A 57,671-nucleotide genomic window follows, 5' to 3' on the forward strand; every position below is an offset into this window, starting at 1 on the left:
CTCCTTTTTGTTTACTTACTTTTAGTATACTGCAAATTTAAAAAAAAGAAATTGTTTCGTTTGAAAATATTGCGTAGATTAGCAAAAATTTAATATTCCTCTGTAGCTTCCTAGCTTTGCAGGTGTCATCATTTATGTGAAGAAATCAAGATATGCAGTAAAAGAAAATGGGACGTACGTTGTTTCAACGTACATCCCATTTCTAAAACTTAAGAGAATCAGCTGAACAAAAGTGTACTCTTTATTCAGCTAATTCTGGTTCAGTCGTTTCAGCAGCTGTTCCTTCTTCTTCAGGAGCAGTTTGTGCTTCAACAATAGCAACTAGTTGTTCTTCTGGATCAGTTAAAATTTCATAGTCTTTGTGTTCAGGTAAATCAGCGATTGTAAGAGCATCACCAATTTCTAAGTTTGTAATATCTACTTCAATTGATTCTGGCAATTTATCTGGTGTGGCTGCCACTAAAACAGTGTACAAGTTTTGAGCTAAGGTACCCCCAGCTTTCACACCTGCAGATTCACCAATTAATTGAACTTCTGCTTCGACTTCTGTTGTTTCTTTCATATTTACAGATAAGAATTCAACATGAAGCATTTGACCAGTAAAGGTATCTAATTGTGCTTTCGACATTAATGTGTTGATGTTTTTGCCATCAACTGTCATTTTAATAACGGTGTTAGCACCATGTTCGCGTAAAATTTTTGATAAGTCTTTTTCTTCAAAATAGATTGGTGTACTTTCAATTTGGTAACCGTAAACAATGGCAGGTACTTTCCCTTCGTGACGTAGCTGATTTCTTAGTGAACGTGGACGGATAGCTCTTTCTTTAACTTCTAATTGTACTGACATAACCTAATTCCTCCTTGAAATAATGAGTGATTTGGTTAAACTCAGAAACAAAACATAATGGAAAAAAGAAACTCTTTTTTCAGTTGTTCTTGTCTAGAAAAATGCTAACAATAATCAAAAAATCCCCACAAATATTGCCAGGCAACACTCATGGGAATGGTTCATTGTTATCGTTGTTCTCTCCCAGGTCATTACGCTGTTTTTGAGAAACCTTTATTTACTTTACTTATTAACCGTAACACTTATATTTTTATACGTCAAGGAATTACCTTTTTCCACTTTTCATCTTTAACGGATTCCACTATACTTATACCAGAATGGAGCTGAACAATGCGATTAGATAAATTACTAGAAGAACTTCAGTTTGGATCACGCAAAACGGTGAAACGATTAATCAAAGGCAAGCAGGTCACTGTGGATGGCATCGTGACTTTAAATGAAAGCCAAAATGTCGATGCGCAATTACAAATGATTAAAGTAAAAGGACAATTAATTTCGCATAAGACCCATGTGTACTATATGTTGAATAAGCCAAAAGGTGTGGTTAGCGCTGTCTCAGATGCATCTAAAAAAACAGTTATTGATTTGATTGCGCCACAAGACAGACGCCCTGGTCTTTATCCAGTGGGCAGACTCGATGGCGATACGGAAGGGTTACTTCTATTAACAGATAATGGACAATTAGGGTATCAATTAATTCGGCCAAATAAAGAAGTAGCGAAATGTTATGAAGTGAAAGTCAATGGTTTGGTCTCTGCAGAAGATTGTGCTAAATTTAAAGATGGGATTGTTTTGCAAGGAGGCATTCAATGTAAGCCAGCAAAAATAACTGTTCTTGCAGCGACTGAAACGGAGAGTCATGTTTTCCTGACTATTCAAGAAGGAAAATTTCACCAAGTGAAAAAAATGTTTTTATCTGTGGGGAAAAAAGTGACTGCTTTAAAACGTCAAACTATGGGGCCGTTGCGGCTAGATCCGCAATTACCTTTAGGTGCTTATCGTTCATTAACAAGAGAAGAGTTACAATTGCTATTGCCTTATTTTTTTATTGAAAAACAACAAACAAGCAAAGCGTTACCGAGTAATTTGAAAAGAGAAGAGGAACGGAAATGAAAACATTGCTTTTTGATGTTGATGATACATTGTTAGATTTTAAATTGGCTGAAAAGAAGGCGCTCCATGCCTTATTTGAAGAAGAAAATGTACCATTTACATCTGAAGTCGAGTCAACATACCACCGAATTAATCAAGGATTATGGCGTTCATTTGAAGAAGGAAAAATAACAAAAGATGTTCTCCTTGATACACGGTTTGGTTTATTGTTTGACGCGTTTAATCGAGAAGTTGATAGCGTTAGAATGGGAGAAAACTACCGAGAATATTTAAGTAAAGGACATGACTTGCTTGGCAATAGTCAACGTATCTTGGAAAAATTAGCACCCCATTATGATTTATATATTGTGACAAACGGAGTGGCAAAAACACAGTATCGTCGGTTGGAAGATTCGAAATTAATGCCTTATTTTAAAGATATTTTTGTTTCAGAAGAAGTGGGTTATCAAAAACCGATGAAAGAGTATTTTGATTTTGTTTTTGAACGGATTCCTAATTTTAGTAGAGAAAAAACAATGATTATTGGCGATTCTTTGCATTCAGATATTCAAGGAGGCCAACAAGCGAAAATTCAAACTGTTTGGCTCAATCCGACCTCCGCTCCAGCAACACCAACCATTCAACCCAATTATACGATTCAACAGCTAGATGAGTTGTTACCAATTCTTGGGCATTAAAAAACAACATTTCCTGTACAGGAAATGTTGTTTTTTAACTTAAATGTAACCGTAAGCGAACCATATCTTTTAAAGGCAAGCCGTTTTCCATAATGGGCTCATCATAATGATGGATAAAAAAATCTGGTTCAATATGTGTCATTCGAAAACCGACTTTTTGGTAGAGATATAGCTGTTGAAAGCCTGTGCTCCCAGTCCCAATCTCCAAGTAATCATACTTTTCTTTTTTGGCAAAATCAATGGCAAAATGTAATAACTCTTGTCCGATGCCCCGCCCTCGGCTTTCTTCTGAGACAGCGATGTTTACGATTTCCAATGTCCGTGGGTGAGTCGGCAACAGGACTAAAATTCCTTGAAGTTCTTCAGTCTGATAGTCAAAGCAAATGCCGCGGGTAATGTAATCTTCCACCATTTTTTTTGAGGGATCTGCCTCATAAAGAAGAGCGTAATGCGCAGTTGTAAGTGCTTCTTTTTTGACTTTTTTAATCATAGGTAGGATTCTCCTTTTATTGATAAGTATACTGTAATTGAAAGAAGTGTGGGCAGATTTTTCATAAGAAGATAAAAATCACATGAAAAGTCTTGGAAAAGGTCTGGCATTCTTCAGAGTTTTCATTATAATAGTAAAAGACAATGAAGTTTTTGAAAAGAAAGAGGTTTATACATGAAAGATAGTCAGCCAATTATCATTGGTGTTACTGGCGGATCAGGAAGCGGAAAAACCAGTGTTAGCCGTGCGATTTTTAATAATTTTCCCGATCATTCAATTATGATGTTAGAACAGGATTCTTATTATAAAGATCAGAGCCATTTGAGTTTTGAAGAACGTTTAAATACCAATTATGATCATCCTTTTGCGTTTGATACAGATTTATTGATTCAACATGTTGAACAACTGTTAAACTATCAAGCCATTGAAAAGCCAGTTTATGACTACGTTGCGCATACAAGAAGTACAGAAACGGTGATCCAAGAACCGAAAGAAGTAATTATTCTTGAAGGAATTTTAATTTTAGAAGATCGCCGCTTAAGGGATTTAATGGATATTAAAGTGTATGTGGATACAGATGATGACATCCGTATTATTCGTCGAATCAAGCGTGATATGGAAGAACGTGGCCGTACGTTGGATTCTGTGATTGAACAATATTTGACAGTCGTCAAGCCCATGTATCACCAATTTATTGAACCTACGAAACGTTATGCAGATATCATTGTGCCAGAAGGTGGCGAAAACCACGTCGCTATTGATTTAATTAATACAAAAGTGGATAGTATTTTAACAAAAATGTAATAGTCAGCTTAAATAGCCGTCTCTATATCAGAGTCGACTGTTTAAGCTTTTTTTGACTTTTAAAGGGTGGTTTTATCAAATATTTTAAGGGATAGCTAAAAAGTTGAAAATATTGCAAGAAACAATATGCTATAATTTTTTAAAGGAAAAGGAGGGAAGGGAATCTGAATGATAAAAAGAGGTGAGGTTTTTTATGCGAATCTCTCACCAGTTGTTGGTTCTGAACAAGGTGGGATTCGACCTGTCCTGATTATTCAAAATAACAAAGGTAACTTATTTAGTCCAACGTTGATTGTTGCACCGATTACCCGTAACGTAAGCAAGCGGCTGCAACCAACGCAAGTCCTCATCGAAATTCCCCATAACGAGTGCAGGACGCCATCACTTATTTTGTTAGAACAAATTCGAACATTGGATAAAGAACGAATGCTACACAAGGTTTGTCAACTTTCTCGTGAAGAGATGGAACAGGTCAATCAAGCTTTAAAAGTTAGCGTTGGTATCCGTTAATTTACATATAAAGAAATCGTTTTGGGGAAACGGTTTCTTTTTTTTTGTTGAAATGGTTTCCAAATATTCGTTTTTCTCGTATAGTGAAAGAGGAGGCGATCACATGGATAAAATTCGTTATGGAATTATGAGTACTGCCCAAATTGTCCCAAGATTTGTAGCAGGGCTTCGAGAAAGCGCGCAAGCTGAAGTGCGCGGGATTGCATCAAGGCGTTTAGAGAATGCTCAAAAAATGGCTAAAGAATTAGCGATTCCGGTGGCTTATGGCAGTTATGAAGAGTTATGTAAGGATGAAACAATTGATATTATTTATATTCCCACCTACAATCAAGGACATTACTCAGCAGCTAAGCTTGCGTTATCACAAGGAAAACCCGTCCTACTGGAAAAACCATTTACATTAAATGCTGCTGAAGCAGAAGAACTCTTCGCAATCGCACAGGAGCAAGGGGTTTTTCTAATGGAAGCTCAGAAGTCTGTCTTTTTACCAATTACCCAAAAAGTAAAGGCAACGATTCAAGAAGGGGGATTGGGAGAGATTTTATGGGTTCAGTCAGTTACTGCCTATCCCAATGTGGATCATATTCCCTGGTTTTACTCGAGAGAAGCGGGTGGTGGAGCGCTTCATGGCTCAGGAAGTTATCCATTACAATACTTACAATACGTATTAGGGAAAGAGATTCAAGTGGTTACGGGAACCGCAACGTATCAGCAAGGGGCGACGGATAGTCAATGTAATTTAGCTTTGAAATTTGCTGAAGGGACGCTGGGCAATATTTTTATTAATGTTAGTTTAAAGATACCTAGTGAAATGACCATCTGTGGGACAAAAGGGCAAATCGTTATTCCTAATTTCTGGAAAACAGATTGTGCTTATTATACAGATACTCAAGGCAACACTGTCAAATGGTCTGAACAATTCACTAGTGAATTTACGTATGAAATCAATCATGTGAATCAATGTTTACAAGACAAAAAGTTAACTAGCCCCGTAATGACGAAGGAATTAACGATAGCAACCGTTAAAATTGTTGAAAGTTTTTATCAAGAATGGTTCGATAACGAATAATTACCATCACTTGCTATCCAAACTATTCTGTGTTAAAGTGTGTTTTATGCGACGAGTTGACTCAATCAGATAGCTTCGGCTATTCCGTTTTGACGGCTAGTGATTGTCAAACACAACGACACCAGATAGTACGGCTATCAGTTACCGGATTTGTAACGTGTCGGACAGAATACTTTTGTGGAGAAGGTCTCTGTCTATTTATGCAAATAAATAGTGTGGTATCCCTTAACAGTTACTACTGTTAAGGGATTTTTTTGTATGAAAAGAGAAGTGTTGCACTTTTATAAGTGCAACTTTTTTGTGTTGTGGAACAGATAAAATAACGCTATAGTTTTAAGTGTAAAGGGAAAAGAAAAGAGGTGACAAGGCATGACCGTGTTGTTGTCCAAAAGAGCGATAAATATTTTATTGATGCTTTTGGATTTGGAAGGGAGCATTACCACGCAAGAATTAGCTGAGAACTTTACTGTCAGCGTTCGAACAATTAAGTATGATTTAGAAGATATTCGTGCTTGGTTTGAACAGCACGATGAGACACTTTATTCAAAACGAAATAAGGGAATCTGGCTAGATTTACCTGACTCTAAACGCTTACTGTTAAAAAATGAAATTATCGATGTCGATCGATTTGAAACCTATCCTGATCAAAAAAGACGAGTCAATGTATTGATTTTTCAGTTATTGTCAGTCAAAGGGTACTTAACGGCACAACAGCTAGCAGATGAATTATTAGTGAGTCGAAACACAATTGTCAGTGATTTGGAACAGGTCGAACGGTTGCTGCAAGCATATGATTTAACCTTAATTCGCCAAGCACGGCAAGGGTTTACAATTAGTGGTGAAGAAAGCAATGTACGATTACTGATGGAATTTATCACTCAAAAAGAACTTACAGAATACGATATTTACCAAATTATGAACTATGTGACAAAGACAAAAGGGGCTGAAAAAATCCCTAAAATTAAATTTGGGTCAGGGACATTGTTTCAAGGTTGTTATCGTAGTGCATTGAAAAAAATGCGAAATTTAATTAATCCACTCGATCAAAATCAATTTGATTATGCCGAAATATTATCTATTACGTTGAGAGTGGCAATTGCCGCAGCACGTATGCAGATGGCACATACAATTGGGACTTACCGAGTGTTATCGCAAAAAACACGCTTTGAACAACGGAACGAAGTACCACTTTTACTTTTACAAGAGGTGTTTGAACGTTATGACTTGCCTTTATTAGCGGATGAATATTTTTATATTTATAGTGATTTATTCGGAACCCATCAACGGCAAGATATGGTTCAATTAACAAAGCAAGTGATTGAAAGCGTTTCAAAAGAGCTGAATTATCCTTTTGTAAATGATCGCCAATTATTTACGAACTTGTTTGCACACCTGTCCTTACGTTTTACAAAGAAACATTTATTTATTAATGAATACAATCCGTTTTCTGAAGAAATCAAAGGAAAACACCCAGCGTTATTTTTAGCTATTCAAAGTGCCTGTAAACAATTAATTCAACGTTCTGTTTTGTTAGTCAACGATTCTTTCTGCGCATATATTGCGTTGCATTTTTTGGCAGCTCAGGAACGACAACAGCAGGAAGCTAAAGTTGTTAGGATTGTGTATGTTTGCTCGACGGGCTTAGGTGTGACCAGTTTAATTGAACAAAAAATTTTAGAGGAAGTACCAAACGTTGAACTCGCAGGATTTGCTTCTGTTTTAAATGCAACTGAAGTGATTCAAGCAGAAAAGCCCGATTTGGTATTGAGTATTTTCCCAATTGAAGAAATGACATACCCATTTATTAAAGTTAGTCCATTGTTGACGGACACAGACTTAAGTTTGATTCGGGAAGAGGTCGATAAAATTTTATTAGGGAAACGTCAAGGAAAAGGTACCGCTCGCTCCACGAAATCTGATGTAATTGAAAAAAATGAACGGATACAAAGCCAAGATTTATTAGTAAAAGCGTATATTATTTATGAAGAGTTAAAACGAATGTTTCAAACAAAGTTACTGAGCGAATATCAAGAAGCCTTTTTACTTCACGTTTTATTAATGACACATCGGATTACGTTTAATAAACAATACGAAGAGATTCCTTGTAATAGAGAAGTATCTCATGAACGGCAAGAAGAAATTCGGCAAATTGAATGTTTATTTGCTAAAAATGAGTTACCTGTCAATCATGCTGAAATTTCAGCATTACTTAATTATTTAGAACAACCAAAGGAGGAAGAGGATGGAACTAGCAATGGAAGCACAGGAGATCATTCGACAAAGTGCTGAACCAGAAAAGCTACAATCGATTATCAAACAAACCAGTGCGCGATTAGCAGAAGCACAAATTGAACCAACGGAATTACAGTGGACGATTTTGATTAACCATCTCAATGAGATGCTGAATCGTTCAAGAGAAGGAACGACATTAGCTGGTGTTGATCGGACGTTATTTACGGAACTAACACCAGAAACGTTGAAAATTGCACAAGAAACAACAGAAGCAATTGGTCAGTTATCAGAAGATGAATGGTATGTTTTAGCTGTTCATTTTGAAGTTGCTAAACAAAACAATTAATAGGAGGAAAAGTTATGATTACAGTAGTTATCGCAGATCGTTTAGGAAAAGGACAAAATGTTGCAAAAGGAGTGGAGCAAGCCGGTGGTCGCGCGGTTGTTGTTCCAGGAATGGGCGCTGATATGCGTTTAGGAGATGTGATGCAACAAGAAAAGGCAGATTTAGGCATTTCTTTCTGTGGCAGTGGTGGTGCAGGGGCGTTAACGGCTGCTACTAAATACGGGTATCCCGAAAGACATGGCATGCGATCAATCGAAGAAGGGGTAACAGCAATTAACGATGGGAAAACTGTTCTTGGATTTGGTTTTATGGATCAGGAAGAACTTGGTAAACGAGTAACTGAAGCGTTTATTAAGAAACACGGAGCATAGAAAGTAGTAACTTAGAAAGGAGCGGTAATTATGGATGCCACAAAACGGTCAACACAAACCGTGATTGTTTCTGGAAAAGGTAATAAGAAGAATGAAGCTTTTGCAAGTGCATTGAATGATGTTTCAAAAAAAGTATTAAAAGAAACAACAGAGGTCCTCATCCGGATTGAACCGAAAGAAGTAACTATTCGTCAGGCAAAAGAACAAGTTTATACAGAAAAATTTCTGTTCTTCTTCTTTCCTAGAAAGAGAGTGATTTATCATGTCGAACTAGCTGTAGAAGTGGAAATCCAAGCCATTGCAGTCGAAGAAGTTGATTTTTTAACGGAAACAATTAAAGAACCGAACGCAGTAGTAGTTCCGTTTCTTTCAAAAAGAGGCGTATAAAGGGAGGAAGAAGGAATGGAATTTGTAATCATTTTGCTGAAGTCATTGCTTATTGGTGGTTTACTAGGTTTTGCAGCTGGCGCAGGCGCTGCTCGGATGTTTCATGCACCACAAACGCAAGGGTTAGGGGCATTTAGAACATTAGGAGAAATGAACGCGGCACAAGGAGATCCAGCATCACACTTTTCTTTTGGTTTAGGTTTTTTCTTTAATGCTTGGGCTTCGGCCGTGGGAGCAGGGGCCTTTACACAAGATGTGACCCACCGGATTGTGCCTAACTGGGCTGCAGCAATTTTATTGGTAAAGGATAAAGATGTCACTAAAACGATGCATAATCCCAAAAAAATGGGGATTGTCGGGGCCTTTGTAGGAATGGCGACTGTGGCTTTCTTAAATAGTACAGCTGCAGCAATTCCAGAATCGCTACAAGTAACAGCAGTTGCGGTGTTGGTACCTGCAGCAACGATTTTAATCAATACTGTGATGCCCGTTTTATTCTGGCTAGCGGCTTTAGATGCAGGAAAACGGACGGGTTTCTGGGGAACGTTATTTGGCGGATTATCTCAATTAGTCATGGGCAATGCTGTCCCAGGAGTTGTATTAGGGATCTTAATCGGTAAAGGTGTCGATGATTTAGGGTGGACCCGAATGACACGTGGCATGCTTGGTGCCATTATCTTATTATTTATTTTAAGTGGCTTCTTCCGAGGGTTCGACTTAGAAATGATCGAAAGTTTCCGCTTGTCTATTCCTCAATGGTTAAATAATTTACACAATGTCTTCACCGTTAAATAGAAAAAAGGAGGTCTCATAGATGGAACAGCAAGAAAAAAATGAATGGGCACAACAAGAACAAGAAATTCAAGAAGGTTTAAAAGGCAAAAGTTTTTGGTATGCTGATTGGGGCTTTCCGATTTTAGTCGGGATTATGTCAGCGGCAATTTTTGCAGGAACACATATGTATGTAGTTTATGGTGTGGGCGCCTTTAATGAAGTTTCAATTGTTGCGATGCTAAAAGCTGGTTTAGATGGTGGTTCTTATGGCGCTGCCGCAGCATTTGGTGCAAGTTTCCTGTTTGCACGAATTTTAGAAGGTTCTTTAGTCGGGATTTTAGATTTAGGTGGCTCAATTTTAACGGGGATCGGGATTGGCGTACCTGCAATTTTCCTCAGCATGGGAATTAAAGCGCCTGTAGAAAACTTTGGCTTAGCCCTTTTAACGGGTGCGATACTAGGGTTAGCAGTTGGCGGCGTAATTGTGTTGATTCGGAAATTTACTATCAATCAAGGAAATTCCACTTTTGGTGCGGATGTGATGATGGGGGCTGGTAATGCCTCAGGACGTTTCTTAGGCCCGTTAATTATTTTGAGTGCGGCGGGTGCTTCGATTCCTATTGGGATTGGTGCCACATTAGGAGCTTTAGGTTTTTACATTTGGAAAAAACCAATCGCTGGGGGCGCAATTTTAGGTGCAATGATTTTTGGTGCAATATTCCCGGTTTCTTTATAATAAGAAAAAGCCTTTTGTTTTGCACTTTCTCTGTCATAAATAAGGATAAGCGTTTACATTATAATGTTACTATGTTATTATAAATGCGAAATAATTATTATTTTTATTAGTTGAACGGAGGAATTAACAAATGAATGGTTTTGTACAGTGGATGGAAGTTAAGTTAATGCCGATTGCGAATAAATTTGGTTCGCAACGCCATATGACAGCGATTAGAAAAGGATTAATTGCAACGATGCCTTTAACAATTGTGGGCTCATTCTTTACAATTTTTCAAAATATTCCAATTGAGGCATACACAAAATTGATTGAACCTTATCAAGCAATTTTAGATATTCCTTCCCGCTATACGATGGGATTACTTGCACTTTATGCAACATTTGGGATTGCTTCATCATTGGCCAAAAGTTATAAGCTTGACTCTTTGACGTGTGGAATTTTAGCATTAATGGCCTTTTTAGTAACAGCGGCACCACCAACACGTGTCTTTGAAGATGTTGACAACGTCATTACAGCAGGGCGCTATATTAATTTAGCAAATTTAGGTTCAGCTTCTTTATTTGGTGCGATTGTAACAGCGCTGTTATCTGTTGAAATTTATCGCTTCTTTATTGAAAAAGATATTATGATTAAGATGCCAGATGGCGTACCGCCTGAAGTGTCAAATTCATTTATTGCGTTAATTCCAGGAGCAGTTATTCTTTTATTATTCTGGGTTATTCGCCACGTAATTGGTTTTGATTTGAATGGTTTCTTGAGTACGTTATTAATGCCACTTAAAGGTATCCTTGCTGGTAACAGTTTATTTGGCGGCTTACTAACAGTCTTCTTAATCTGTTTCTTCTGGGTTTTAGGGATTCATGGTCCAGCGATTATGGGCCCAGTTATTCGTCCTTTCTGGGATATGTCGATTGCAGAAAACCTTGAAGCTTTTACCAATGGTGCAAACGTTCATCAGTTACCTAATATTTTTACAGAACAGTTTTTACAATGGTTTATCTGGATTGGTGGCGCTGGAACTACGCTTTCTTTAGTTGTTTTAATGATGTTTTCTAAATCAACGTATCTGAAAAGTCTTGGCCGTTTATCGTTCTTACCAGGCTTGTTTAATATTAATGAACCAGTTATTTTCGGAACGCCGATCGTAATGAATCCTATTTTAGGTATTCCGTTTATCGTGGCACCGTTAATTACCACAACGTTATCTTATTTCTTAACAGTCGCTAATATAATTCCGATGATGGCTGCACGTTTAGCGTTTGCAATTCCAGCACCAATTGCTGCTTGGATGAGTACCAATTGGAGTTTCTCGGCCGCAGTATTAGTGATTGTTAACTTCTTAATTACAATGGCTATCTACTATCCATTTTTCAAAGTTTATGAAAAACAACAATTGGATAAAGAAGCAGAAGAATTAGCAGCTGAACAAGCAGCAAAAAATTAAAAAATGTTAGGGCGGGTGTTCTGATATGAATATCCTGCCCCTTCTAAGTCAGAGAAGAAAGTCAGGAGCGTATAAGATGATTATTTGGTTCATTTTCTTTTTTATCGTTAGTCAAATTATTATAGAAAAAGGGCAGTTGCCTACTGTTGTTTATCAATTTGGTTTGGTAAAGACGTTGGTTTTTACGGCAGTTTGTATTACTCTTTCCATGATAATTGGCGGATTTCTAAATCAACCAGTATTGCTCGTTGGCTCTACAACAATCCTGTGTAGCTCGGTGATTGCTTGGAAATTTCGAAATAAATTTGAAAATAGCGGAGTGTGAGAACGAAGATGAAAAGAGCATTAGGTGTATCAGTTTATCCAGATCATAGTGATATCAATCAAGATAAAGCGTATTTAAAAAAAGCCAGCGAATGTGGGTTTACTCGAATTTTTATGAGTATGTTAGAAGTGACCGATGGCAAAGAAGCGGTTCAGAAAAAATTTAAAGAATTAATTAGTTATGCGAAAAATTTAGGATTTGAAACAATTTTAGATGTCGTTCCAAGTATCTTTGATGAATTGGAAATTTCATATGATGATTTGACTTTTTTCAGCGAATTAGGAGCTGATGGGATTCGATTGGATACAGGGTTTGATGGAAATAAAGAAGCCATGTTGACGTTTAATCCATTCGGCGTGGCTATTGAGTTGAATATGAGTAATGATGTCGCTTATCTTGATAACATTTTGACGTATGAAGCGAATCGACCTTTCTTATATGGTTGTCATAACTTTTATCCACAAGCGGGAACTGCATTGCCGTATGATTTCTTTGAAAAATGTAGCATCCGTTTTAAAAAGGAAGGTATTCGGACAGCTGCTTTTATTTCATCACAGGTAGGTGAAATTGGTCCTTGGGATGTGAATGATGGGCTACCTACTTTAGAAATGCATAGACAGTTGCCAGTCACTGTTCAAGCTAAACATTTATTTGCAACAAATTTAATTGATGATGTTGTTATCGGAAATGCTTATGCTTCCAACGAAGAATTAGAAGCATTGGGTCAGTTGAATCGTTATCAAACAGAATTGACCATTGTTTTTGAAGAAGCGACTTCTGAAATTGAAAAAGAAATCGTAACAAAAAATCAACATTTTCGCCGTGGAGATATCACTCAGCAGATGATTCGCTCCACAGAAGTGCGTAAAAAATATAAGAATGAAGCTAATCCCCCACATGATAATCAAGCAATGCTACAACCTGGAGATGTTGTTGTGGGAAATGATGCATTTGGAAAATACAAAAATGAATTACAAGTCGTTTTAGAACCACATCAAGACTCACGCAAAAACCGAGTAGGGCGTATTATAGAAGAAGAACTTGTATTATTAGAATTCATTAAGCCTTGGACAAAATTTAGATTTATAGAAAAGTAGGGAAGAATATGGACTACGATTTACTTATAAAAAATGGACAGACAGTAGATGGTATGCCTGTTGAAATTGCAATTAAAGAGAAAAAAATAGCTGCTGTTGCAGCAACTATTTCAGGTTCTGCAAAAGAAACTATCCACTTAGAACCAGGTACTTATGTATCCGCAGGCTGGATAGATGATCACGTTCATTGTTTTGAAAAAATGGCTCTTTATTATGATTATCCAGATGAAATTGGGGTCAAAAAGGGTGTTACGACAGTGATTGATGCTGGGACAACAGGTGCTGAAAACATTCATGAATTTTATGACTTAGCGCAACAAGCAAAAACAAATGTTTTTGGATTAGTCAATATTTCTAAATGGGGCATCGTTGCTCAGGACGAACTCGCAGATTTAAGTAAAGTACAAGCGAGTTTAGTCAAAAAAGCGATTCAAGAATTACCAGATTTTGTTGTAGGGATTAAAGCCCGTATGAGTAGGACCGTTATTGGCGATAACGGCATTACGCCTTTAGAATTGGCCAAACAGATTCAGCAAGAGAACCAAGAAATTCCCTTAATGGTTCACATTGGATCAGCACCGCCTCATTTAGATGAAATTTTAGCCTTGATGGAAAAAGGGGATGTCCTAACCCATTGTTTTAATGGGAAAGAAAATGGTATCTTAGACCAAGCAACGGATAAAATAAAAGACTTCGCTTGGCAAGCGTACAACAAAGGGGTCGTATTTGATATCGGGCATGGTACGGATAGTTTCAATTTTCACGTAGCTGAAACAGCGTTGCGCGAGGGAATGAAAGCTGCATCAATTAGCACAGATATCTACATTCGTAACCGAGAAAATGGTCCTGTTTATGATTTAGCCACAACGATGGAAAAACTCCGTGTAGTCGGCTATGATTGGCCAGAAATTATTGAAAAGGTAACCAAGGCTCCTGCTGAGAATTTCCATTTAGCTCAAAAAGGCACGTTGGAAATAGGTAAAGATGCTGATTTAACGATTTTCACGATTCAAGCAGAAGAAAAAACATTGACTGATTCTAATGGATTGACACGAGTAGCCAAAGAGCAAATTCGCCCAATCAAAACAATTATTGGAGGACAAATCTATGACAATTAGTTACGAAAAATTCCACTTAAAAGAAGTCATTAATGCTTCTGGCAAAATGACCATTCTAGGTGTCTCCAAAGTTTCGGAGGCAGTCCTCGCGGCTCAACGATTCGGTGGTGAACATTTCTTTGAAATGAGTGAACTTAGTGTACAAACAGGGGCCTTTTTAGCCAACTTGTTGAAGGCAGAAGATGCACAAATCGTTTCCTCGGCTTCGGCGGGGATTGCCCAATCGGTGGCTGCCTTGATTGGAAAAGGCAGCTTGTACCACGCGTATCATCCTTATACAGAAAAAATCGAACAGCGGGAGATTGTTTTACCTAAAGGGCACAACGTGGACTACGGCACGCCTGTAGAAGTTATGGTAGCGCAAGGCGGCGGCCAAGTGGTGGAAGCTGGCTACGCCAACATGTGCAGTCCAGAACACGTGGAAATGATGATTTCTGAAAAAACAGCGGCCATTCTATACATCAAAAGCCACCATACCGTGCAAAAAAGTATGCTGACGGTGGCCGAAGCGGCCAAAGTGGCGCAACGCCACAAGGTGCCGCTAATTGTTGACGCGGCAGCAGAAGAAGATCTTTTCAAATACACCGAAGCAGGCGCTGATTTGGTGATTTACAGCGGCGCCAAAGCCATTGAAGGGCCAAGTGCCGGTTTAGTGGTCGGGAAAAAAGAATACATTGACTGGGTGCGCCTACAAGGCAAAGGCATTGGTCGAGCAATGAAAATTGGCAAAGACAATATCCTAGGCTTTACGCAAGCAGTGGAAGAATATTTGGCGCATGGCAGTGAATCAGGGGCTTCGATGCAAGAGCGCTTAAAACCGTTTGTTGAAGCCATCAACAACTTGTCAGATTTAACCGCTAAAATCGTCCAAGATGGCGCTGGCCGAGACATTTATCGCGCCAGTGTCAAAGTGGACGGCAGAAAAACCGCTAAGGAAGTCATCCAAGCGTTAAAAGCAGAAAGTCCAGCCATTTATACGCGAGAATATCAAGCCAACAATGGCATCATTGAGTTTGACATTCGTTCTGTCAATCAAGAAGAAATGAACAAAATCGTGCAACGATTACAAGAAATTATGGAGACAAAGGAGAAATAAGCCATGTCATTAAAACCTAATTATTTAGAAGAACGCATTTGTTTAAACGTCTTAGCCAATTCAGTAGAAAATGCCCAAGCCTGTTATGAAGCAGCAGAAGGGCATGTTGTGTTAGGCGTCCTTTCAAAAAACTATGAAACCGATGAAGCAGCCATTGACGATATGAAAAAATACCAAGCAGCAACCAACAACGCTTTATCTGTCGGCTTAGGGGCTGGCGATCCTAATCAAAGTCAAATGGTGGCTCGCTTATCAGAAGTTTTACAACCGCAACACGTGAACCAAGTCTTCACAGGTGTCGGCGCTTCGCGGGCCTTACTTCGTCAAGACGAAACAGTGATTAATGGCTTGGTTTCACCCACAGGCAAAGTTGGCTATGTCAACATTGCGACAGGTCCGTTAAGCTCTGGTGCGCCAGCGGCGGAAGTGCCTATCGAAACCGCCATCAAATTGTTGAAAGACATGGGGGGCAGTTCCATTAAATATTTCCCGATGAAAGGCTTGGCTCACAAAGAAGAATACCAAGCAGTAGCAGCAGCTTGTGCCAAGTATGACTTTTATTTAGAGCCAACAGGAGGCATTGATTTAGAAAACTTTGAAGAAATTGTTCAAATTGCGGTGGATGCCGGCGTTAAAAAAATCATTCCTCATGTTTACAGCTCAATTATCGATCAAGAAACAGGGGACACTAGAACAGAAGACGTGAAAACGTTACTAACCATGATGAAAAAGACATTGAATAAGTAGGTGGCAAAGATGAAAATTGCTGCGTTTGGTGAAGTCATGCTTCGTTTCACTCCGCCAGAGTATCTAATGTTAGAACAAACAGAGCAGTTAAGAATGAACTTTGTAGGGACTGGCGTAAATCTCTTAGCAAATTTGGCTCATTTTCAACTAGAAACAGCATTGATTACGAAATTACCTGCCAATCGTCTTGGTGAAGCTGGCAAAGCAGCGCTAAGGAAGTTAGGAATTTCAGATCAATGGGTAGGAGAAAAAGGCGATCATATTGGTAGTTTTTTTGCAGAAATGGGTTATGGAATCCGACCCACACAAGTAACTTATCAAAATCGCCATCAGAGTGCTTTTGGCATCAGCGAGGCGAAGGACTACGATTTTGAGGCCTTTTTAGCGGAAGTAGATATGGTGCATATTTGTGGTATTTCGTTAAGTTTAACTGAAAAAACTCGTGATGCTGCTTTGATACTTGCTCAAAAGGCGCATGCCTGTCAAAAGAAAGTTTGTTTTGACTTTAATTATCGACCTAGTTTGAATACAGCAAATAGCGCACTCTTTATGCGTCAACAGTACGAACGCATTTTACCTTATTGTGATATTGTTTTTGGCAGTCGTCGTGATTTGGTCGAGCTATTAGGTTTCATTCCGCGAGAAGATTTAGAAGGTGAGGCACAAGAAACTGAACTGATTCAGCGCTTCATGTCTCAATACAATTTGGAATGGTTTGCTGGGACAACGAGAAGTCATTCCCAAAATCAAAACTACTTAAGTGGGTATTTATATACCCAAAATGAGTACCAACGGAGTGAAAAAAGACCGCTTCTTAATCTTGATCGAATTGGTGCTGGTGATGCTTATGCGGCGGGGATTTTATATGGCTATAGCCAAAATTGGTCGTTAGAAAAGGCAGTTACCTTTGCCACAGTCAATGGGGTCCTTGCACATACGATTCAAGGAGATATTCCTTTGACAACGGTCAAACAAGTGAATCACGTTCTTGAGCATCCGAATCTTGATTTAATTCGTTAAAGAAGAAAACCAGAAGAAAAGTCGCGTGTGGCTTTTCTTCTGGTCTTTTTTTCATTATAATTAAAAGAAACAGATTGCAAAGGAGGCAGCAGGATGAGTGTTGCACATCTTTTAACAGTTTTAGAAAATGATGAATTTATTGAACGGATTCAAAAACGACCAGAAGCGTTCATTGGAACGACTGGCTTAGTCGGCTTAGAGAATTTACTTGTTCAGACAATTAATGGTTTATTAGAGTTTTTCATTGAAAAGAATCAAGGGAAAATTGCTATACAGTTATCGCGTCAACAAATCTCTTTTCAGGTATCTTCCACACGACCGCTTGTTTTTGAACAAAAGCAAGTCGATTTAGAACCGCCTTTTCTGTATTTATCTGTTTTACAAGCCTTCTCAAAACAAGTAGGAATCAGTATCGATCAAGAAAAACAGCGGACTATTTTTATTTATCATCAAGGGCAATTGAAAAAACGATTATTATTACCTATTGAAGAAACCCAGGAACGAATTGAAGTCTTATTTTGGCCAGATACGCAAATTTTTGGTACAGAATCACTTTCTTATATGCGTGTTTTACAACAATGTCAACAGATTGCCATGTTGAATCCAGGCTTAAAGATTCTCTTAACACAAGAAGAGGAACAAAAAAATCTTTGTTATTACCCTAAAGGTTTAAGTAATTATTTATTTGAAAAAGATAACCCATTAACTAGAAAAGCCGCACCGATTATTCAAGCCAAGCAAACAGAATTGGCCCTTGTTCAATTTATTTTGAGTAAAAATCATGCGCCGCAAGTGCAAAAAACATTTGTTAATGGGCATTATCCCAGTCTTGGTGGAACCCACTATGAGGGCTTTCTTGATGGCGTAGTGGCCGCCTTCAATCAATTTTTAGAGGAGCAACATTACTCATTATCTGTGACAGCAGATAGTTTTTTAGCAGAATTTGATTTTGTTTTAGCCATTACGATACCAAAGCCCCGCTACACTGATGCAACGAAAACCATTTTAAGAAATACAGAGTTATATGAGGTGGTTAAAGAAGTCGTTTTTGACGAATTACAACACTATTTTCAACGTCATCCCAAATGGTTAGAGCAAGGAAGAAGCGAGGGAAATGAATGAAAATTTTTGTCGATGGCGATGGTTCACCTGTGAAAGAGACGGTTATTGAAGTCGCTGTAGAGAAAGCTTTGGATGTGGTGATTGTTACTAGTGTAGATCATTATTCCTTAAAAGATTATCCAGAAAATGTCTCTTTTGTGTATGTTGATAAAGGAGCGGATGCTGCTGATTTTAAAATTGTGCAGTTAATAAAAAAAGGGGATCTTTTAATTACACAAGATTATGGCTTAGCTTCCTTGGTTTTGCCAAAAGGAGTGTCGGTTTTACATCAACTGGGTTATCAATATACGAAAGAAAATATTGATGGATTGTTAGAACAACGCTATTTTAGTGGCCAAATTCGGCGAAAAGGTGGCCGAACGAAAGGACCTAAACCTTTTACAGACCAAGATAGAACAACGTTTAAACAAGCCCTTATTGAGCTGGTGGAACGGAGTCTTTAGCAAGGAAAAGGCAAGCAAAGAATTTTGCCTTCACTAAATTTGCTTCTATTATGAAACTGGGTTTTATGCTAAAATAAGTAAGGATAATTTGAAAAATAATTTTTTCTAAAAGACAGGAAAGAAACTAGGAGGACAAGCATTTGAAGATTATTTTGTTGTATGGCGGCAGAAGTGAAGAGCACGATGTGTCTGTTTTGTCTGCATATTCCGTTTTAAATGCAATCTATTATAAATATTATCAAGTACAGTTAGTCTTTATTAGTAAAGACGGTCAATGGGTAAAAGGCCCTCTCTTATCTGAACGACCACAAAATAAAGAAGTTTTACATTTAACTTGGGCACAAACACCTGAAGAAACAGGCGAATTTTCAGGAAAACGAATCAGTCCTTCGGAAATTTATGAAGAAGAAGCGATTGTTTTCCCTGTTTTACATGGGCCAAATGGTGAAGATGGAACAATTCAAGGATTCATGGAAACCATTAATATGCCTTATGTAGGCGCAGGTGTCTTAGCTAGTGCTAACGCAATGGACAAAATCATGACGAAATATCTTTTACAAACTGTTGGCATTCCACAAGTACCATTCGTGCCAGTTTTAAGAAGTGACTGGAAAGGAAATCCAAAAGAAGTCTTTGAAAAATGTGAAGGTTCTTTAATCTATCCGGTCTTTGTTAAACCCGCCAATATGGGTTCTAGTGTCGGAATTAGCAAAGCGGAAAATCGTGAAGAATTGCAAGAAGCATTGGAAGAAGCTTTCCGTTATGATGCCCGAGCAATTGTTGAACAAGGGATTGAAGCACGTGAAATTGAAGTAGCCATTTTAGGAAATGAAGATGTCCGTACGACTTTACCTGGTGAAGTGGTGAAAGATGTCGCTTTCTATGATTATGATGCAAAATACATCAATAACACGATTGAAATGCAAATCCCAGCGCATGTTCCAGAAGAAGTAGCTCATCAAGCGCAAGAATACGCTAAAAAAGCGTATATTATGTTAGATGGAAGTGGCTTAAGTCGCTGTGATTTCTTCTTAACAAGCAAAAACGAATTATTCCTGAATGAATTGAACACCATGCCTGGTTTTACTGACTTTAGTATGTATCCTTTACTGTGGGAAAATATGGGCTTGAAATACAGTGATTTAATTGAGGAACTGATTCAGTTAGCTTTGAATCGTTTTAAACAACGCCAAGAATTTTATAATAACTAAGAAGAAAAAATCACACAAGACTGGGACATGACAAGACTTTGGCATGTCCCAGTCCCTGTGTCAGAGGAGCAAAACATAATGAAATTAACCTTCTGGGAAGTAGCGCAAGCGGTTGAAGCCAGTAATGATTGGCAACAATGGCCTGATTTTCCTTTAACAGGCATTGAATTTGATAGTCGTAAAATTGTGAAAGGAAATCTCTTTGTTCCTTTACAAGGTGAAAATGATGGTCATCGTTTTATTGAGAGTGCCATGGCTAATGGCTGTCAGGCCGCTTTTTGGGGACAGGATTTAGTCGATGCGCCGCAACAATTGCCTGTTTTGCATGTTACTGATCCACTGGTTGCTATGCAAAAATTAGCTACCTATTATTTAAATAAAATGCAACCGAATGTCATCGCTGTGACTGGCAGTAATGGAAAAACTACCACTAAAGATTTAATTGCTGCTGTGTTATCTGAAAAGTTTGTGACTTACAAAACGCAAGGCAATTACAATAATCAAATTGGCTTACCCTATACTATTTTACACATGCCTGATGAAACAGAAAAACTGATTTTAGAAATGGGCATGGATCATGCTCAGGAAATTTCTTTCCTTTCCAATCTGGCTCAGCCAGAAGTTGCTGCCATCACAATGATTGGCGAAGCCCATGTGGAAAATTTAGGCTCACGAGCAGGCATTGCACAAGCAAAAATGGAAATCGTAGATGGTTTAGCCAAAGACGGTAGTTTATTTGTGCCAAGCGATGAACCTTTGCTAGAACCATTGGTGGAAAAAGTCACGCAACAAGTGATTACTTTTGGTTTTAGCCAGGAAAGTCAACTTCAAGGAATCGTCACAAATGAAGCCAAAGAGCAAACCTCATTCAAAATCAGTGATACACAAATGACGTTTACGATTCCAGTGCCAGGAACCTATAATGTCACCAATGCATTAATCGCAATTGGCATTGGTCGGTATTTCCAATTAACGGATAGTGAGATTCAAAAAGGGTTGGCTACAGCGGAACTAACAAAGAATCGGACAGAATGGCTGAAAGCAGCGAATGGTGCCGAAATTTTAAGTGACGTGTACAATGCCAATCCGACAGCTATGGGTCTTGTTCTGGACAGTTTTAGCAAAATGTCCAAAGTGGGAAAACGAATTGCTGTTTTAGGAGACATGCTGGAATTAGGTCCTGATTCTGCTAGCATGCATCAAGCAATGGCGCAGCATTTAGCCCCAGATGCGATTGAAGAAGTCTTTTTATATGGTTCTGAAATGGCTTATTTAGCTGATAAATTGCAAGAAACCTATGCACCAGCTAACATTCATTCTTTTAAAAAAGAAGAAAAAAATGAGTTGATTGAAGCTGTCAAAAAAGTCTTACAGCCAGAAGACATGGTGGTTTTAAAGGGAAGTAACGGGATGGGACTTCGTGAAGTCATCGATGCACTTTTGGAAAAGTAAATAAGTTTCATAAAACTTGCTGAAAATAGGATTCTATGATAGAATGACCTATTGCCGGAAGATGACGAGAAAAATTGAATCGTAGTAAATAAAATAGATCTATTTCTATGTTTAATAATAAATGTGAAGCTGAACGACCACGTTTGGCTTTTCTAATGCCATAAGGTGAATTTTTCGGTGAAATCAGGAAAGAAGAAATAGTTGGCACACTATAATGGATTTCTTTTTAACAACTGAAAGTGAAGACACCTGAAACTAGGAAGAAATCGTTCTTTCCGAAACAAAATCTAGGAGGATATCATTTGAAATTTAAAGAACTTGGTTTAGCGCCAGAATTATTATCAGCGGTAGAACGCGCAGGCTTCGAGGAAGCAACCCCTATTCAATCAGAAACAATTCCGTTAGCGTTAGCAGGAAAAGACGTAATCGGACAAGCACAAACAGGAACAGGGAAAACCGCTGCTTTTGGCTTACCAATGCTTAACAAAATTGACGCAGACAACCGCGTTATTCAAGGATTAGTCATTGCACCAACCCGTGAGTTGGCTATCCAAACACAAGAAGAGTTATTCCGTTTAGGCCGCGATAAAAAGATTCGCGTCCAAGCCGTTTACGGTGGGGCTGATATCGGTCGCCAAATTCGTGGACTAAAAGATCGTCCACATATCGTTGTAGGTACACCAGGACGTTTACTAGACCATATTAACCGTCGTACCTTGAAATTAGAAACTGTTGAAACATTAGTTTTAGACGAAGCAGATGAAATGTTAAACATGGGCTTCTTGGAAGACATTGAAAAAATCATCTCACAAGTGCCAGAACAACGTCAAACACTTCTATTTTCAGCAACTATGCCGCCAGCAATCAAGAATATTGGCGTGAAATTCATGAAACAACCAGAACATGTGAAGATTAAAGCCAAAGAAATGACGGCTGATTTAATTGATCAATATTATGTACGTTCAAAAGACTTTGAAAAATTTGACATTATGACACGTTTACTAGACGTGCAAACCCCAGAATTGACCATTGTCTTTGGTCGGACAAAACGCCGTGTTGATGAACTTGCCCGCGGGTTAGAAGCGCGTGGTTACAAAGCAGAAGGCATCCATGGCGACCTATCACAACAAAAACGGATGAGCGTTTTACGTTCATTCAAAAATGGTAACTTAGATATCTTAGTGGCAACAGATGTAGCAGCACGTGGGTTAGATATTTCAGGTGTCACCCATGTCTATAACTACGATATTCCACAAGATCCAGAAAGTTATGTTCACCGTATTGGTCGGACAGGTCGTGCTGGTAAAGGTGGTATGTCTGTGACGTTTGTAACACCAAACGAAATGGGTTACTTACATGTCATCGAAAACCTAACGAAAAAACGGATGACACCATTACGTCCACCAACCGAAAAAGAAGCATTTAAAGGACAATTAAGTGCAGCTGTTGAAACCATCGAAAGTGATCTAGAAGAAAATGGTTTAGACAAATATCTAGAATCTGCTGAAGCATTATTAGAAAAATATTCAGCGACAGACTTAGCTGCGTTATTATTAAAAACAGTAGCGAAAGATCCAGCAGATGCGGTTCCTGTAAAAATTACCCCAGAACGACCATTGCCTTCAAATAAAAAAGGCTTTAACAAAAATGGCCGTGGTGGTGGCGGTGGGAACAACCGTAATCGCAACCGTGGTGGCAATGGTAAAGGTGGCAGCTATCGTGGCAACAAAAACCATAAAGATGGCGACCGTAATTACAAAAATAGCGACCGCAAAAATAAAGATCAACGTGGCGGCAAACGTCATAACGATAAAAAACGTGGTTTCGTCATTCGCGAAAACGCTAAATAATCAAAAGAGCGAGTGTTCCGTCTATGAACGGAACACTCGCTCTTTTTTGGTAGATAATCGTTAAATAGAAAAACTCAAAAAAAGTAAAAAAGGCATCAAAATGATATAGAAAAAGAAAAACGCCAAAATTATCCAAGTTTTCAACGGGGAAGTTAGATTGAAGAGTTTCAGTTTTTGTTGTAGCAAATGAATGGTTAGAATCCAAGCCAGTTGCAAGAGAAAAAATAGGCTGGGATTTTTAAAGAAGATTGGAAATATGTAGAGCAACAAAGTAAAAATAAATAGGGCGCAACGAAGTAACTTTTTTTGCCGAGAAGTTAAAGTCATACGTTTTTCTCCTTTTTCTTTTTATTCTCCCATAAGTAGCCAAAATTTGCTATAAAATATTAGAACATCCGCTTAGTTTCCTGATTTTTTTCCGATGCTTCTTAGTTGTTGTCTTACTTTTATAAAAATTCAGAAAAATTTTATAAAAATGTAAATAGGAAGAAAACGTATGGTACTTCAATTTGTGTGAGGATCGTGTAAAACATTCTTTATTTTTTTAGCGAATCAGTGGAAAAATTTTGAAATTTTGTTAAAATGAAAGGTAATTCGGAGTAACTATATTAAATAGGAAGTAAGGCGGAAAATGATAAAGGGAATTGGTATTGACGCAGTAGAATTAAGTCGGATAAAACCGATTGTTGAAAAACAAGGATCATTTATTCAACGGGTTTTAACACCTAACGAATTGACCCTTTTTGAAAAGTTATCTACAAAACGTCAAATAGAATTTTTAGCTGGTCGTTTTGCTTGTAAAGAAGCGTTCTCTAAAGCATGGGGCACAGGGATTGGTAAAGTTGGTTTACAAGATATTGAGGTGCTGACTGAAAAAACAGGTGCACCATACGTAGCAAACTCGCCCCATAATGGTAAAGTGTTTGTCTCGATTACGCACACAGATACTATGGCGATTGCACAAATTGTTTTAGAAAGCGAATAATAGAAGCAACGAAGAAAGAAGGATGTACAATGGTCGTTGGATGGCATCGTCCTACACGGTTACATATCGATACGCAAGCAATTACTGAAAATGTCCAAAAGGAATGTCAACGTTTGCCAGAAGGAACCGCTTTATTTGCGGTTGTAAAAGCGAACGGCTATGGGCATGGCGCCGTAGAATCCGCCAAAGCGGCGAAAAAAGGTGGCGCGACAGGTTTTTGTGTCGCCTTATTGGATGAAGCAATTGAATTGAGAGAAGCAGGTGTTCAGGACCCCATTTTAATTTTGAGTGTGGTAGACTTAGCTTATGTGCCTTTGTTGATTCAATATGATTTATCTGTAACGGTAGCTACACAAGAATGGTTAGAAGCTGCTCTTCAACAACTAACGCCTGAGAGTAACACGCCATTACGTGTTCACTTAAAAGTCGATACTGGCATGGGACGGATTGGCTTTTTAACCCCAGAAGAGACTAAGCAAGCAGTGCGGTTTGTTCAATCCCACAAAGAATTTTTATGGGAAGGGATTTTCACTCATTTTTCAACAGCTGATGAAATCGATACAAGCTATTTTGAAAAACAAGCAGGGCGTTTTAAGGCTGTTCTAGCAGTTTTAGAAGAGTTACCTCGGTATGTCCATGTTAGCAATAGTGCGACAGCGTTATGGCATCCTGATGTACCAGGAAATATGATTCGCTATGGGGTAGCCATGTATGGATTGAACCCTTCGGGTAATAAGCTTGCCCCAAGCTATGCGTTAAAGCCGGCCTTACGGTTGACCAGTGAACTTATCCATGTAAAACGCTTAGCGGCTGGCGAAGGGATTGGCTATGGCGAAACCTACGTGACTGAAGCTGAAGAATGGATTGGGACAGTACCAATCGGCTATGCAGATGGCTGGTTGCGTCATCTCCAAGGATTTACAGTGCTCGTGAATGGTAAGCGTTGCGAAATCGTCGGACGAGTGTGTATGGATCAATGTATGATTCGTTTAGCAGAAGAAGTTCCTGTCGGCTCAGTCGTTACATTAGTTGGAAAAGATGGCAATGAAGAAAATACGTTACAAATGGTAGCCGAAAAATTAGAAACCATTCATTATGAAGTTGCATGTACTTTCTCACAAAGAATCCCCAGAGAATATAACTAGATAGGAGGTTCCACTATGGTCAAACGCGGAGATATTTATTTTGCAGACCTTTCCCCAGTAGTGGGCTCGGAACAAGGTGGCGTCAGACCAGTCCTTGTTGTCCAAAATAACTTAGGTAATCATTTTAGCCCAACGATTATCGTTGCGGCGATCACAGCCAAAATGGCAAAGCCAAAATTGCCAACACATATCGGGATTAATTCTGATGAAACAGGCATTGAAAAAGATTCAGTGATTCTTTTAGAGCAGATTCGAACAATCGATAAGGGCCGCTTGAAGGAAAAAGTTTGTCATTTGAGACTTGATATTATGGAAGAAGTTGATCGTGCCTTAGGCATCAGTGTTGGACTTAGTAGCGATTCAGCCCCAGCAAAAGCAAATTCAGCTACATAAAGAACGATAGCTACTATGAAATCAACAAAGACTAATTGGATTTTTTTAAAAGTGACTGATCTAGTTCGGTTCGCTAAACATAGTTTGAGTAAAAGCGAGAGAGATGGCCAAGTGGCATCTCTCTTTTTTTGTTTTATATTTTAAAAATTAAAATATAAATATAAAATATAGAATTTTATCATCATATTTTAAATAAAGTTGTTGGCAAGGCTCAAACGGAATGTTACAATCAATACTATATAGAGTTTTTAAAGAGCGTAACAGGTGATTTTACAAGTTTTGATTGTCGAGCGATGACATAAAGGAGATTATATTTGTATGATGATTGTTGTACTTTTAATGAGTAGTTGCTTATTTTTATTTGTAAGCTATCAATTGTATTTGCGATTACTTGTCGAAAAACTGGATTCAGAGGACCGGACATTAAAGAGGAAAATAAATTTCTATAAGTATCAGAAAAATAGTCGTTTAATGATTTATTTATTGTTTAGTGTTTGTCTACTTAGCGTATTATTGTTAGGAATTGTTTATACATATTATCAATTAAATCAACGAAATATCCGCATTGAACAACGGATCGAGCGTTTGGCACAGGGCCAAGCTACTCAAGGTGACAAAATAAAAAAACAAGCAATTAAAAAAACAGCCTTAAACCAGTTTCCCTGGAAGCAAGCTGTTTCGACAGAATCGGCCGCTGTCTTGACGAATTATGAATTACAATTAGCGCGTGAATGGCGTCCTTATCTCGGAGAGACGAGTATCACAATAATTAGAAGTGAAAAAACACAAACCTTGACACTGTCTGTTTTTTCAGTTGGCTTAAGTTACCCTGAATTTCAAATAGCCCAAGACAATATTTTAGCACTTATTGCAGCGTTGAATTCGGTTAAAGAAATTACCATGATTGATTTTAATTTTACTTATCGAGATCAAGAGCAAACCCTTGTCAAATCCATTGATACGTATGCTCGTGAGACGCTTGAAACAAATTTGGAGCCTGTCGTGATTAGTTAAAAGGATGAGAGAAAGGACATATATATGACAAAAAGACGTTTAATCAAAAAAATTAAAGATATTTCGGATGATACGCTTGAAAAAGAAGTCTTTTTTCAGCCAGGATTCGAACCAGAAAAAATAATTAGCGGAATCAAACCAGAACAACAGGAAAAAGAAATGGCGACGTTAAGAGAAAGGCTCACCTACTATCAGAAAAAAGAAACAGCCTTTAAAAAACTTCAAGAAGAAAATGAGCAATTAAAGAACCAACAAGAAACGGAAAAACAAGCGTTAGAAGAAAAAAATCAGGCATTACTTGAAATACTAAATCAAAAAGAACATGAAATTTTTGAATTGGAAGAGCAACTGGAAACAAACAGTGAAACCACGACAGAGGCTACCACTCTTCAAACAAATCTGCAAAATGCAGAAAAACAATTAACCACTGTACATAATCAAATGGAACGTTTAGAAAGTGAATTAACGCAGCAAGTGGCAGAATTAGAAAAAGAATCGGCTGAACAGCAACAACATATCCAGACATTACACAACCAGTTAGCAGAAGAAAAAGGAAAGTTGGAGAAAAAAGGAGATATTACAGGAATGGAAAAGCAAGTAGAAACGTTAACGACAGAATTAGAAGAAAGCACAACGACTCAACAAGCATTGCAGGAACAAATTGAAAAACTAACTGTACAATTACAAAAAGTAGAAGCCGAAAAACAAACCTTACAAGAGGCTGCCCAACAAGAAGTGATTGTGAAACAACGCATGGAGGAGTTAAAGAATGAGCTTCAAAATAGTTTACAGCAAAAAAATGAAGCAGAAGTAAAACTAGGTCGACTACAAGGTGTCAATGACAAACATCTTGCTGAAAAGCAAGTTTACGAAGGAGAATTAGCTGCTCTAAGAAAAGAAGTAGAGGCCAAAGAAGACAGTTTAGAACAAGTTCAAAAAGAATTGAAGACACTACAAGCCGTTTCAAAAAATATTGAACCGAGTAGTGAGCAGTTAACAGAACTGCTACGCGCAAAACAGCAAATCAACGATTTATTAATGAAAAATCAGCAATTACAAGAAGAGGCTTTAAAATCGCAACAAGAAATTGGCGAAGTGATGGTTTCTGCCAAAAAAGAAGCCAATCGGATTGTTAATGAAGCAAAAGTAGAAGCAAAACACCTAATCAATTCCGCAGAATTAGAAATGTTAAATATTGGCAACCGAGCGAAAAGTATTTCGAATGAAGTCGAAGCATCAAAAGTAGAAGTACTTGAGATTTATCGCGAATTAGAGGAACGCTTAACTAAACTGACACGTCTTGAACAAGATAACTATTAATAAAATGGTCAGTAAAAAGTTAATGGGAGCAAGGAAACTACATTGTCTTGGGGTCCTTTTTTTAGTTGTTACACTAAGTGGCTCTGCAGAACGATTACAGGCTGCTGCTGTCTCAAAGGAAGAGCAGTCGCTAAGGCAACCGCTTGTCAGAAAAAATATAGTAACAGAGAAGAGCGAATATCTTGTACAAGCAAATCAAAGTATCTGGGAGCTGGCACAAGATGCTCAGAAACCACTGAATCAGTTTATGAAGGAAAACCAGTTACGTAGTAGCTATATTAAAAAAGGAACGCAATTAGTCAAGTAGAAAAAAGGAGTAAAGAAAGGAAAAGTTTATTTAAGAAGCTTTTCCTTTTAAGAAAACGATGGAAGAATGGATAAAGCCCGTTATGCGAACAATTCGCCACATTAAGCGCGCCTTCTTGAAGCAAAAGTTGCCTGCGACATATCAGCTAAAAAAGCAAAAGGCTAACACAGCAATGGAATATTTGCTTGAGCAAACAGATAACCATCAATCAATAAGAGGACCGCAAAGAAAAATGACCGCTGAAGAGATTAAAAAAAAGCGGCAAGCCTACCAAAAGAAACAACGCATCCAAGTCGTTAAATTTTTTATGCCAGCTATTCTTTTCGCCATTTTTGTGTTCTTTTTTGTGTTAAAGACATCTAGCTACCCAATTGCTGGGCAATCCATGAAGCCGACACTTAACGCTGGGGAACGAGTCTTAGTACAACGGACGAAGCAAGTAACAAGGTACGATGTGATTGCATTTAAAGCACCGTTGGCTAGCACAGGTACGTACGTCAAGCGAATTATCGGGGTTCCTGGTGATCGAATTTGGGTAAACGAGACAAAACTTTATCTTTCGGAAGAACCTATAGCAAGCGATAATGAGGCACTGCCTGAGAATGCCAGTCGTTTTGACTTATCAGAAGAAGCGGCAGCCCAACTTCGCCTGTTTCAGAAGATTCCAGCTGGTCATTACTTTGTCTTAGGGGACAATCGTACGCATTCAAGTGATAGTCGTACGTTCGGCTTTGTCGAGATACAAGCGATTGAAGGAATCGTGGTGTTTAAAATGGCGCCGTTTAAGGAAATAGGGAAAGTAAAATAAAAAGCTTAAGTCTGCCATCTAAGAGTAGGGCACTTAAGCTTTTCTTTTTAGAGATTATTTGCCCAATAACAATTGAATGATTTTTTCAATTGATTGTAGGTCGTAACGATTACTAATATCCGAAAAAATATAGTAATGGTCATACTGGGCAACGAGCTGTTCATTATTGGTATTCATTAAAAGCAAATCATAATGGTTTTCTGCGTTGTAAGGCTCAATTTTCAGCGGATATTTTCCAGCGATACTCTGTTGTATTTTTTGTGCTACCAACTCGCTATAAGCACTGCTCAGTGAGTGATAAACACCAATCGTTATTTTTTTTTCATTTAATTCAGCAATGTGATTCAAAATAAGTGTATAATTAATTTCAGTAAATTGATTTTGGTACTTAGAAGCAGTGGCTTTTGTGGCAAAGTTCGTTGTAGCGATCTCCACTAATTCGTAAACTTCACTTTCGCTAAAAGGATGACGTAAGACTTTCAAAAGTGACTGAATTGTCCAATAATCAAAGGGTAAAATAAATCCTGAAAAATAATAGAGTTGCGCATGTAATTGGAAAAGTAAATTTTCAATATAAAGTAGCCGAATAGGTAGCGCGTAATGGGCTAAATAACCACGTGCTTTAAGGTATGTTAAAATAACCCGGTTCATTTCGTTAAGATACGTTTTTTCAATTCGTTGTTGTTTTGCTAAACGAAAGGCGAAAGCAGCATTCGCAGAATAATTATGCATGGAACAAAAAAAGTCATAAAACATATAGGCTTCATTGATTGTATATGGACGGTCGATTCTTTTCATATATGTATGTATAGATAAATTAATTTCTTCAAATAAAGGTCGATCGAGTTGGACATCATGCGGACTAATCGTTGGCAGAGGTTCTAAAACCATACGACGAAAAGAAATTTTCATCCAAAGCTTAATTTGAAGAATTTCTGTATGGTCAAAGGTAATTCTGGGGATTTCTTGTAATATCTCGATTAATCCTAGGTATTGATTGGCCAGTTCTTTTTCTAAATCTGTTTTTTCTTCAAAGATAAACCAGAAAAAATTAAAAAAGAAAAAGCGAATTTGTTTTTCTTCGCCGATAAGTTTTCCTCGTTTGATACATAAATTAAACTCATTGAGTAAGTCATTTAATTCAACGATTTTTCGATAATAGGTAGCAGAGCTGATGGCATAATTCTGTTGAAAATACCCGCCATTTATTTTATTTTTATGAAAGAGTTGCTGAACCATGTGAAACTTAATAGATTTATTCAAGAACAACATGATCATTGCTTTCATGGAAAAGGTTGGTGCTTTATTTAGATAAAGGGTATCACCTAGTACAGTCACGGTGAGGCTTTCTTGAAGTTGCTCTTCTTTCAAAAATTGTTCTAAAAAAGAAAGATACTCATTCAATGTTGGTAAACTAATATTGAAAAAATCTACTAATTCATTTCGTGTCGCTTGGCCTTTATTATTATATAGGAACAATAGAATATCATTCATATAATCATACGGTTTTTCTAAAAAATCTCGTTTTAACATCGTTGCTCACCTCTCTTTTAAGAATACTGTATCTATGATAAAATGGCAATAAACAACTGATAAAAAGATTGTTTTTTGAGGTGTTTTTTATTATCGTTGAGAAAAAGAAATAAAAAGAAAAAACAAAGTATTTAAATGATAACAAAATAATTAAAATGAAGGAGCGATAGAACATGAACAGCGTGGTGAACTTTAGAGATATTGGAGGATTTCCAACGCAACAAGGCACAGTTGTCAAGACAGGGCATTTTTTTCGGAGTGGTGAACTCGTCAATGTTGCACAAGCGGATCAACAGAAACTGGTAGAGGACTATCAAATTAAACGAATCTATGATTTTAGAAGTGCAGCGGAAACGCAAGAACGACCAGATGATTCAATTCAAGGAACCAACTATCTACATATAGATATTTTGGCCGATATTCAGGCGCAGACTGCTTCATTAGAAGGAATGCTTAAAACGGTTGGTTCACCCGATGAAGCAATGGACATGGCTTATAAAGAAATGGTTCTTTCCAATTCGGGGCGCAAAGGTTACCAAACATTTTTTGAAAACTTTTTAAGTTATCCACAGGAAGCTATTTTATTTCATTGTTTCGCAGGAAAAGATCGAACAGGAATCGGCGCAGCCTTGATATTAAGTGCTTTAGGTGTGGAACATTCTTATATTTTAGAAGATTATTTAAAGACGAATGAGCAAAGAAAAGCTGCTAACGAGCAGATTATTGCACAATATCAAGCAAATGGAACATCTCCAGCAGAAATTCAACAATTAGAAACGATGCTTTATGTGAAAAAAGAGTACTTAGCGACCGCTTTACAGGCGATTGAAAAAGAATTTGGTTCGGTAGAGGGCTATTTAAAAGAGGGACTCGGCTTACCTTTATCCGCCAAAAAAGACATGCTAAGTCTGTACACAAAATCATAGATCCTAAAAAAAGGACTATCCTTTCTAAAAAAGAAGTTTTATAATAGAAAAGAATCTGTTTGTAAGGAGGGATAGGGAATGAAAGAAGGACAAGAACAATTCTTAACGTTCATACTAGATCGAACAAAAGAAGATAAAAAAGAAAAAATGCAAGCGCTACTTGCAGAAATGTTTGAACGCCAACAAACAGGCAAATTAGATAAAATGTACTTGATGACAAAAGCACCAAAACTTTTGGCTTATTTAAAACCAGAAGCCATTGATGAAGTTAAACAAGTCGTTTCGGAATTTTCTAAAAATATGAAATAAACAATCTTAGCTTGAACTTACGACATTTTAAAAATGTGTCGTAACATTCAAGCTTTTGTTTGTTATTCTCTTGTATTTTATGCTAAAGTTATTCAGGCACAAAAAAAAGCAGGTGATTTTATGAAACATATAAAAAATACATGGGAACTATTTATTTTAGATTGGAAAAGAATTTTTAAAAACCCAGTAGCAACATTTTTGATTGTTGCCTTAATGATTATTCCATCATTATATGCATGGTTTAACATTAAAGCACTATGGGATCCGTATTCAAATACAGGAGAGTTACCAATAGCGGTCTATAGTGATGACCAAACAGCAACTTTTCAAGATAAATCGGTCAATATTGGTGATGAAGTCTTGAAAAACTTGAAGAAAAACAAGCAATTAGGTTGGCGTTTTGTTGATTCGAAAAAGGAATTAGACAAAGGGGTCCAATCAGGAAAATATTTTGCCGGGATTTATTTACCTAAAGATTTTTCCAAAGATTTGCTAAGTTTTACTTCTGGTGATATCAATAAACCTAAAATTGAATACTCAATTAACGAAAAAATTAATGCAATTGCACCGAAAATTACGTCAAAAGGCGCTTCTTCCATTCAGTCACAAATTTCGGAAGAATTCATTAAAACGGCAAGTAGTACGTTAATCAAAACATTCAATGATATTGGCTATGATATTGATAAAAACATGGTCAGCATTCAAAAAGTTAAGAGCATGATTTTAGATACAGATGCCAACATTGGAACCATTGATACGTATGCAAAACAAGTCACAGACTTACATGGTAAGATGCCTGAGCTAAAAGAAAAATTAGCGAAAGCCAACGATGCGATGAAATATTTACCTGAAGTTGATGCTTTAGGAGAGAAGATTGTTGAGCTAAATGGCAAAATGCCAAGCATCAAAGAACAAGCTAGTGTTATTTTGACGTTACAAGAAAAAATTCCAGAAATTCAAAACGCTGGCCGACAAATTGCTATGATTGATGAAGACTTTGCCTCTGTGGAACAAACAATGAGCGAAGGAATCCAAGAAGCAAAACAAGGATTAGAAATCATTCAACAAGTCCAAACGGCGTTACCAGATATTCGTAAACTAGGTGATCAAGCCAATGATTTAGGGAATGTCACATTAGATGGCGCCAATAAATTGCAAGAGGCGTTACCAAGCATTACGAATAGCGTGAATGTAACAATTGAATCATTACAAACGATTAGTTCAAATATAAATTCAATTGCTGGCCAAATTAACCAATTAATCGCAGACGGTGAATTAACACCAGAAGAAAGACAACAATTAGGTGAAATTTTAAATCGCTTTTCTGAAAGTTTGACCAATCAAATTGTAGCGGCCAATCAATTAATTGATACATTAACAAAATTACAAGAAGCTGCTGGAAATAATGATTTAGCAATACCTATTCAAGGGTTAAAAGATTTAATTAGCGTTCTTACAGGGCTACAAAAACGTATCGATGAAATTGATGTAAATTCAACAACTGTAGAGGATATAAAAAACGTAGTTAAAGAAATCCAAATCGTTTCTAAGGAAGTTTCAAAGTCTCTTTCAGGTGTAACTGCCAATAACGTAAGCAACACTGTTAGCAACATTACAAGTAAATTAATTGCTACCATCCAAAACGCTCAAGGTCAACTAAACAAAGCGCAACAAATTGACTTTGAAGGATTATTGAGCTCAACAAGTCAAACGGTCACTAATGCGATTTCTTTATTAGAAAAATATCAAGCCGAAATGCCGGCAATTAAACAAGAAATTCATGATGCGAATACGATGTTGAATGGCAATATGGAAACCATTGTCAATGGCATTAATCGTGGTGCTGATTTGTATAAAAACGATTTACCAGTCATTCAAGACAAAGTCAGCAAAGCGGCAGCCTTTATGCAAAATGACTATCCAGGTATCCGAAAAGATTTAACGAATACCTTGAAAACAGTCAATGAGAAAATGCCAGATGTTGAAGCGGCCTTGGACAAAGCCAACGAGCTGATTATTAATGATTGGCCAAATATCAAAACAGGATTACACAAAGCAGCGAATGCAATCCGTAAAGGTGAAAAAGAAGTTGATTTAGGCGAAATTCTTAAATTACTAAAATTAGATGCCAATAAAGAAAGTGACTTCTTTACACAACCAGTTGAAGTCAAAGAACATGCTGTTTATCCGATTGCTAATAATGGTTCGGCAAGTACGCCATTCTATACAGCTTTGTGTTTATGGGTTGGCGCTGTGTTATTCTCAAGTGTTGCGACAACAGATGTTTATCTTGAAGGAAAAGATAAAAAACGCTTCTCTAAACGGGAACAATTTTCAGCACGGATGTTTACCTTCATTGTCATGGGGATTGGTCAAGCGCTGATTGTAACGCTAGGTAATTACTTTGCGTTAGGCGTAGATGTCCGTAATCCAGCGTATAGTGTCTGGTTTGCCGTATTGATTGCCATTACGTTTATGATAATGGTTTATGTGCTCGTTGCTCTCTTTGGCAATGTAGGGAAAGGAATTGCGATAATAATCTTGGTACTATCCATCTCTGGTGGGGGTGGGAACTACCCAATTCAAGTCTCAGGTAAATTCTTCCAAATGATTAATCCGTTCTTGCCGTTTACGCATGCCGTGAACTTGCTAAGGGAATCAGCAGGAGGCATTTACTGGCCAAATGCTTGGTTTGCCATTTGGATTATGGTGGGGATTTCAGTCGTCTTTAGTATTGGCGGCGCAATTCTTTATCCACATCTGGAACACAGATCGAAAAAATTTGCGGCTTTAGCACAAAAGAGCCATTTATTCCATTAAAAAACAAAAAGCTGAAAACGTCTCTAGCGTTTTCGGCTTTTTGTTTTTCTTTATTTTCAAGGCAACCCTAACAAAGAAGTTTTGGGGGCTCTTGCTTTTGACTTTTTGGCAATGCTAAATAATAAAATCTCCCTCAGAAAGTGAGGTTTTTTGTGTACAAATACATAAAAAGGTTTTATAGTATTTTTTTAAGAAATAAAAAGTGGGTAGGGGTTGTAAAATGATTCAAGCATTGCTTCAACGATATGAGAAAAAAATTGAACGTCGTAAATTGGAAAAACGAACAGCATTCGGTGCTTTTGCCGGGCGGATTGGGCTTGTTTCTAATTTATTTTTATTCGTTAGTAAATTTATGATTGGCTTGCTTTCAGGTAGTGTTTCAATCATGGCAGATGCCATTAATAGCTTGTCCGATACTATTTCTTCAGTTTTAACATTAGTCGGTTTTTATATTGCCGGTAAGCCAGCGGATAAAGAACATCCCTATGGCCATGAACGTTTTGAATATATTAGTGGAATGCTTGTATCATTAGTCATTACGTTTATTGGGTTTGAGTTTCTAACGACCTCCGTTGATCGCATCCTGCATCCAGAATCAATCAAGGTGACACCCATTTTATTTGCTGTTTTAGCTTTATCAATTGGGATTAAAATTTGGCAAGGGCTGTTTTACAAAAAAGTATCAGCAAAAATTGATTCTCAAGCATTAGTTGCTTCTGCTAAGGATAGCTTTAATGATGTTTATACTACATTAGCTGTTTTGGTTTCTGCATTTATTGAAGGCGTCACTGGTTTGCGAATTGATGGATATATTGGTTTTTTAATTGCTGCATATATTATTTATAGTGGCTTGCAGTTAATTCGCGAATTTATTAATGAGTTGATGGGCATGCGTCCGAGCCAAACAGAAATTGATGAAATGAAAGATGTCTTATCAAAAATGGAAACAATTGTAGGGTATCACGATTTACTGATTCATAATTATGGTCCCAGCCAAACGTTTGCGTCTGTTCACATTGAAATTGATGATCGCTGGGATTTAAATAAAGCCCATCAGACAATTGATGCGATTGAAGCGAAGTTTAAAGAAGAATTGGATGTTAACCTTGTTTGTCATATTGATCCAGTGAATTTATATGACCCAACACAACAATTTGTTCATCAAACAATCAAAAAGATTATTCGTTCTTTTGACGCGTCTTTAAAAGTTCATGATATCCGCTTAGTTACCCATGGCGAAGAGCCGAAGATTTTGTTCGACTTGGTTTTGCCTACAGAATCAAAATTATCTGAATTTGAACTGGGTGTGGAAATTCAACGGCAAGTTTATGAAAAAATTGGTCGTTATAAAGTGGAAATTACCTTCGATCATACGTACTTGTTACAATAAAAGGGAATAATTAACTAAGTTTTTAAGCGTGAGCCAAAAGGTCAAATAGACTTTTAGCTCTCGCTTTTTTGTTTAGAGAATGCAAATCCTTTTGTTATCTGGATTCTCTTGATAAGATAAAGGAAGTGGGGGACTTTAAATGAGTGTATGATTAAAAAAAGATGGTGATTTTTTTATCTTTTTCAGTAACAAAAATCAATTGACTTTTCATTGTGAGAAGCGTAGCATATGGATTTGTTTGATAAAAAATAATGAAAAAAGTGAGCGGGTCACTCTAGAGAAAAGGAGTAGAAAAAAATGGCGGATTTAAAACGACTGTTCATTGGGAAACCATTGAAATCAGCCGAAAATGATGAACATAAATTAAGCAGATTTGCAGCGCTTGCGTTGTTATCTTCTGATGCACTTTCATCCATTGCGTATGGTACAGAACAAATAGTGGTGGTTCTGGTTACTTTGTCGGCGGCTGCGATTTGGTATTCATTGCCAATTGCTGCATTTGTTATTATTTTACTTATTTCTTTAACATTGTCGTACCGACAAATTATTCATGCGTATCCGCATGGCGGCGGCGCATACGTTGTTAGTAGTGAAAACCTTGGCAGAAATGCAGGTTTATTGGCTGGTGGTTCGTTGTTAGTCGATTATATGCTAACAGTAGCCGTTTCAGTTTCAGCGGGCGCAGAGGCGATTATATCGGCGATTCCAGCGTTATATGGTCATCAAGTAGCAATTTCTATTGGGATTGTGATATTGATCACCTTAATGAACTTGAGAGGCCTGCGAGAATCTGCTTCGTTCTTAATGTTGCCAGTGTATAGTTTTATCGCAATTATTACCTTACTGATTGTTGTTGGGCTATTTAAAATTGTGACTGGCGCACAGCCATTGAATGCGACAGCTTTACCAGGAGCCGTGGTTCCAGGAATTTCTATTGCCTTGGTTTTACGGGCTTTTTCATCTGGTTCTTCTTCCTTAACAGGGGTCGAAGCAATCAGTAATGCAGTGCCATTCTTTAAGAAACCACGAGCAAAAAATGCTGCTGGGACGTTAGCGTTAATGGCAACGATTTTAGGGTTCTTCTTCGTGGGGATTACATTTATTAACTATTGGTATGGGATTGTACCAAAAGAAGAAGTGACAGTTCTTTCACAAATTGGGAAAGCGGTCTTTGGTCAAAATATTTTATATTATTTATTACAGTTTGCGACAGCCTTAATTTTAGCGGTTGCCGCTAACACAGGATTCTCAGCCTTTCCAGTTTTGGCTTATAACTTAGCCAAAGATAAGTTTATGCCGCATATGTATATGGATCGTGGCGACCGTTTGGGCTATTCAAATGGTATTTTAACTTTAGCTGCTGGTTCCATTGTTTTATTATTGATTTTCCAAGGTTCCACAGAACGTTTAATCCCATTGTATTCAATTGGTGTGTTTATTCCGTTTGCTTTGTCTCAATCGGGGATGGTTGTAAAATGGCGAAAAGAAACTAAAAATTGGTTGCCAAAATCAATTGCTAACATTGTCGGCGCCTTTATCTCTTTCGCGATTATCGCCATTTTGTTTATTTATCGATTAGGGGACATCTGGCCGTTCTTTATTATTATGCCGGTGTTGATTTATGCATTTTATCGGGTCAACACTCACTATAAAAATGTGGCGGAACAGCTACGTTTAGAAGATGGGGCACAGTTGCATGAGTTTGACGGGAATACAGTTATTGTTTTAGTAGGAAACGTAACCAAGGCAAATGTCGGCGCCTTGAACTATGCGCGTTCCATTGGTGATTATGTTGTTGCCATGCATGTCTCAATGGATGAAAACGTTGAGAAGGAAAAAGAAATTCAGGAAGAGTTTAAAAAACACTTCCCGGACGTTCGTCTATCAATTGTCCATTCTTCGTATCGTTCACTGCAAAACCCTATCTTACGTTATGTTGATTTGGTTAGTAAAAATGCCACGAAGCATAACTACAGTACAACAGTTTTAGTACCACAATTTGTACCAAATAAACGTTGGCAAAATATTTTGCATAACCAAACAAGTTTACGCTTGCGGATTCGTTTAGCGTGGCGGGAAAATATTATTGTGGCTACCTATAGTTATCACTTGAAAAAATAAAAAAAAGTCTGCCATCTTTTGATGGCAGATTTTTTTATTGACGTAATTGTTTTTGATAAATTCTAGCGCAAGACTGCTCTTCGGTGGTTACCATGGTAAAAAATTCCCAGTCATATCTTTCATAAAAAGTAGTATGGTCTGTAAGCAGATAAAGCTTTTTAAATCCAGAATTAGCAAGAAAATCACCAACTGTTGTTAAAAGAATTCCTGCTAAGCCTTGGTGACGAAATGTTGGTTCGACATACAATGCACAAAGGTTTGGCGTAAGGTCTGCACGATTGTGGAAGTCATTATCAATTACGCCCACGCCTGCAACGATGTCCTGCTGTTTATTCAAGCAGACCCACCAATGAGGTACGTGGTTTTCGCTAGTTAGCATTTCCTGCATACTTGCTTGATACGCTTCAGCGGGGATTTGCCACTTTTGGCTAAACCATTGAGCAGCTGACGGAATTAAGTGTGGTTGTTGGTTTAAATCGATAATAGTATAGTTAGACATTATTAATCTCCTAGATAAAAGAACAGATCCCATTGAAAAGAAACAATGTTGGATCTGTTCTGCATTTTTTATTAATTGGAATGTTTGCTAGCTGGGTCTAAACGCCGTTCAATAATCCCTAGAACCCAATCTGTGATAATCGCCATAAAGGCCGTTGGTAAGGCACCGACTAAAATGATAGAAGCACCATCTGTGGCATTGGTTCCACGAATAATAATATCCCCTAAACCACCAGCACCAACGAAAGCACCAATCGCAGTAATCCCGATTGCGACGACTAACGCATTTCGAATACCTGCCATGATTACTGAAACAGATAAAGGTAACTCGACCATATAAAGAAGTTGTACTTTTGTCATACCCATTCCTTTACCAACATCTAAAATATTGCGATCCACTTGAATCATGCCAGTGTACGTATTCTTGATAATTGGCAGGAGAGAATAAAGGAAGACTGTTACAACCACCGTGTTGACACCTAAGCCCATCCCCAACATTAAAATCGAAAGCATTGCCAAAGCTGGTACTGTTTGGATAATGTTCGCTAAACGGATAATCCAGTTGGCTAAGCTACGTTTACGTGAAATCATAATCCCGATAGGAATCCCGACAATTGCAGCAAAGATTACGCCATAAATCGAAATTAAAAAGTGACGTAAAAATTGTTGAAAGACGTAGCCGCCATTTTGTTGGAAATAGTAGATAAATTGTTGGAATAAATTCATATTATTCATCTGTTACTCCCCCTCAAAATAGTTATTTTCTTTTAAGAAACGTTCGGCTACGACCGCAGGTTCAATTAAATCATTATCTGCTTGATAGTTCAATTCTTGCATTTTTTTGGTAGAAATTTTACCATCTAAGCGATTTAAGACATCTTTAATTTCCGGCGTTTCTTTTAATAATTTGTCACTAACCACAGGAGCGGCATCATAAGGCGGGAAGAAGCGCTTGTCATCTTTTAACATGACTAAATCGTAACTACCAATCCGGCCATCTGTTGAGTAACCTAAGATAACGTCCATTTTTCCAGCGTTGACTGCATCGTACACCAAGCCAATTTGCATTGGTAAAATAGATTTAAATTGGAAGTTGTATTCCTTTTTAAAGCCTTCATAACCGTCGCCTTCACGTGTGATCCACGCAGTATCGACACCAGCAACTAATTTGTCTGCGACTTTCCCTAAATCACTGACTGTTTTTAAATTGTATTTCTCAGCCGTTTCTTTTGTAACTAAGAATACATAAGTATTTTCAAAACCATATGAAGGGAACCAAGTTTGTTGATAACGTTTTTCAAATTCTGATTGAACTAGATTGAACGCTTTTTTAGGGTCTTTTTCCGCTGGTAAGCCAAGCGTAGTAGTCACGTCAGTACCAGTATAACGAGCTGCAGAAATTGAAGCATCTCCGTTTAACATTGCTTGGTGATTGATGGTCGTAGTGGCTAAGTTGTTAATCACATTTGTTTTTTTATCTGTGTAGTGCTCAACCATATCCGCTACAATGCTCCCTAAAATTTGCGCTTCTGAAGTAATCCCACCTGTAATGGCAACAGTGTTATCATCAGAAGTTGAAGCGAGACCAGGTAAAGAACAACCTGCCAATAAAAGTAAACTGCTTAAGAAGAGTAAGCTTAACTTGAGTTTCTTTTTCATCATTATTCGCCCTCCCTTAAAGCTTTTGGCGTTAAACGATTTTCTAATAATCCAAGAAGAACATCTGCTAAAAGCGCTAAAATAGTTACTGGAATAGTCCCGCCAAAGATTAATTCTGGCTGATAGTTATTTAATCCACTGAAAATCATGTCACCAAGACCACCTGCACCAATATAAGAAGCCAGTGTAGCCCAAGCAATGACATAGACAGCAGCTAAACGAATGCCGGCCATAATTGTTGGCATGGCAATGGGTAATTCAACACTAAAAATAGACTGTAAATTGGTCATGCCCATGCCTTTAGCAACATCTCGGTAATTCTCATCGACATTTTTCATTCCGATATACGTGTTTCTTAAAATAGGTAGAAGGGAATAGATGAATAGCGCGATAATAGCGGGTGTTTTGCCGACACCAAAAATTGGAATCATCAAAGCTAATAAAGCCAACGAAGGAACCGTTTGTAAGGCACTTGTTAAACCAATGACAATATTGGCTACTTTGGGCAAACGTGTTAACCAAACGCCAACGGGCACAGCGATAGCGACCCCTAATAAAAGTGCAAAGAATGAAATATAAATATGTTCAATACTTTTTGAAATCATTTCTGATCCATATTCTTGAAAGAAGCTACTCATTGCTTACGCCTCCTCTTTATCAGTTTCGGACTCGCTTTGTTTTGCTTCTACAGCTTCACTAATCGTTGTTTCATCGCCCCAGATAACATCATAAACAATGTCAACAAGGGAAGCACGTGTTAAGATGCCCACCACTCGTTTTTGTTCATCAACGACTGGCACATATTTTAAGCCGCGTTTTAAGATTCTTTGTAAAGCATCACGTAAAAGAGCGGTTTTTTGAACAAAGAAGACATCTTTATTCAAGATATCACCGACACTAGAAGCTTTGCCACGTTGCTGATCTAATGTTTCAACATCGATAAAGCCTTTAAGCACATGGGAATTATCAACAACTAATAAGGTATCAACCCGTTTTTCACGCATCAATTTAATCGCTTCTTGTAAAGATTTTTCCGGCGTGATAGTAATTGCTGAATTTAACATGACTTCATCAACAGTGGTGAAATCAGGTTTAGCTTGTAATAAGCGATCTTCTCCGATGAGTTCTTCTACAAATTCATTGGCTGGATGACGTAAGATATTATCTGGTGTGTCAAATTGAATTACTTTGCCTTCGCTCATAATGGCAATTTTATTTGCTAATTTCAACGCTTCATCCATATCATGGGTAACAAAGACAATAGTTTTTCCTAAACGTTCTTGCAAATCTTTCACTAAATCTTGTAATGAATCACGGGTGATAGGATCTAAAGCACCAAAAGGTTCATCCATTAGAATAATATCTTGATTGGCAGCTAAAGCCCGCACAACGCCGATTCTTTGTTGTTGTCCCCCAGAAAGTTCATTGGGATAGCGGTCCAACATTTCTCGTGGTAACTCAACCAAATCAATCATTTTTTCGGCTATCTTATTGCGTTCTTCCACAGGTACTTTTAATAATTTAGGCACTAAAACGATATTTTCACGAATGGTCATGTGAGGCATCAAGCCGATATTTTGAATGACATAGCCAATTTGGCGACGTAGCTCTACAGGATTGATTTTTTGAATATCTTGGCCATCAATTAAAATTTTTCCTTTTGAAGGGTCGGTCATGCGGTTAAGCATCCGCATTGATGTTGTTTTTCCACTACCACTTGTTCCGATGAAGCAGATAAATTCACCTTTATCGAAAGACAAATTAATGTCATCAACGGCGACTTTTCCGCCTTTATAAAATTTTGATACATGCTGAAATTCTATCAACTTACTCACCTCAACTAAATATTTTGAAAATGTATCTTATTACTAGTATGCTATAAAAATGCGATTTCGACAAATGTAATCTATTTTTAATGGGAAAAAGAAGGCGGTAAATTTTTTTTAATTCGTTCTAAAAAAAAGAAAAGATAACTATTGTTTAGTAAAAGTTATCTGAACGAAACAAGATGTTAAAAAGAGTATTCTGAGAAGGAAGAAAAGCCGCTATAACAAAGAAAAGTGTCCTTTGTAGCAAGTTGACGGGAGCTGAGTTTTTCATTAGAATGGAAAGAGAACAAGGGAATAAAATAAAAAAAGGCGCTTCATGATTTAGCGGCAACTAAATCACGAAGCCTTGAATAGTCACCTGTGCAAGTGGACCATCAAGTTGCCCGTTCAATCAATGGAAACCATTGATCACTTTTATTTTACTGAATTTTTGAAAAAATTACCAGTTTTTTTAAGAAGTAAGAAGTGGAAGAACGAAGGATGCTTTTTATGGAATGTGCAATGACGTTCAGAAAAATCTGAAGGTCATTTTTTATTCTCTTGTTCAAACATTCAAACATAGGGGAAGAGAGACGGACGTAATTTTGTCACCGATTATTACGTCCGTCTTCCGTTGTTTTCTAAAGCGTTGGTTACATGTCTTTGTAGAGGTTGGCTTCAATTGCAGTCCGTTTTGGTTCTAAAAAAGGCGGTAAAGCCAACGTTTCCCCTAAATGTTCCAGAGGCTCATCCAATGTAAAGCCAGGAGTCAAAGTAGCAAATTCAACCCGATTCCCGCCTGGTTCACGAATGTATAAACTTTTAAAATATCCACGACTTACATACATTTCAATTTCCCAGCCTTGTGCTAAAGCGCGCGTGTGTAGTTCTTGTAATGCTTCATCATCAGCCACAGAAAAAGCAATATGATCCATACTGCCACGCCCCATTCGGCTTGTTTTATCCGACGTTGTTTGATGAACAGAAAAGCTTTCCGTCTCATTTAAAATAATCGTATTGCCAACTGCTTGCCAACCAAGAAATGTTTCAAAAAAGGCCAAGGTTTTTTCAGAATCTGGCACATGAAATTCAGTAGAGGCCAAACCGATAATTTGAACCGCTGCTGGAATGTCGTTAGAAACAACGAGTGTTTCTTTTAATGGATTTTCAGGAACTTCTGTCAGGATAATATGCGTATCATCTGGATCACTGAAATGGAGGCTCTTTTCTTTTTTGTTAAATGGAATTTTGTTTTCTGTTAAACGTTGTTCCCAAAAGGAAAGGCTGTTTTGGGGAATTTTTAAGCCAATCGTGGCTAAATAATTTTTTTCTTCATAGCGGTTGCCTAATAAGGGCACGATAAAAAAAGTTACTAAGCTTCCCGGTGTGCCTTGATAATCGCCATAAAAATAATGAGGCATGCGATTGTTGTCTTGATTTACGGTATTTTTGACAAAACGTAAGCCTAACAATTTTGTATAGAATGATTGGTTTTCTTGACCATGACGCGCTAATAGTGAAACATGATGAAATTGAGCATGCATTTTGAGTTCCTCCTCTAAATAACTATGTATACTTACTTAAAGTAAGTATAGTGCTTCTGACATTTTTTGACAACTATTTAGTTTGATTTAGAAGGCTGACATAGCCAGAAACAAGAAAAAGTGTTAGAATAACCAAGATAAAAACTAGTAGAAAGAGTGACGGAAATGCTAAGTACAGAAGATTTTGATTTTGATTTACCAGAAGAATTAATTGCTCAAACCCCACTAAAAGATCGCGCTAGTTCACGATTATTAGTTGTAAATAAAGAAACAGGGGACATGGAGGATAAACATTTCCATGATATTCTTGATGAATTACAGCCTGGGGATGCATTAGTCATGAATAATACACGGGTACTGCCGGCCCGTTTATATGGAGAAAAACCTGAAACAGGCGGTCATTTGGAAGTTTTACTTTTAACAAATACAGAAGGCGATACATGGGAAACCTTGATTAAACCCGCGAAACGTGCAAAAGTCGGCACGGAAATTCAATTTGGCGATGGTCGCCTAAAAGCGGTGGTTAAAGAAGAGTTGGAACATGGTGGTCGAATCATTGAATTTAAATATGATGGTATTTTCTTAGAAATTTTAGAATCGTTAGGAGAAATGCCATTGCCGCCATATATCAAAGAACGTCTAGATGACCCAGATCGTTATCAAACGGTTTATGCTGAAGAAAATGGTTCAGCTGCAGCACCAACAGCGGGTTTGCATTTTACAAAAGAACTATTAGAAGAGATCAAAGCAAAAGGTGTTCATCTCGTTTATTTAACTTTACATGTCGGTTTAGGAACATTCCGTCCCGTGAGCGTTGATAATATAGAAGAACATCATATGCATAGCGAATTCTATCGTTTAACTGAAGAAGCGGCTAAGCAACTAAATGAAGTACGCCAAGCAGGCGGTCGGATTGTTGCGGTTGGAACAACTTCTATTCGTACGTTGGAAACAATTGGCACAAAATTTAATGGTGAAATCCAAGCTGACAGTGGCTGGACCGATATTTTTATCACACCAGGGTATCAATTTAAAGTCGTAGAGGCTTTTTCAACGAACTTCCATTTACCAAAGTCTACGTTGGTGATGCTTGTGAGTGCCTTTGCAGGAAAAGACTTAACATTGGCTGCTTACCAACATGCAATTGAGGAAAAATATCGTTTCTTTAGTTTTGGCGATGCAATGTTTATTAAATAAGAGACACTTTGTGAGCAGAATACTTGGGATTGAAACAAAAATATATTATGATAAACACGTGATTTTTGGAATCACAGTAAAGGTGTGCTTTATTTTTTCTTCCCCTGTAAATAATAAAGTTAGAAACCAAAACGCTACTAGGACAAAAGTGCTTAGTAGACAATCTTAGAATAAAAAGAACGACGCAACCACGGTTGCGCCGTTCTTTTTTTATGTAAGCAAAGATTAATTATTGAAACAACAATACGAAGAAATGCTTTCTTCGTATTGCCGGTACTAAGTTGTACCTCGGCAACTCCAAGTACAATCAGAAAAATTGTCTTGTTAAGTACAGCTTATACTGTTTAGGCTTCTTGTTCTACATCGTCATTCAGTGTTTCTTTGAAGGTGAACACATCATCAATGGTTACGCCAAAGACGTTCGCGATGTCATGCGCAAGAAGTAATGAAGGATTGTACTTGTTTCGTTCCAGTTGAATAATTGTTTGTCGAGAGACACCGACTCGATTGGCCAAATCTTGCTGGGTCATACGAGCCATAGCACGATAAACATGAATTGAACTTTCAAACGAAGATTTTTTCTTTTTTCGCATAGCATTCCCTCCTTTAAAAGAAGATAAAATAGAATGTGCACCTTGAATATAACACATATGATTATTTGATACAAATATATTTTATTGCCTAAAAGAAAAAACCGAGCTTAAATTTAAGCTCGGCCTTGTTAACGGGAAGACATCAATTGGTTGAATAAGTGTTTACATTTCGCGATACATGTAAAGCAAAAGGTGAACGTGATGTGGTGAAACTAAAACCTTGTTTTCATACAGTTTCGACGCTTGGATGGTGGATAACTTGCGTTAGGTGATAACAGATAGGGTAAATGCTTTATAGAAACTCCATCCTTCTATAACCTTTCCCTATTTTCCGATACGAGTTATCACTAACAATTACTCTACACGTATTGTTTACAGGTGAATCTTGCAATTCTAACAACTTTGAGTTTACCGATTTTTATCTACTGAGAAAATCTTCAACCAATTGATTTGCATGTCCTCCTTACACTTAAAGAATAGCACTTTTTGGAAGCGTTTGCAAGTTATAACACTTATTAATAAGATTAAATATAATATTTTTCTGGTTATTTTATAACATGTAAAATAAATAATCGTGCGAACCAAATAACATTGTATTTTTTTTGTTGTTTTTGTGTTGAATATATAGAAATAAACTATTTTTTATCAGACAAAATGAAAAAAATGTCCATTGCTTTTTGGCTGAATTCGTTTCTTTTTTCATAAAATTCCCATAATCAAATAGAAACATTGCTGTAGCAACAACGAAAATACCAGTTTTTTTCATACATATGAGAGAACGCTAAGCCAAAGATGAAAAAAGTTGCGTGTTCAAAAAAAATCATGTTATATTTAATAGAGACACTATTATATAGGAAGAAAAAATTAGAGGGGGAATAGGATGGAAGCTTACAAGCAATCTGTCGATACTGTCACAAAAGAAGTTTCAGTCAATACTGAAACTGGTTTAACACAACAAGAGGCCCAACAACGGCTGAAAGAAAATGGCCGCAATCAATTTGAAGAGGCTAAGAAGGATTCTGTGTTAAAGAAATTTATTCACAGTTTATCTGATTTTACAACGATTATTTTATTAGTTGCTGCGGCAATTTCGTTTTATACAGCAATCGTAACAGAACATGGCGAATATTTTGAAGGGATCTTAATTATTGCAATTGTGATTATCAATGCTGTTTTAGCCATTGTTCAAGAAGGAAATGCTGAAAAATCTCTGGCGGCTTTACAAGACATGAACAAGCAAAGTAGTGCAGTCTTACGAGATGGCAAGGTAATCGAAGTCGATGCTGAAGAACTAGTAGTAGGAGATGTTCTAGTTCTTGAAGCTGGTTCAATGATTACAGCCGATGCACGACTTATTCAAGCTTCTCAAATGCGCGTAGAAGAGTCAGCACTAACAGGTGAAAGTGAACCTGTTGAAAAAGATCCTACATACGTGGGGCATGACGATGATGGCTTAGGAGATCAAATAAATATGATTTTCAAAGGCTGTACCGTTGTGAATGGCCGCGGACGAGCAGTAGTAACTGCAACAGGAATGAATACGGAAATGGGTAAAATTGCTGGGTTATTGAATAACAGCGATCAGCAAAAAACACCATTACAAAAACGCTTGAATCAATTAGGCAAACGTATTAGTTTGTTAGCCATAGGGGCTGCAGCAATTGTTTTCATTATTGGTGAACTGCAAGGAGAACCGCTTCTTGAAATGTTTATGACAGCCGTTTCCTTAGCGGTGGCAGCTGTACCAGAAACACTAACCGTGATTGTAACGTTAACCTTAGCATATGGTGTTCAAAAAATGGCTAAGAAACATGCAATTATTCGCCGATTGCCAGCAGTAGAAACGCTAGGAACTGCGAATGTTATCTGTTCTGATAAGACAGGAACACTGACACAAAATAAAATGCGTGTCCGCCGAGTATGGCATCGTGGTGATGAAGTAACGGATACGGAAGATGCCATGACCGATGAAGCCATGGAAGTACTGAAAATGGCTGCTTTATGTACAGATGTCATTGTGGAAAAAGAAGGCGATGAACTAACTGTTACAGGGAATCCGACAGAAGCGGCAATTGTTCGTGCTGTCGAAGAAAATTATCATACTAAAGAAGAACTTGAAGAAAAATATCCTCGTATTGGTGAAATTCCCTTTGATTCAGAACGAAAAATGATGACTACGGTCCATCAATGGGGGAAAAAGTACATCTCAATTACTAAAGGAGCCTTTGATGTGTTACTACCTCGTTTTGGTTTCGGAGATGTCGATCAAGCGGCTATTGTTAATGATCGTTTCGGAAAACGAGCGTTACGAGTTATTGCTGTCGGTTATGCCGTATATGATGAACCACCCAAGGAAATTACATCGGAGGCTTTAGAAAAAAATCTTCGCTTGTTAGGCTTAATTGGCATGATTGATCCACCACGTCCAGAAAGTAAGGGCGCCATTGCTCGTGCGAAAAAAGCTGGAATTAAAACAGTGATGATTACTGGTGATCACGTGGTAACAGCCAGTGCAATTGCTAAAGAATTAGGAATTTTAAAAGATAAAAGTGAAGCCTTATCTGGTTCAGAACTGAAAAAAATGAGTGATGAAGAATTAGATAAACGGGTTAAAGATTTATCCGTTTATGCACGTGTAACCCCTGAAGATAAAATTCGAATTGTTCAATCATGGCAACGTTCTGGCGCTGTTGTAGCAATGACCGGAGATGGCGTGAATGATGCGCCAGCCTTGAAAGCTAGTGATGTCGGTTGCGCAATGGGGATTACTGGAACAGATGTGGCCCAAGGCGCTTCAGATATGATTTTGACGGACGATAACTTTGCAACTATTGTTGATGCAGTGGCGCAAGGACGTGCCGTGTACCGAAATATTCGTAAAGCCATTAACTTCTTATTAAGCTGTAATATTTCTGAGATTTTTATTGTTTTAATTGCCATGTTACTTGGTTGGGGTGCGCCATTTACTGCAGTTCAACTGTTGTTTGTTAACGTGGTCGCAGATGGGTTACCTGGTTTTGCATTAGGAAAAGAACCAGCGGAAAAAGGAATTATGGATGAGGCACCAATCCCTAAAAACGAAGGGATTTTTGCACGAGGCTTATGGCAAAAGATTGGGATTAATGCAGCAGTGTTCACAGTCATTACTTTGTTTGGTTTTTACCTAGGTGCCTTTGTACCAGGTGTTTCAGCCTATGTTTCAAACAGCTATGAAGTTGGACAAACAGTGGCATTTTTAATTTTAGCTTATTCCTCTATCTTACATGTCTTTAATGTTCGTAGTGCGAACTCTGTTTTCCGTGTAAAATTATCAAGCAACAAGTCGCTCTTTGAAATGGTCGTTTTAGCATTATTAATTACCACAACCATTGCTTTATTACCATTCACACAAGAACTATTTGGATTAGTGCATATTAGTTTAAATCATTGGATGTTAGCAATTTTCCTATCCTTTGTGCCAATTTTCGTCAATGAAATGATTAAGTTCCATTTCTCTGAAGTCGAAGAGGAAGAAGAAGTGATTTAAATTTAACAGGAATAAAAGGAGCTACTTTTGTTCAGGGAATTATCTTAATAGTTAGCAAGTGGGGCAGCAGTCGTTTCGACTGCTGCCCCACTTATTTTTGATTTTCCTTTTTTCAAAATAGGTGGGTTTCTTATCTAAGATGAACATTCTCTAATAAAAAGACTTGCTAAACGATTTAAAACGTATTATAGTGAGTAGCATCGTTAGTCAAAAAGCGCTTTTTGACTAATGAAAAAGATATATAAAACGTTATATAATAAAGAGTTTTAAAAGTTTTTATGGAGCTGTTGGTTAAACTAAACGAAGTCATTTCTTTTGTAGGAGGAAAGTATTGTGTTACACAAAGCAGAGGGGTTTGATCGTCGGAAATTTACGATGGCAGGGATCTTAGTTGCCATGGGCGTTGTCTATGGAGATATTGGAACGAGCCCTTTATATGTAATGAAAGCCATTGTAGGAGATAATGGTGGCTTGGCACGGGTCTCTGAATCGTTTATTTTAGGTTCGGTCTCATTAATTTTTTGGACATTGACTATCTTAACCACGATTAAATATGTTGTTATTGCTTTAAATGCTGATAACCATGGAGAAGGTGGGATTTTCTCTCTTTATACATTGGTTCGTAAAAAAAGTAAGTATTTGATTATTCCCGCAATGATTGGAGGAGCCGCTTTACTGGCTGATGGCGTTTTGACCCCAGCTGTGACAGTGACGACAGCGATTGAAGGCTTACGGGGGATTCCAGCATTTTTTGAACGTTTTGGCAATGACCAAACGATTATAGTGGTTATTACGTTGACGATTATTTTAATTCTTTTTTCTGTTCAACGATTTGGAACAGAATTGGTCGGGAAAGCTTTTGGGCCGATTATGTTCTTGTGGTTTACTTTTTTAGGCATCATTGGTTTAATGAATTTTAGCCAAGATTGGACGGTTATTCGTGCATTAAATCCATATTATGCTTTGCAATTACTAGTCAGTCCAGAAAATAAATTAGGTCTATTTATTTTAGGGAATATTTTCTTGGCTACAACTGGTGCTGAAGCTTTATATTCTGATTTAGGGCATGTAGGAAAAATGAATATCCGCATTAGCTGGCCGTATATTAAGATTTGTTTGATTCTTAATTATTTAGGGCAAGCTGCGTGGTTGTTAACGGTCAAAGAAAACCCTGAAATGCAGGCATTAGCTGAAATTAACCCATTTTTCCAAATGATTCCACGAGGTATTCTCGTATTTGGCGTTGTTTTTGCAACAATCGCCGCAGTGATTGCTTCGCAAGCGTTAATATCAGGTTCGTATACTTTAGTTTCTGAAGCGATTAAATTGAAGTTATTACCAAGACTTAAAATTATTTATCCTGGGAGCAATATCGGTCAAATGTATATTCCAGCGGTAAATTTAATTTTGTGGTTAGCTTGTTCAGCAATCGTGCTGGCTTTTAGAACATCGACACACATGGAAGCTGCGTATGGTCTATCGATTACGATTACGATGTTAATGACAACCATTTTATTGTTGTTTTATCTTTTGGATAAAATTCCAGCTTGGTCTGCGTATCTAATTTCCTTGTTCTTTGCTGCCATTGAAGTTGTCTTTTTCTTTTCAAGTGCTGCGAAGTTTTTCCATGGTGGATATGTTGCTGTGGGAATGGCAGTCTTCTTGTTATGCATCATGATTATTTGGGAACGCGGCAACGAGATTAAAGAAGCAACGGCGGAACAAGTGTCGTTGGAAAAATATGTACCACAACTTAAAGCTTTGAAAGAAGATACATCTGTACCTATGTATCAAACCAACGTGGTCTTTTTAACCTCTGATCGAGTGGACGGCGAAATTAATCGTAATATTATTTATTCGATTTTAGACAAACAACCAAAACGAGCGAATGTTTATTGGTTTGTTAATGTTCAGGTAACAGATGAACCCTTTACTCAAGAGTATTCTGTTGACATGCTAGGAACTGATTTTATTGTGCAAGTTCAGCTATATTTAGGCTTCCATATTTCTCAAGAAGTGAATGTATATTTAAGACAAATTGTTCATGACTTGATGAAAACAGGGCGCTTGCCAAAACAGCCACAACGTTATTCATTAACGCCAGGGAGAGAAGTTGGCGATTTCCAATTTGTATTAATTCAAGAAGAATTATCTAACGTTTCTGAACTGAAAAAATGGGATCGACAAATTATGCAGGCAAAATTAGCTATCAAAAACTTAACTACCTCTCCTGAAAGTTGGTTTGGCTTGGAATACAGTGAAGTCAAATATGAATCCGTTCCTTTAATCATTGGCCCACAACGGAAAACGCACTTAGTCGAACGAAAGAATCGTTCATAAATAGAAGAAATTTAACTAAAAGATTGAGCCTAAGTCCTTGAGATACATGGCTCAATCTTTTTTGTAGAATCAGAGTAAATACTGTAATTCCACAAAGAATTCATTTAAAAACGTTTGGTCTTTAAAGGAATTCATCCGCTTAAAGATGGCCAGTAAGACTTCTTTTTGAGGTTCAGTTAATTGATCTACTTTTAACAAAGGAAGAAAAGCGATAATCAGAGAATAATCCAATTCTGGATTTTGAGAATGTGTAAATAATTCATGGAGTTCTGACAAAATAAACGGATGATAATAAGATTGGTCAGACTGTTCTTCTGCAGTTGTTGGTTCATAAATAGAAATACTCTCTTGGGAATGAGAGGGGGCTTCTACTGTTAAAGGAAAAGCATAAAAGGACTGCTGTAACTTTTGCGCTTGAATCATAATTTTTAAGGAATCGTGATAGGATAGCTGTTCTTCAGATAAACGTCCCATCAACTGAGTAAAAAAAGGTGGTTTTAGCAGTTGTTTATTTTGAAAATTTTCTTTTAATAGCTGGCGCACAAATCGATCGAAATCACCATAAAGTAGCCAATCTACTGTTGTGTCACAGGCTTTAGCGATTTTTTTTAAGTATCGTTTATTGGGTAAATTCAAACCTAATTCCCAGTTACTAATTGTACTTCCACTAGATAAACCAATTTTATTGGCTAAATAACGTAAAGTGTACTTCTTCTTTTTTCGAGCTTCACGCATGCGCGCCCCGACTTGCTTTGTAGTAATTTTCATTGAAACACTCCTTTTGTAATAAATATGAGGATAAGGTGTTCTTAAAATATACATACGCAAAATTCGGCTCTTTTTTTTTTCTAAACTAAAAAAAGTAATTATTTCTAACAATTTTCATCTTGTGCTATGCTTAAGATGAAAATACTTAAGAAGAGAAGGGATCATATGTCAGCAAAACATAATCATGAACAACACCAGGAAAAACAGCCAACAATGTCCCACGATAAAATGAATCACATGAATCATGATATGGCGCATGAACAAATGGCTATGTCACACCAACATGAAGGAATGAAGGGAATGGACCATTCAATGCATATGGGGAATTTTAAACAAAAATTCTGGCTGTCATTGATTTTAGCTATTCCGATTATTGTTCTTTCACCAATGATGGGTTTTCAATTACCTTTTCAATTTACTTTTCCAGGTTCTGATTGGTTGGTCTTAATTTTAGCAACTGTGCTATTTTTTTATGGTGGACAACCATTTTTAAGTGGCGCTAAAATGGAATTACAGCAAAAGAGTCCAGCAATGATGACGTTAATTGCGATGGGGATTTCGGTATCATATTTTTACAGCCTATATGCGTTTTACATGAATCATTTTACGAATCAGGCCCACGTGATGGACTTTTTCTGGGAATTAGCCACTCTGATTGTTATTATGCTTTTAGGCCATTGGATTGAAATGAATGCTATTTCTAATGCTGGTGATGCCTTGAAAAAAATGGCTGAACTGTTGCCTGACACAGTCAAGCGAATGACTGAACATGGGGAAGAAGAAATTCCTTTGCAAGATGTCCAAGAAGGTGATCGCTTGATTGTTCGTTCGGGAGATAAAATTCCGACAGATGGTAAAATTTTGAAAGGAAGCACAACAGTCGACGAATCGATGGTTACAGGGGAATCAAAAACAGTAGAAAAAAACATTGGTGACTCCGTGATTGGTGGAGCTGTCAATGGCAACGGAATGATTGAAATTTCGGTAACTGGCACGGGTGAAAATAGTTACCTGTCAAAAGTTATGGAGATGGTTAAACAAGCGCAATCGGAAAAATCAAAACTAGAATCTATTTCAGACCGTGTAGCCAAGTGGTTATTCTATATTGCCTTATTCGTAGGTGTGTTAGCATTTATCGGTTGGTTACTCGTAACGAAAGATTTGTCTCTAGCATTTGAACGAATGGTTACAGTTTTTATTATTGCCTGTCCCCATGCGTTAGGCTTAGCAATTCCTTTAGTGATTGCTAGAAGTACCTCCATTGCTGCTAAAAATGGCTTACTTTTAAAAAATCGGAATGCATTAGAACAAGCCAATAAGGTTGAATATGTGTTGCTGGATAAAACTGGAACTTTAACAGAAGGACAATTTACAGTTACTGGCTTAGAATTAATGAGTAAGCAGTTTACTAGAGAAGAAGCACTTAAATATATTGGGGCATTGGAAAAAGATGCAAATCATCCGTTGGCAATTGGGATCATGAACTATTTAAATAAACAAGCCGTTCAACCTTATGAAGCCCATAATCTGCAAGCTTTATCAGGCGTAGGACTGGTTGCTACTGTTCAAAACCAAGAAGTCAAAATAGTCAATGAAAAAGAAGTTGCACGGTTACAGTTAACCTTCGATGAAACGATTAAAACAAACTATCAAGAGCAAGGAAATACCTTGAGCTATTTAATCATCGCTGGTCAATTAGTCGCACTGCTTGCTTTAGGAGATAAAGTCAAACCAGAAGCTAAAACATTTATTGCAGAGTTACAAGCGCAAGGAATTACGCCAGTCATGTTAACAGGGGATAATCAAACAGCTGCCAGTGCAGTTGCTAATTATTTAGGAATGAAGGAATACTACGCAGAGCTCTTACCAGAAGATAAAGAAAAAATTGTGCAACAATATCTTACTGAGGGACATCAGGTCATGATGGTAGGAGACGGTATTAACGATGCACCAAGTTTAGCCCGTGCTTCAATCGGCATTGCGATAGGCGCTGGTACAGATGTAGCGATTGATTCGGCAGATGTTGTACTGACGGATAGTGATCCTAAAGATATTTTAAGGTTCTTAGATTTAGCCAAACAAACACGACGTAAAATGATCCAAAATCTTTGGTGGGGAGCTGGGTACAATATTGTCGCCATTCCTTTAGCGGCTGGGGTTCTTGCACCAATTGGGATTGTTTTAAATCCAGCTGTAGGTGCTGTCTTGATGTCATTAAGTACAATTATTGTAGCAGCAAATGCTATGACGTTGCATATTTCAAAAAAATAATTCGATATAATTGTAGAGAGCGGAAAGTAATCAATACTTTTTGTTCTCTATTTTTTTCTTCTTAAAAAAATTTTTGCCTTATTTGACGTATTCTTATAACAAGGGAGTGAAAGGGGACGATATATGGATTTCAAGGAATTATTGTCTTTTGAACATAAAAATATGTTGGAATTGTTGGATTTACTGCAACAAGAGCAGACATTTTCTGTTTTGATGGCTGCAGAAAAACTAAAGGTGAGCGACAAAACCATCCATTGTTACATTCAACGTTTTGAAAAAAAGCAGGAAACGTTTAAGATAGAAGGACTTTGTAAGATTTATACAACGACCAAAGGAATTGTAAAATATCGTGAATTATGCGTTTGTGGCTTGGCTCGATTTAGACAAAAATTTTGTTATTTTATTCCCGAATTTTATATTTTACGTTGTCTAATTGAAGAGCGAATCAATTATGCGCAATTGACCCAGGTATTGGGATTACAGGAATCAACTCTTCGGAAGAAACTTTCTAATATTCGACGTTGGCTAGTTAATTTTGATATTATTGTACGTCAAAAACATTACGATTTAACTGGCAATGAATGGCAAATTCGACAGTTAATCCTTTGTTTTTATTTGTTTTTTCAAGAAAGCTGTCTGGAAGAAAACAGAGAAATGACTCGGAAAATCATTACCTTTTTTGAGTTGGATTTAAATGTAGCACAACAGAATCATCTTAGTTGGCTAATTTATATTTGGGAGAAACGATATAGAGGCGGGCATGAAATTTCAGTGCCAAATGCTAATTTATTTCAACAAACAAGTGCTTTTTTTTATTTATTTCGTGTGGAAGTGTTGAGCACTTCTTTTATGTCTCTTAAAGAACAAAAAGCGTTATTTGTGATTCTTGAAGCACATTTTGGTGGTTGTTTTGGCAAGAGAGCGCGAAAGTATTTTATTCATGAGCAAATGAAAATAGAAAGTTTATGCTTAAAAACAGCTATTTTTATTATGAAAGAAATTAGGAGAAATTTTACACAACATCATTTTAATTATCAAGAAATTCATTTATGTCGATTTTTAAGTACGCATATGAATAGTTTATTAGACGGACAAGCATGGTTGCCAGCTCATAAACAGGAACAAACACTCGCTGCTCGTTATCAACAAACCTGGCACAGATTACAAAAACTTATTAGGCTTTTAAAACGCCTATATCCAGTCTTTACTTCAGTAAAAGAACGGGAATTGACGAGTTGCTATTTTTATCACATCCTAGATTTATTTAACCCGATTTTATATGAAAAAAAATATATTATTTGCCTATTGACGGACTTTCCTCCAGAAAAGGAACGAGCGTTGGGGCAATCTATAAAAAGCTATTTCAGTGAAAAAAAGAATATTACAATTATTCATGGAAAACCAACGTATCAACTTCACCAAGCACACCTCTTAATTGTCAATCATTTGTTTCAGATGAACGTAGCGCTTTCTTCTAAGACAGTGGTTTATTTGCCAGAGGAATTATCTCCTGCTTTTTTTGAAAAAGTCGAAGCGAATCTACCGTAAGAAGTCCAATTTTGTCTAAATAGTGTTAAAATGAAGAAGTAAGAGGAATGGATGAGGAGGATATTAAAATGAAACAACTGCAATTTGGTACAAGTGACGAAACAGTTTCTTCGGTTATCTTAGGATGTATGCGCTTAAATGGTGCTGAAAATCCTCAACAGGTAATTGAAACTGCTTATGATCATGGCATTACATTTTTTGATCACGCCGACATTTATGGTGGCGGCGACTGCGAAACCATTTTTGGTAAGGCCTTAAAAGAAAGTACCATTCGTCGTGAAGATATTTTTATACAAACAAAATGTGGAATTCGTCAAGGCTTTTTTGACTTTTCGAAAGCACATATTTTAGAAGCGGTCGAAGGGAGTTTACAGCGTTTAGGTGTAGATTCAGTCGATGCATTATTGTTGCATCGTCCAGATACTTTAGTGGAACCAGAAGAAGTAGCTGAAGCTTTTCATTTATTAGAAAAACAAGGGAAAGTTCGCTATTTTGGTGTAAGTAACCAAACGCCAGGACAAATTGAACTTTTAAAAACAGCTGTTAAACAACCATTATTAGCTAATCAATTACAATTTGGCATCAAGCATACTGGCATGGTGAATCAAGGCTTACAAACAAATATGGAAATATCAGGAAGCATTGATTATGATCATGGTATTTTAGATTATTCACGGTTGAAACAAATGACTATTCAAGCATGGTCACCGTACCAATATGGTTATTTTGAAGGTGTCTTTATTGGAAATGAAAAATTCCCTGAGTTAAATCAAAAATTAAGCGAATTGGCTGAAAAATATCAAACAACGCCAACTAGCTTAGCCAGCAGCTGGATTCTGCGCCACCCTGCTAATATGCAAGTCATCGCAGGAAGTATGAATCTTGGTAGAATTGAAGAAATTGCTAAAGCAGCAGACATTGTGATTAGTCGCGAAGATTGGTACGATATTTATCGTGCAGCGGGAAATGTTTTGCCGTAAAAAGATTCTCATACTTGTGAAGATCCAGCGTGTATTGCTGATTGATTTTGGTATTTGATATAGTTGTCACTAAGGAACTATGTCAAATACCTTTTTCTTTCATTCTGCAATCGCCGTCTACTGCAAATTCTGTAGTTTTTTGTTAAAATAGAAAGGAAACTAGTTTGCTAAAGATGAGGGGAAAAAAATGACCAAAAAAAAATTATTACTCGTTGATGGAAACAGTGTAGCCTTTCGTGCATTTTTTGCGCTACATAACTCATTAGAACGATTCAAAAATAAGAACGGCTTGCATACAAATGCTATTTATGCATTTAACAATATGTTTGAAAATGTAATGCAAAAAGAAATGCCTACTCATGTTTTAGTCGCTTTTGATGCAGGGAAAACCACATTCAGAACAGAATTTTATTCAGAATATAAAGCCGGACGTTCAAAAACACCTGGGGAATTTAAAGAACAAATGCCGTATATTCGTGAACTTTTAGAAGGTTTAGGCGTAAAATATTATGAACTACCTAACTATGAAGCAGATGATATTATTGGTACATTAGCCAACAAAGTTGATAAAGATGAATTTGATGTTG

Annotated in this window: 54 protein-coding genes (1 of these 54 cut by a window edge); 42 read left to right on the forward strand and 12 right to left on the reverse strand. The window is 37.3% G+C overall.

Going from position 1 to position 57,671, the window contains the following annotated elements; genetic code table 11:
- Positions 1 to 241: 241 nt before the first annotated feature.
- Positions 242 to 847, reverse strand: coding sequence for a 50S ribosomal protein L25/general stress protein Ctc (locus tag IGM04_RS02765; RefSeq protein WP_002420095.1), 606 nt, complete (start codon positions 845 to 847; stop codon positions 242 to 244).
- A gap of 330 nt (positions 848 to 1,177) precedes the next feature.
- Between IGM04_RS02765 and IGM04_RS02770 the strand changes: the two genes are divergently transcribed.
- Together IGM04_RS02770 and IGM04_RS02775 are read left to right on the forward strand one after the other, a co-directional pair.
- Positions 1,178 to 1,960 carry a pseudouridine synthase gene (locus IGM04_RS02770; RefSeq protein ID WP_002361308.1) on the forward strand — a complete coding sequence of 261 codons (783 nt, stop codon included), beginning with the start codon at positions 1,178 to 1,180 and terminating at the stop codon, positions 1,958 to 1,960.
- Positions 1,957 to 2,637 (forward strand): YjjG family noncanonical pyrimidine nucleotidase, encoded by a 681-nt coding sequence (locus IGM04_RS02775; RefSeq protein ID WP_086317674.1) that lies wholly within the window; start codon positions 1,957 to 1,959, stop codon positions 2,635 to 2,637. The genes IGM04_RS02770 and IGM04_RS02775 overlap by 4 nt, the downstream gene beginning before the upstream one ends.
- 34 nt (positions 2,638 to 2,671) lie before the next feature.
- Here the strand turns inward: IGM04_RS02775 and IGM04_RS02780 are convergent, their stop codons facing one another.
- On the reverse strand, positions 2,672 to 3,127 hold the full coding sequence (locus IGM04_RS02780) for a GNAT family N-acetyltransferase (RefSeq protein ID WP_002355701.1): 456 nt from the start codon (positions 3,125 to 3,127) through the stop codon (positions 2,672 to 2,674).
- A 174-nt stretch (positions 3,128 to 3,301) separates the two neighbouring features.
- Here IGM04_RS02780 and udk point away from each other — a divergent pair, with 174 nt between their 5' ends.
- From udk to cshA, 21 genes are all read left to right on the forward strand, one after another.
- Positions 3,302 to 3,931, forward strand: a complete 630-nt coding sequence (gene udk, locus IGM04_RS02785; protein ID WP_002355702.1) for a uridine kinase — start codon at positions 3,302 to 3,304, stop codon at positions 3,929 to 3,931.
- Positions 3,932 to 4,099: 168 nt separating this feature from the next.
- Positions 4,100 to 4,441: a type II toxin-antitoxin system PemK/MazF family toxin gene (locus IGM04_RS02790; protein ID WP_002355703.1), complete on the forward strand. Its 342-nt coding sequence runs from the start codon at positions 4,100 to 4,102 to the stop codon at positions 4,439 to 4,441.
- A gap of 103 nt (positions 4,442 to 4,544) precedes the next feature.
- Entirely contained in the window at positions 4,545 to 5,510 is a 966-nt protein-coding gene (locus IGM04_RS02795) for a Gfo/Idh/MocA family protein (RefSeq protein ID WP_086317675.1), read from the forward strand.
- A 369-nt stretch (positions 5,511 to 5,879) separates the two neighbouring features.
- Positions 5,880 to 7,799, forward strand: a complete 1,920-nt coding sequence (locus tag IGM04_RS02800; RefSeq protein ID WP_002388793.1) for a BglG family transcription antiterminator — start codon at positions 5,880 to 5,882, stop codon at positions 7,797 to 7,799.
- The gene (locus IGM04_RS02805; protein ID WP_002386165.1) at positions 7,765 to 8,088 is read left to right on the forward strand and encodes a PRD domain-containing protein; all 324 of its coding nucleotides are present in this window, start codon (positions 7,765 to 7,767) and stop codon (positions 8,086 to 8,088) included. Before IGM04_RS02800 ends, IGM04_RS02805 begins: the two co-directional genes overlap by 35 nt.
- 14 nt (positions 8,089 to 8,102) lie before the next feature.
- Complete coding sequence (locus IGM04_RS02810; RefSeq protein WP_002355707.1) at positions 8,103 to 8,459, forward strand: glycine-rich SFCGS family protein; 357 nt, start codon at positions 8,103 to 8,105, stop codon at positions 8,457 to 8,459.
- Between the two features lie 30 nt (positions 8,460 to 8,489).
- Entirely contained in the window at positions 8,490 to 8,846 is a 357-nt protein-coding gene (locus IGM04_RS02815; protein ID WP_002355708.1) for a DUF4312 family protein, read from the forward strand.
- Between the two features lie 15 nt (positions 8,847 to 8,861).
- A complete protein-coding gene (locus IGM04_RS02820) occupies positions 8,862 to 9,641 on the forward strand; it encodes a DUF4311 domain-containing protein (protein WP_002355709.1) in 780 nt (259 codons plus the stop codon).
- Positions 9,642 to 9,660: 19 nt separating this feature from the next.
- Positions 9,661 to 10,356 carry a DUF4310 family protein gene (locus IGM04_RS02825; protein WP_002355710.1) on the forward strand — a complete coding sequence of 232 codons (696 nt, stop codon included), beginning with the start codon at positions 9,661 to 9,663 and terminating at the stop codon, positions 10,354 to 10,356.
- A 130-nt stretch (positions 10,357 to 10,486) separates the two neighbouring features.
- The gene (locus tag IGM04_RS02830) at positions 10,487 to 11,800 is read left to right on the forward strand and encodes a PTS sugar transporter subunit IIC (protein WP_002358780.1); all 1,314 of its coding nucleotides are present in this window, start codon (positions 10,487 to 10,489) and stop codon (positions 11,798 to 11,800) included.
- A gap of 25 nt (positions 11,801 to 11,825) precedes the next feature.
- Positions 11,826 to 12,125, forward strand: coding sequence for a hypothetical protein (locus IGM04_RS02835; RefSeq protein WP_002363233.1), 300 nt, complete (start codon positions 11,826 to 11,828; stop codon positions 12,123 to 12,125).
- 8 nt (positions 12,126 to 12,133) lie between these two features.
- On the forward strand, positions 12,134 to 13,222 hold the full coding sequence (locus IGM04_RS02840; RefSeq protein ID WP_002355714.1) for a DUF871 domain-containing protein: 1,089 nt from the start codon (positions 12,134 to 12,136) through the stop codon (positions 13,220 to 13,222).
- An 8-nt stretch (positions 13,223 to 13,230) separates the two neighbouring features.
- A complete protein-coding gene (locus tag IGM04_RS02845; RefSeq protein ID WP_002373486.1) occupies positions 13,231 to 14,340 on the forward strand; it encodes an amidohydrolase/deacetylase family metallohydrolase in 1,110 nt (369 codons plus the stop codon).
- Complete coding sequence (locus IGM04_RS02850) at positions 14,330 to 15,436, forward strand: DgaE family pyridoxal phosphate-dependent ammonia lyase (protein ID WP_086317676.1); 1,107 nt, start codon at positions 14,330 to 14,332, stop codon at positions 15,434 to 15,436. The genes IGM04_RS02845 and IGM04_RS02850 overlap by 11 nt, the downstream gene beginning before the upstream one ends.
- Positions 15,437 to 15,439: 3 nt before the next feature.
- Entirely contained in the window at positions 15,440 to 16,183 is a 744-nt protein-coding gene (dagF, locus tag IGM04_RS02855) for a 2-dehydro-3-deoxy-phosphogluconate aldolase (protein WP_002378063.1), read from the forward strand.
- A 9-nt stretch (positions 16,184 to 16,192) separates the two neighbouring features.
- Entirely contained in the window at positions 16,193 to 17,203 is a 1,011-nt protein-coding gene (locus tag IGM04_RS02860; RefSeq protein WP_086317677.1) for a sugar kinase, read from the forward strand.
- A gap of 93 nt (positions 17,204 to 17,296) precedes the next feature.
- A complete protein-coding gene (locus IGM04_RS02865) occupies positions 17,297 to 18,325 on the forward strand; it encodes a hypothetical protein (protein WP_002355719.1) in 1,029 nt (342 codons plus the stop codon).
- A complete protein-coding gene (locus tag IGM04_RS02870; RefSeq protein ID WP_002358788.1) occupies positions 18,322 to 18,768 on the forward strand; it encodes a YaiI/YqxD family protein in 447 nt (148 codons plus the stop codon). The genes IGM04_RS02865 and IGM04_RS02870 overlap by 4 nt, the downstream gene beginning before the upstream one ends.
- Positions 18,769 to 18,908: 140 nt before the next feature.
- Complete coding sequence (locus IGM04_RS02875; RefSeq protein WP_002355721.1) at positions 18,909 to 19,979, forward strand: D-alanine--D-alanine ligase; 1,071 nt, start codon at positions 18,909 to 18,911, stop codon at positions 19,977 to 19,979.
- Between the two features lie 78 nt (positions 19,980 to 20,057).
- Positions 20,058 to 21,431, forward strand: coding sequence for a UDP-N-acetylmuramoyl-tripeptide--D-alanyl-D-alanine ligase (locus tag IGM04_RS02880; protein ID WP_002366255.1), 1,374 nt, complete (start codon positions 20,058 to 20,060; stop codon positions 21,429 to 21,431).
- A gap of 302 nt (positions 21,432 to 21,733) precedes the next feature.
- Positions 21,734 to 23,281 carry a degradosome RNA helicase CshA gene (cshA, locus tag IGM04_RS02885; RefSeq protein ID WP_002355724.1) on the forward strand — a complete coding sequence of 516 codons (1,548 nt, stop codon included), beginning with the start codon at positions 21,734 to 21,736 and terminating at the stop codon, positions 23,279 to 23,281.
- Between the two features lie 60 nt (positions 23,282 to 23,341).
- Here the strand turns inward: cshA and IGM04_RS02890 are convergent, their stop codons facing one another.
- Positions 23,342 to 23,608 carry a hypothetical protein gene (locus IGM04_RS02890; RefSeq protein WP_025193855.1) on the reverse strand — a complete coding sequence of 89 codons (267 nt, stop codon included), beginning with the start codon at positions 23,606 to 23,608 and terminating at the stop codon, positions 23,342 to 23,344.
- Positions 23,609 to 23,912: 304 nt separating this feature from the next.
- Here IGM04_RS02890 and acpS point away from each other — a divergent pair, with 304 nt between their 5' ends.
- The 7 genes from acpS (at position 23,913) to lepB (ending at position 29,253) form a co-directional block, all read left to right on the forward strand.
- Entirely contained in the window at positions 23,913 to 24,266 is a 354-nt protein-coding gene (gene acpS / locus IGM04_RS02895; RefSeq protein ID WP_002355727.1) for a holo-ACP synthase, read from the forward strand.
- A gap of 29 nt (positions 24,267 to 24,295) precedes the next feature.
- Positions 24,296 to 25,411 carry an alanine racemase gene (alr, locus tag IGM04_RS02900; RefSeq protein ID WP_002355728.1) on the forward strand — a complete coding sequence of 372 codons (1,116 nt, stop codon included), beginning with the start codon at positions 24,296 to 24,298 and terminating at the stop codon, positions 25,409 to 25,411.
- Positions 25,412 to 25,426: 15 nt separating this feature from the next.
- Positions 25,427 to 25,804 (forward strand): type II toxin-antitoxin system PemK/MazF family toxin, encoded by a 378-nt coding sequence (locus IGM04_RS02905; protein WP_002355729.1) that lies wholly within the window; start codon positions 25,427 to 25,429, stop codon positions 25,802 to 25,804.
- Positions 25,805 to 26,122: 318 nt separating this feature from the next.
- On the forward strand, positions 26,123 to 26,818 hold the full coding sequence (locus IGM04_RS02910) for a hypothetical protein (RefSeq protein ID WP_086317678.1): 696 nt from the start codon (positions 26,123 to 26,125) through the stop codon (positions 26,816 to 26,818).
- A 24-nt stretch (positions 26,819 to 26,842) separates the two neighbouring features.
- A complete protein-coding gene (locus IGM04_RS02915) occupies positions 26,843 to 28,138 on the forward strand; it encodes a hypothetical protein (protein WP_086317679.1) in 1,296 nt (431 codons plus the stop codon).
- Positions 28,119 to 28,445 carry a hypothetical protein gene (locus IGM04_RS02920; RefSeq protein ID WP_086317680.1) on the forward strand — a complete coding sequence of 109 codons (327 nt, stop codon included), beginning with the start codon at positions 28,119 to 28,121 and terminating at the stop codon, positions 28,443 to 28,445. Before IGM04_RS02915 ends, IGM04_RS02920 begins: the two co-directional genes overlap by 20 nt.
- Positions 28,446 to 28,503: 58 nt before the next feature.
- Positions 28,504 to 29,253, forward strand: coding sequence for a signal peptidase I (lepB, locus tag IGM04_RS02925; RefSeq protein ID WP_179189096.1), 750 nt, complete (start codon positions 28,504 to 28,506; stop codon positions 29,251 to 29,253).
- A gap of 54 nt (positions 29,254 to 29,307) precedes the next feature.
- On the opposite strand, the gene IGM04_RS02930 is transcribed toward lepB, so the two are convergent.
- A complete protein-coding gene (locus tag IGM04_RS02930; RefSeq protein WP_086317681.1) occupies positions 29,308 to 30,786 on the reverse strand; it encodes a helix-turn-helix domain-containing protein in 1,479 nt (492 codons plus the stop codon).
- Between the two features lie 173 nt (positions 30,787 to 30,959).
- On the opposite strand from IGM04_RS02930, the gene IGM04_RS02935 reads away from it, so the two are divergent.
- The 5 genes from IGM04_RS02935 (at position 30,960) to IGM04_RS02955 (ending at position 38,352) form a co-directional block, all read left to right on the forward strand.
- Positions 30,960 to 31,712, forward strand: a complete 753-nt coding sequence (locus IGM04_RS02935) for a tyrosine-protein phosphatase (RefSeq protein ID WP_086317682.1) — start codon at positions 30,960 to 30,962, stop codon at positions 31,710 to 31,712.
- Positions 31,713 to 31,790: 78 nt separating this feature from the next.
- Positions 31,791 to 32,021, forward strand: a complete 231-nt coding sequence (locus IGM04_RS02940) for a hypothetical protein (RefSeq protein ID WP_002355737.1) — start codon at positions 31,791 to 31,793, stop codon at positions 32,019 to 32,021.
- Positions 32,022 to 32,141: 120 nt separating this feature from the next.
- Entirely contained in the window at positions 32,142 to 34,841 is a 2,700-nt protein-coding gene (locus tag IGM04_RS02945; RefSeq protein ID WP_080005023.1) for a YhgE/Pip domain-containing protein, read from the forward strand.
- Between the two features lie 220 nt (positions 34,842 to 35,061).
- A complete protein-coding gene (locus IGM04_RS02950; protein ID WP_002390406.1) occupies positions 35,062 to 36,231 on the forward strand; it encodes a cation diffusion facilitator family transporter in 1,170 nt (389 codons plus the stop codon).
- Positions 36,232 to 36,528: 297 nt separating this feature from the next.
- A complete protein-coding gene (locus tag IGM04_RS02955; protein ID WP_002379167.1) occupies positions 36,529 to 38,352 on the forward strand; it encodes an APC family permease in 1,824 nt (607 codons plus the stop codon).
- Between the two features lie 34 nt (positions 38,353 to 38,386).
- Here the strand turns inward: IGM04_RS02955 and IGM04_RS02960 are convergent, their stop codons facing one another.
- The 6 genes from IGM04_RS02960 to IGM04_RS02985 all read right to left on the reverse strand — a co-directional run bounded on the left by IGM04_RS02960 (position 38,387) and on the right by IGM04_RS02985 (position 43,861).
- Complete coding sequence (locus tag IGM04_RS02960; protein ID WP_086317683.1) at positions 38,387 to 38,851, reverse strand: GNAT family N-acetyltransferase; 465 nt, start codon at positions 38,849 to 38,851, stop codon at positions 38,387 to 38,389.
- A gap of 71 nt (positions 38,852 to 38,922) precedes the next feature.
- Complete coding sequence (locus tag IGM04_RS02965; protein ID WP_002363261.1) at positions 38,923 to 39,585, reverse strand: ABC transporter permease; 663 nt, start codon at positions 39,583 to 39,585, stop codon at positions 38,923 to 38,925.
- Between the two features lie 3 nt (positions 39,586 to 39,588).
- Positions 39,589 to 40,509 (reverse strand): osmoprotectant ABC transporter substrate-binding protein, encoded by a 921-nt coding sequence (locus tag IGM04_RS02970; RefSeq protein ID WP_002355743.1) that lies wholly within the window; start codon positions 40,507 to 40,509, stop codon positions 39,589 to 39,591.
- A gap of 2 nt (positions 40,510 to 40,511) precedes the next feature.
- Positions 40,512 to 41,147: an ABC transporter permease gene (locus tag IGM04_RS02975; RefSeq protein WP_002355744.1), complete on the reverse strand. Its 636-nt coding sequence runs from the start codon at positions 41,145 to 41,147 to the stop codon at positions 40,512 to 40,514.
- A gap of 3 nt (positions 41,148 to 41,150) precedes the next feature.
- Positions 41,151 to 42,344, reverse strand: coding sequence for a betaine/proline/choline family ABC transporter ATP-binding protein (locus IGM04_RS02980; RefSeq protein ID WP_002355745.1), 1,194 nt, complete (start codon positions 42,342 to 42,344; stop codon positions 41,151 to 41,153).
- A gap of 626 nt (positions 42,345 to 42,970) precedes the next feature.
- Positions 42,971 to 43,861, reverse strand: coding sequence for a ring-cleaving dioxygenase (locus IGM04_RS02985; protein ID WP_086317684.1), 891 nt, complete (start codon positions 43,859 to 43,861; stop codon positions 42,971 to 42,973).
- Between the two features lie 165 nt (positions 43,862 to 44,026).
- Here IGM04_RS02985 and queA point away from each other — a divergent pair, with 165 nt between their 5' ends.
- Positions 44,027 to 45,058 (forward strand): tRNA preQ1(34) S-adenosylmethionine ribosyltransferase-isomerase QueA, encoded by a 1,032-nt coding sequence (gene queA, locus IGM04_RS02990; RefSeq protein WP_002355747.1) that lies wholly within the window; start codon positions 44,027 to 44,029, stop codon positions 45,056 to 45,058.
- 344 nt (positions 45,059 to 45,402) lie between these two features.
- Here the strand turns inward: queA and IGM04_RS02995 are convergent, their stop codons facing one another.
- Complete coding sequence (locus IGM04_RS02995; RefSeq protein ID WP_002355748.1) at positions 45,403 to 45,708, reverse strand: helix-turn-helix transcriptional regulator; 306 nt, start codon at positions 45,706 to 45,708, stop codon at positions 45,403 to 45,405.
- An 823-nt stretch (positions 45,709 to 46,531) separates the two neighbouring features.
- Between IGM04_RS02995 and IGM04_RS03000 the strand changes: the two genes are divergently transcribed.
- A complete protein-coding gene (locus IGM04_RS03000) occupies positions 46,532 to 49,177 on the forward strand; it encodes a calcium-translocating P-type ATPase, PMCA-type (RefSeq protein WP_086317685.1) in 2,646 nt (881 codons plus the stop codon).
- 333 nt (positions 49,178 to 49,510) lie between these two features.
- Positions 49,511 to 51,517: a KUP/HAK/KT family potassium transporter gene (locus IGM04_RS03005; protein ID WP_002381294.1), complete on the forward strand. Its 2,007-nt coding sequence runs from the start codon at positions 49,511 to 49,513 to the stop codon at positions 51,515 to 51,517.
- Between the two features lie 69 nt (positions 51,518 to 51,586).
- Here IGM04_RS03005 and IGM04_RS03010 read toward each other — a convergent pair whose 3' ends face one another.
- Positions 51,587 to 52,285: a helix-turn-helix domain-containing protein gene (locus IGM04_RS03010; RefSeq protein WP_086317686.1), complete on the reverse strand. Its 699-nt coding sequence runs from the start codon at positions 52,283 to 52,285 to the stop codon at positions 51,587 to 51,589.
- 126 nt (positions 52,286 to 52,411) lie between these two features.
- Here IGM04_RS03010 and IGM04_RS03015 point away from each other — a divergent pair, with 126 nt between their 5' ends.
- The 4 genes from IGM04_RS03015 to polA all read left to right on the forward strand — a co-directional run.
- Positions 52,412 to 54,556, forward strand: a complete 2,145-nt coding sequence (locus IGM04_RS03015; RefSeq protein ID WP_165481930.1) for a heavy metal translocating P-type ATPase — start codon at positions 52,412 to 52,414, stop codon at positions 54,554 to 54,556.
- Between the two features lie 123 nt (positions 54,557 to 54,679).
- The gene (locus IGM04_RS03020; RefSeq protein ID WP_010825068.1) at positions 54,680 to 56,104 is read left to right on the forward strand and encodes a helix-turn-helix domain-containing protein; all 1,425 of its coding nucleotides are present in this window, start codon (positions 54,680 to 54,682) and stop codon (positions 56,102 to 56,104) included.
- A gap of 68 nt (positions 56,105 to 56,172) precedes the next feature.
- Positions 56,173 to 57,084: an aldo/keto reductase gene (locus tag IGM04_RS03025; protein WP_086317688.1), complete on the forward strand. Its 912-nt coding sequence runs from the start codon at positions 56,173 to 56,175 to the stop codon at positions 57,082 to 57,084.
- 187 nt (positions 57,085 to 57,271) lie between these two features.
- A protein-coding gene (gene polA / locus IGM04_RS03030; RefSeq protein WP_033595118.1) for a DNA polymerase I crosses the window boundary here: on the forward strand, positions 57,272 to 57,671 show its 5' end (the start). It continues 2,249 nt past the right edge of the window; the window shows 400 of its 2,649 coding nt (coding positions 1-400); it begins with the start codon at positions 57,272 to 57,274; the stop codon falls past the right edge of the window.

Source organism: Enterococcus sp. DIV2385, from assembly GCF_051711925.1.
Classification (GTDB): Bacteria; Bacillota; Bacilli; order Lactobacillales; family Enterococcaceae; genus Enterococcus; species Enterococcus faecalis.

Coding starts and splice junctions, on each gene's coding strand:
- IGM04_RS02810 (WP_002355707.1), top strand. CDS start 8,103: ATGATTACAGTAGTTATCGCAGATCGTTTAGGAAAAGGACAAAATGTT.
- IGM04_RS02880 (WP_002366255.1), top strand. CDS start 20,058: ATGAAATTAACCTTCTGGGAAGTAGCGCAAGCGGTTGAAGCCAGTAAT.
- IGM04_RS03015 (WP_165481930.1), top strand. CDS start 52,412: ATGCTTAAGATGAAAATACTTAAGAAGAGAAGGGATCATATGTCAGCA.
- IGM04_RS03025 (WP_086317688.1), top strand. CDS start 56,173: ATGAAACAACTGCAATTTGGTACAAGTGACGAAACAGTTTCTTCGGTT.
- IGM04_RS02775 (WP_086317674.1), top strand. CDS start 1,957: ATGAAAACATTGCTTTTTGATGTTGATGATACATTGTTAGATTTTAAA.
- IGM04_RS02860 (WP_086317677.1), top strand. CDS start 16,193: ATGAAAATTGCTGCGTTTGGTGAAGTCATGCTTCGTTTCACTCCGCCA.
- IGM04_RS02805 (WP_002386165.1), top strand. CDS start 7,765: ATGGAAGCACAGGAGATCATTCGACAAAGTGCTGAACCAGAAAAGCTA.
- IGM04_RS02780 (WP_002355701.1), bottom strand. CDS start 3,127: ATGATTAAAAAAGTCAAAAAAGAAGCACTTACAACTGCGCATTACGCT.
- IGM04_RS02910 (WP_086317678.1), top strand. CDS start 26,123: ATGATGATTGTTGTACTTTTAATGAGTAGTTGCTTATTTTTATTTGTA.
- IGM04_RS02890 (WP_025193855.1), bottom strand. CDS start 23,608: ATGACTTTAACTTCTCGGCAAAAAAAGTTACTTCGTTGCGCCCTATTT.
- IGM04_RS02950 (WP_002390406.1), top strand. CDS start 35,062: ATGATTCAAGCATTGCTTCAACGATATGAGAAAAAAATTGAACGTCGT.
- IGM04_RS02915 (WP_086317679.1), top strand. CDS start 26,843: ATGACAAAAAGACGTTTAATCAAAAAAATTAAAGATATTTCGGATGAT.
- IGM04_RS02770 (WP_002361308.1), top strand. CDS start 1,178: ATGCGATTAGATAAATTACTAGAAGAACTTCAGTTTGGATCACGCAAA.
- IGM04_RS02790 (WP_002355703.1), top strand. CDS start 4,100: ATGATAAAAAGAGGTGAGGTTTTTTATGCGAATCTCTCACCAGTTGTT.
- IGM04_RS02945 (WP_080005023.1), top strand. CDS start 32,142: ATGAAACATATAAAAAATACATGGGAACTATTTATTTTAGATTGGAAA.
- IGM04_RS03020 (WP_010825068.1), top strand. CDS start 54,680: ATGGATTTCAAGGAATTATTGTCTTTTGAACATAAAAATATGTTGGAA.
- IGM04_RS02820 (WP_002355709.1), top strand. CDS start 8,862: ATGGAATTTGTAATCATTTTGCTGAAGTCATTGCTTATTGGTGGTTTA.
- IGM04_RS02935 (WP_086317682.1), top strand. CDS start 30,960: ATGAACAGCGTGGTGAACTTTAGAGATATTGGAGGATTTCCAACGCAA.
- IGM04_RS02795 (WP_086317675.1), top strand. CDS start 4,545: ATGGATAAAATTCGTTATGGAATTATGAGTACTGCCCAAATTGTCCCA.
- queA (WP_002355747.1), top strand. CDS start 44,027: ATGCTAAGTACAGAAGATTTTGATTTTGATTTACCAGAAGAATTAATT.
- IGM04_RS02800 (WP_002388793.1), top strand. CDS start 5,880: ATGACCGTGTTGTTGTCCAAAAGAGCGATAAATATTTTATTGATGCTT.
- IGM04_RS03000 (WP_086317685.1), top strand. CDS start 46,532: ATGGAAGCTTACAAGCAATCTGTCGATACTGTCACAAAAGAAGTTTCA.
- IGM04_RS02970 (WP_002355743.1), bottom strand. CDS start 40,509: ATGAAAAAGAAACTCAAGTTAAGCTTACTCTTCTTAAGCAGTTTACTT.
- IGM04_RS02840 (WP_002355714.1), top strand. CDS start 12,134: ATGAAAAGAGCATTAGGTGTATCAGTTTATCCAGATCATAGTGATATC.
- IGM04_RS02815 (WP_002355708.1), top strand. CDS start 8,490: ATGGATGCCACAAAACGGTCAACACAAACCGTGATTGTTTCTGGAAAA.
- IGM04_RS02940 (WP_002355737.1), top strand. CDS start 31,791: ATGAAAGAAGGACAAGAACAATTCTTAACGTTCATACTAGATCGAACA.
- udk (WP_002355702.1), top strand. CDS start 3,302: ATGAAAGATAGTCAGCCAATTATCATTGGTGTTACTGGCGGATCAGGA.
- IGM04_RS02830 (WP_002358780.1), top strand. CDS start 10,487: ATGAATGGTTTTGTACAGTGGATGGAAGTTAAGTTAATGCCGATTGCG.
- acpS (WP_002355727.1), top strand. CDS start 23,913: ATGATAAAGGGAATTGGTATTGACGCAGTAGAATTAAGTCGGATAAAA.
- IGM04_RS02930 (WP_086317681.1), bottom strand. CDS start 30,786: ATGTTAAAACGAGATTTTTTAGAAAAACCGTATGATTATATGAATGAT.
- IGM04_RS02765 (WP_002420095.1), bottom strand. CDS start 847: ATGTCAGTACAATTAGAAGTTAAAGAAAGAGCTATCCGTCCACGTTCA.
- IGM04_RS02905 (WP_002355729.1), top strand. CDS start 25,427: ATGGTCAAACGCGGAGATATTTATTTTGCAGACCTTTCCCCAGTAGTG.
- IGM04_RS02965 (WP_002363261.1), bottom strand. CDS start 39,585: ATGAATAATATGAATTTATTCCAACAATTTATCTACTATTTCCAACAA.
- IGM04_RS02850 (WP_086317676.1), top strand. CDS start 14,330: ATGACAATTAGTTACGAAAAATTCCACTTAAAAGAAGTCATTAATGCT.
- IGM04_RS02955 (WP_002379167.1), top strand. CDS start 36,529: ATGGCGGATTTAAAACGACTGTTCATTGGGAAACCATTGAAATCAGCC.
- IGM04_RS02975 (WP_002355744.1), bottom strand. CDS start 41,147: ATGAGTAGCTTCTTTCAAGAATATGGATCAGAAATGATTTCAAAAAGT.
- IGM04_RS03010 (WP_086317686.1), bottom strand. CDS start 52,285: ATGAAAATTACTACAAAGCAAGTCGGGGCGCGCATGCGTGAAGCTCGA.
- alr (WP_002355728.1), top strand. CDS start 24,296: ATGGTCGTTGGATGGCATCGTCCTACACGGTTACATATCGATACGCAA.
- IGM04_RS02985 (WP_086317684.1), bottom strand. CDS start 43,861: ATGCATGCTCAATTTCATCATGTTTCACTATTAGCGCGTCATGGTCAA.
- IGM04_RS02865 (WP_002355719.1), top strand. CDS start 17,297: ATGAGTGTTGCACATCTTTTAACAGTTTTAGAAAATGATGAATTTATT.
- IGM04_RS02995 (WP_002355748.1), bottom strand. CDS start 45,708: ATGTGTTATATTCAAGGTGCACATTCTATTTTATCTTCTTTTAAAGGA.
- IGM04_RS02825 (WP_002355710.1), top strand. CDS start 9,661: ATGGAACAGCAAGAAAAAAATGAATGGGCACAACAAGAACAAGAAATT.
- IGM04_RS02835 (WP_002363233.1), top strand. CDS start 11,826: ATGAATATCCTGCCCCTTCTAAGTCAGAGAAGAAAGTCAGGAGCGTAT.
- lepB (WP_179189096.1), top strand. CDS start 28,504: ATGGAAGAATGGATAAAGCCCGTTATGCGAACAATTCGCCACATTAAG.
- dagF (WP_002378063.1), top strand. CDS start 15,440: ATGTCATTAAAACCTAATTATTTAGAAGAACGCATTTGTTTAAACGTC.
- IGM04_RS02845 (WP_002373486.1), top strand. CDS start 13,231: ATGGACTACGATTTACTTATAAAAAATGGACAGACAGTAGATGGTATG.
- IGM04_RS02960 (WP_086317683.1), bottom strand. CDS start 38,851: ATGTCTAACTATACTATTATCGATTTAAACCAACAACCACACTTAATT.
- IGM04_RS02870 (WP_002358788.1), top strand. CDS start 18,322: ATGAAAATTTTTGTCGATGGCGATGGTTCACCTGTGAAAGAGACGGTT.